Here is a 42,033-nt window from a genome sequence, read left to right on the forward strand (position 1 = left end):
CAAGTCATTCTTTGGGTACAAGGAACATCTCGCGATGACTGAAGAAGAAATCATCACGGCAATTGAAGTCACGGGCGGTAGTGTAGATGACGGTAAGCAATTATCCAAACTTCTTCAGGAGTCGGTTGAAACCGGGATTAAAGTGAATGAAGTGATTGCGGATACCGCCTACTCAGGGAAATAACCTTGCCGAACTCAAGGTGAAAAGGAATTCAAGCGGTAATCCCGTTAAGTCCGATAGTTCATACCGGAGGTCCCAAGCAAGAAGGCTTTCAATACAACAAGGACGCCGATTTTGTGGTTTGTCCCGCTGGAGAACATAGTAACCGAAAAGCGATTCAAGGAAGTAAGAACTCTGGTCATAGTCGTTCAATGGTTTTTTACTTTGATGTAGAAAAATGCAAGGTTTGCCCTCATCGCGATGGATGCTACAAACCGAATGCAAAAGCCAAAACTTACTCGATACGGATCGTCGCAGAACACTATAAAGAGCACATGGAGTTCGAGCAAAGTGATACGTTTAAATCACGCATCCGGCGACGACCCATTATTGAACACAAGAACGCGGAACTTAAGAGACACCATGGCTTAACCAGGGCGAAGTACCGTGGTCTATTCGGCATGCGAATACAGGCATATCTATCAGCTTTCGTTGTAAATGCAAAACGAATGGTACAGCTGATAAATAAAATGCAGCCTTCCTCTTGAGCGAGGAAAGCTGCACTTTTACTGATCTTTCATCCAATAAAGGGATCTGTGTAGGATTAGCAACTACGTTGCTCTTTAAATAACCCTTTTTGCAGTGCTCTCCTCTTGGGCCGTTTTTTGTGTCCTGTCGGCGATTATCCTTGGTTTGCCACCGCGTTAAAACGCTTGGTCAAACGGGATTTCTTGCGGCTGGCTGTGTTGCGATGGATGATACCCTTTGTCGCTGCTTTATCCAGTGCACGCGTTGCTATTCTCAAAGCAAGGCGAGCTTGTTCGATTTCGCTCTGCGCCAACGCGGTCTCAAACTTCTTGATGGTGGTTCGCAGTGCAGATTTCAGCGATGTGTTGTGCAACGTCCTCTTCGCACTGATGCGAACACGCTTTTCTGCTGACTTGATGTTTGGCACAGTCTCACCTCCTTGACAATCCCCAGCGATTACAGACAAAGAAGAGTTTAGCACAGTTAGGCGCTGCACCGCAATATCCTGTGGCGCCTTGCTATTTGGCGACAAGGGTATACGGATTTTGGTTCGGCGCAGTCTACACATTAGATGAGCGATTTGCAAATTTCCTCTTGAACGGGGGGCACCAGATGAGAACCAATGACTGGCGAAGACTCTACCGATCCCGGCCGCGCGAGGACGATGTCGAAACAGACTTTGCGTACAGTCCTCGCACCGACCTGGCACTCGAAAGACATGAACTGGCGAAGCGGATGCAGCCGAAGATTCCTGGTGTTGTCGAAGAGAAAGAAGCGCTGGATGGCATTACCGTGTCTCGAATGAAGGTGACGAGCGCCGCCGGTGAAAAGGCCATTGGTAAGAAGCGTGGCCAGTACATTACGCTGGAGGTCCCAGGGTTGCGTCATCGCGATCCACGCCTACAAGACAGGGTTGTCGACCAACTGGAAATTGAATTTGGAACTCTGCTGGACCTGCCTCGCCACGCATCCGTGCTTGTGATTGGATTGGGCAACGAACACGTCACCCCGGATGCGCTGGGACCAAAGGTGGTTGAGCGGTTGTTTGTGACGCGACACTTGTTTCCGTACATGCCTGAATTGAAACAACAAGGGTACCGCACGGTTGCCGCCTTGTCTCCCGGTGTACTCGGCGTGACAGGCATTGAGACCAGTGAAATTGTCAAGGGCACCGTTGAGCACGTCAAACCGGATGTTGTCATTGCCATTGATGCTTTAGCGTCCCGGTCGTTATCGCGGGTCAATTCCACCATCCAGATTGCCGATACAGGGATCTCTCCGGGCGCTGGCGTCGGTAACAAGCGGAAGGCGCTCGACGAGGACACGCTCGGGTGTAAAGTGTACGCCGTCGGCGTGCCCACAGTGGTGGACGCCGCAACCATCGCGAACGACGCCATGGACCTTGTTCTCGGGCAGCTGAGGGCGTCCGTTCCCAACAACAGCGCCAGCCAACTGTTTGATCAATTTGAAGATACGGAGAGGTGGCAGATGATTCGAGAGGTGTTGGATCCCCTCGGGAACAACCTGATGGTGACCCCGAAGGAAATCGACGAGTTTGTGGACGACGTTGCCGACGTCGTCGCGCGGGGACTGAACTTAGCGCTCCATCCAGCCATGGCTGAGGCGGAACCCCCCGTTTCGCACTAACGTGAGGTTCACGCGACAACCTTTTGCAGACTGGCCTCGCAGGACTTGCGCTCGCACGTCAAGGGGTGCTTTCCCGCACCCGCAACGTGCAGAGCCTGGCGACGGTTTGAATGACCGCGGAGAGGCCTGTTCCTGCACCTAGAAACACCAATGGCAGCAAGGGTTCCGTGTAGCGACCGAACACAAAGTAGATACTGTACAGCGCGGTGTAGTACAAGAGCGTAGCCCACACAAACAGGAGGTCGCGTTTGTTTTTCCATCGTAACAACAGTCCCACAAGATAACCCCAAAAGCAGATGGTCACGATGCGCGGTTGCCAGGTGTGGATGGTCTGAATCTGTACGCCAAATATCTTGATCCAGTAGAACGTGTCATTCCACAAGCGCTGCGGTTTTAAATAGAGATAACTTTTCAACATAGACTGTGGATTGTCGTGCCACCACTTGGCCAACCTCGATTTCGCTGCCGCTTGTTCATACATGGACAAGTCATACGCGGTGAAGCCTGGGTGTGCCGCCTTAATGTTGGCAATCAGTTGTGGTTCTGACACCTGGTTGGGATATCCTTCTCCCTGATATGTTCCGAGTAACATCGGGTCGCCGGTGCCTGCGGTGAGTGGAATGAATTTGTGATAATCATGGTAGTTTCGAATCCACCAGGGGCACAGGACGGCGCAAATGATGAGCACCCACAGCGTGGATCGAACCATGAGTGACCGAAACGGATACCGCTTGAGTAGGTGATAGAGCACAATGACCACCGGAAATGCGGCCACTGTGGGGCGAAACATCAAGGCTATCACGTAGCTAGCGACCATGCCTGCAAAAGCGGCCCACCTTCGGGTACGCGCGTGGCGCACCGAGAAGTACAGTAAGAACATAAAGCTGGCCATAAACGGCGGTTCCGTCAGCAGCAGGTTATCGGTGAGAATTTCGGGAACGTATACTGCTGTGCAGGCGGCCGCGACGATGCCTGCCCAGGGGTAACAGATCTCTTTGCCGAACAGATACGTCGCATAGATGCCGGCAACACCGATGAGGATCATCACAACTTTGGCTGCGTAGAGCCCGATATTGTGCCAGCCGAACACCGCGAAGACAGCGGCAAGCAGCAAGGATATGCCTGGCATCATGTGGACAGTGTGTTCGTTCAAGCTATGGTACGTGAGCCGACCATACTCCAACAACCGAATGGCGCTCTGCGTGTACCCAGCATCGTCGCTGTGCAGGTTGAGACTCAATCCGTAGCGCCACAGTGCAAACAGGCGCAAACCCAGTGCCACAAGTAAAACCATGGCCACAGCAATGCGTGGGGCCATGGTACGCAGGCTTCTCCTGCTGGTAGACTCCGTGTTAGATTGGGATAACGATTGCATTCTGTTCCTCCTTAGTGAAACCCATAGACAAACGCCTAGACCGTGGCATCCCACGATGCGGCCCGAGCGAGTACACTTTTCACGTACGCTTGTGTCTCTGGATACGGCGGAATTCCTCTGTTCGCCCGTACTGCGGCCGGGCCAGCGTTGTACGCAGCGAGAGCCAAGTTCATGTCACCGTGGAATTCGGACAGCAACTGGGCAAGGTATCGCGTTCCCCCATCGATGTTTTGGGCCGGATCCCATGGATTCATGCCCAGTGCCTCGGCTGTACTGGGCATGAGCTGCATCAGTCCAATGGCGCCGGCGCTGCTGTGCGCTTCTGGATTCATGCTTGACTCCTGCGCGATGACGCTGCGAATGATGGACTCTGGTACGCCGTATTTACTAGCGGCTTGCTTCACCGCATTGTCAATCACACGCTGAACGTTTCCCCCACTGCTCGAATCCGCAGAATGAGACGTGTGAATCGCGGTATACGTAGATGAACCGGCCTGCTGCGCGGCCTTCAACCATTGCAGGACGGCGAGTCGACATGCCAGGACGTCCGGTTCCACTCTCCATCTCGCTCGTCGCAACCGGCGACCACAGAGCATCTTCCGCCGGAGTCACACCTTCGTCTGCTCCTGGCATCGGCAACGCGTTGAGGACGGAGAGTACCCAATCTTTAGCAAGGGCTTCTAGGAGCACTTCCGAAAAGACGCTGTCGCGCGTCGTGGTTGCGTCTTTCGAAGACGTGGCAGCGTTGGACGTGGCGCTGCGTTGCGTCGACAAGGATACTGTGTTCATCACGGGCACCCAACTGTCAGCCATACTGATACCCGCTTTCTCTAAAATTCTCGTACGAGAGTTCTGCTCCCGCTGTTGAATTTCCTGCTTTACCCCTTCATCTTCACGCCGTTCCCGATTCTATCTAGTGATCCGCAAAACTATTGGATCTCAGTGATAATGTCGGTATTGTCCTCATATACATCTCTCAAACCGATGATGGTACAGGGCGAGGGATGAAGAGATGAGTAACGGATTGGAGAATCTTCCGCAATACATCAAACGGGGGCTGGCAGCCACGCTGTTTACGGTGATGTTGGTCGGATCTTGCGCGGCCGCACTCTCCGCACTTGCAGCCGCAGTCAGTACACTTTCCGGAAACTACAGCAGTGGCGAGAGACAGATGGCTTTGAGCACACAGGTGCCCGCGTCCACGTCTACCGCAGCACCAACTGAACACGTATCAGATGGAACGCAGGCAACTGGAACGCAGGCAACGCCTCTACCGCAACCGAAGGCTGCGAGCGTAAATGTGATGGATGAACTCAACGCCAAAGTGGACAGGATGCACAGTCCGATTCAACAGACGTTGGATTACGGGGGTGTGGTGCTGGGCGACAAGGTTCAACAGTCGTTCGGTCAACTCTTGTCCGGTCTCTTGCAGACTTTATTCGTAGACCAGTCCCCACCTTCTCAACAGGGAGACGCAAACTGATGGAAGAACGCGCCGCCATCCGCCGCAAGCGGCCCTTAAAACTTGCCCTTCAAGTCGAAACGTGGTCTCTCCTGTGGATTGTGACGGAGACGGTTCTGTCCGCCGTCGCTGCAGTGTCAGCGGGCAGTCTGGCAATGTCTGCTTTCAGTGTGGACAGCGCAGTAGAACTGGTGTCTGGGGTTGTGTTGTTGCTGCGCCTCATGACGGAATACTGGACAGGCAAAGATCAGTTGTCAGACATGGTGGAGCGGGTTGCAGCGGGAACTGTAGGCTCGTGTCTGTTGTTGCTGGCCGCGTACATTTCATTTAAATCCGGTCAGCAATTGGCTGCGAAGACGCCGGTTGAGGTCAGCACTCTCGGTGCAGTCGTTGCTGCGGTTTCGAGTCTGCTCACTCCCTGGCTGGCATCGCTCAAGCACAGGTTGGGCGTGAAGCTGCACAGCCACGCATTGCTTGGGGACGCAGCGTGCAGTATGACCTGCGCCTACATGGCGTGGACGCTCTTGGCTGGACTGGCCGTGCAATGGGCATTTGGGTGGTGGTGGATGGACGCTGTCGCTGCGCTCGGCATTGTGTACTTCGTTCTGCGAGAAGCGTTGGAATCCTGGACCTCGGCGTTGACGGGTGAAGCGCACGTCCACTGACTTGCTCGTCGGCCAGTTCCATGAGTACACTACGATAGGATTGAGCGATTTGCAAAATTCCACGTCAGTGGCTCAGTACGACGAGATGTCACTTGCGTTGTGCCAATCGCTGAATCGTGTATTCTCATGAAACGCTGGGGGAGACAAATTGTGTTCACGTGGTTTTCAGGAATGGTCCGCCGAGAGGACGGTTCTTTTCGGTGGGCATGGCTTGTCGGTTGCTTTCTCGTCCTGGTCGCGTGTGCGGTACAGGGTTGGCAATTTCACAAATCGACCTACGTTCCGCTCACAGGGGACATGATCCACTACAACCACGCGGCGAACGAGCTGCTGCAGCGGCACGTGCTGTCGTATTGGTCGATGTATCCAAGCGCTCAGGTGATGCCTGGGTACCCGCTCTTTCTGGCAGCGTGCAAGTGGATTGCAGGCACCCGGTGGATTGTCGGCCATGGGCAGTTTGGACTTCCTGGACTGCGGTTCATTGTGCTTGTACAGGGAATGTTGTCGGTCGTTGGAACGCTGGTTGTGTACGCCGTGGCTCGGCGAGTCTGCGCACCGCTGTGGGCGGGGCTCGGCGCTCTGTTGTGGACGCTCTACTTGCCGCAAGCGCACGCTACCACCACCATTTTGACGGAGCCGTTGTATACATTCTTGCTCTGGTCGTTCATGTGGTTAGCCCTCCGTGCGGCAGAACGTCCTACGGTCGCGCGCTGGTTGTTGGTGGGCGTTGGTCTCGGCGCATGCACCCTCGTTCGTCCAACCCCAATGCCCATCCTGGCCATTGTCGCCGTCTATCTGTGGTGGCAGTGGCGGCGAGCGCGATTTCACCTGAAGCACGCCGTATCCTTCTTTGCTGCATCGTGCGTTGGCTTTCTCATCTGTCTTGTCCCGTGGTGGATCCGCAACTGGATTACGTTCCACAGGCTCATCCTAACGAGCGACGACGCAGGAAATCCCTTGTTGTACGGAAGTGTTCCGAGTTGGGCCCCGTACTCCACGGATATTCGCGGTCTGACAGCACAGCAACAGGAAGCGCTCGCTGTGCACAACATCGTCCTGGGATTTTCGCAACACCCCCTGGGCTATTTGAAGTGGTACACGGTGGATAAACTCAGTCAAATGTTCGGTCAACCGTGGTATCCGAAGACGGAACCGCTGCAGTGGTGGGCAAACCTGCACGTGCTCTGGGTTGTCGTCGGCGTACTGGGCCTCTTACTCAGTCTCCGGTGCACCGCCGTGCGTTGGCTGACCGCTGTCATGGCGTTTCTCGTCGTGCTGCAACTTCCGTTCATTCCGCTTCCACGCTACGTATTGCCCGTGATGCCCGTGGTATTTATCGGCACCGGGCGGTTCGGGCAGCAACTGACCACATGGTGCCGTCGATTCAGAACGGTTCTCGTGACACGCTAGCGATTTGCAAAATTCCACTCGCGTGTTTTCACACGAACTCTCTTCCATCACAGCCTCCGCTCCGTTTCAGCGACACAGCACAAGCGGCCTGCAGGACACAATAGTTTGCATCCGGCGCCGCTTGTGCTAATCTGTTGAACGGAATGTCGAAGTTTGGAGGCTTATCATCACGTGAGAATCGCCGTACTTATCCCATGTTATAACGAAGAAGCCACAATTGAAAAAGTTGTGAAGGACTTTCGGGCACAGCTGCCGGAAGCCACGATTTACGTATACGATAACAATTCGAAGGACCGAACGGCGGAAATTGCCGCGGCTGCCGGGGCCGTCGTGCGCAAGGAGCGTCGGCAGGGAAAGGGAAACGTGGTCCGCTCCATGTTCCGCGACATTGATGCCGACATCTACGTGATGGCAGACGGTGACGACACCTATCCCGCCGAGTTTGTCCATGCTCTCATTCGGCCAGTGGTCGACGGGGAAGCGGACATGGCGATTGGCGACCGACACTCGAATGGCTCTTATTCCAAGGAGAACAAGCGTCCGTTCCATAACCTGGGCAATCAATTGGTCAAGACGCTCATCAATCGGTTGTTTAAATCAAACCTGCAGGACATCATGACGGGGTACCGGGTGTTCAATCGCCGGTTTGTGAAGAACATGCCTGTTGCTAGCGAAGGGTTCGAAATTGAGACTGAAATGACGTTGCACGCGCTGGACAAGAAATTCTCGATTGTCGAGATCCCGATTGAATATCGGGATCGGCCGGAAGGGAGTTTCTCCAAGCTGAATACCCTCAGTGACGGTGTCCGCGTCCTGAAGACGGTGTTTCGCATTTTCAAAGACTACAAGCCTTTGGCGTTTTTCAGTTTCTGCGCGGTGGTTTTCCTGATTCTTGGTTTGCTGGTTGGCATTCCGGTCATCAGCGAGTACGTGGCAACAGGGCTGATTTCCAAACTCCCATCCGCCGTCCTTGCGGTCGGTTTCGTGATGCTTGCCACAACGTCGCTGACGTGCGGGTTTATCTTGGATACCATCGTCAGACAGCACAAAGATATGTACCAATTAATGTTGAATAAGGCGGGCCAATGACATGAGCGTGTTCAACTTTGCGTTGCTGCTCGTAAACATCCTGCTACTTGTATCCGGGCAGACGTTGTGGAAAATCGGCATCGCCAAACACGGTGCCGTGAACGGGCTCGGCAATTTGCTGCTGGCCATGTTTTCGCCGTGGATCATTGCCGGGATTTGCCTGTACGTCGTGGCGACGGTCATCTCTGTGTACTTGTTGTCAAAGATGCCGCTCAGCTTGGTGTACCCCTTGCAGGCTTTGACATACGTAGTGGCTGTGATTGTGGCCATCGTCGTGTTCCACGAACACGTTTCGTTGATGCGCTGGCTGGGCGTCGTCATCATTCTCGTCGGTGTCGGATTTGTCGTGAAGTAAAACGGGCGATGGAAAGAGGAGGATGTTCGTGGAGCAACGGACGAAACAGGAGAGGATCAGAAACTTTTCGATTATCGCCCACATCGATCACGGGAAATCGACGTTGGCGGATCGGATCTTGGAGTTCACAGGCACAGTTTCCGAGCGGGAAATGCAGGAACAGTTACTCGATAAGATGGACCTCGAGCGGGAGCGTGGCATTACCATCAAGCTGCAGGCCGTGCGGTTGTACTACACGGCGAAGGACGGAAATGAGTACGAATTAAACCTGATTGACACGCCGGGGCACGTCGACTTCACGTACGAAGTGTCGCGCAGCTTGGCGGCTTGTGAGGGCGCTTTGCTGGTGGTTGACGCGGCGCAGGGCATTGAAGCGCAGACGTTGGCTAACGTGTACCTCGCGCTGGATAACGACCTCGAGATATTGCCCGTCATTAACAAGATTGACCTGCCGAGTGCGGAGCCGGAGCGGGTCAAGCAGGAGATTGAAGACATCATTGGGCTGGACGCAAGCGACGCCGTGCTGGCTTCGGCCAAGGCCGGCATCGGAATCGAAGAGATTCTCGAGCAGATTGTCGAGAAAGTACCGCCGCCGCAGGGAGACGCAAACAAGCCGCTGCAGGCGCTGGTGTTTGATTCGCACTACGACTCCTACCGCGGTGTGATTGTCTACATTCGGGTGGTCAACGGCGAAATTCGCCCAGGAATGAAGATTCGCATGATGGCCACCAATGCGGAATTCGAAGTGGTGGAAGTCGGTGTGTTCACGCCGAACATGACACCGGTAGACAGCCTGTCCGCAGGTGAAGTGGGATACTTCTCTGCCAGCATCAAAAATGTCCGGGATACGCGCGTCGGTGACACGGTCACCAGTGCGGAGAACCCGGCGCCCGAGCCACTCCCAGGCTACCGCAAGATCAATCCAATGGTGTTCTGCGGATTATATCCGGTGGACAGCAGCGACTATCAAGATTTGCGGGAAGCGTTGGAAAAACTGGAATTGAACGATGCTGCACTGACATTTGAGCCGGAAACGTCGAATGCGCTAGGTTTTGGTTTTCGCTGTGGATTTCTCGGCATGTTGCACATGGAGATTGTCCAAGAACGACTGGAGCGCGAGTACAACCTAACGCTCATCACGACGGCACCGAGCGTCGTCTACCGCGTGTACTTGACAAACGGAGAGATGCTAGAAATTGACAACCCCAGCGAAATGCCATCGGCAGACAGAATTGAACGGGTGGAAGAGCCTTATGTCAAAGCATCCATCATTGTGCCGAACGACTTTGTCGGGGCAGTGATGGAACTCTGCCAGGAGAAGCGCGGCAACTTTAAGAACATGCAGTACCTGGACCAAACGCGCGTCACGGTGACATACGAATTGCCGCTGTCGGAAATTGTCTACGACTTCTTCGACCGGCTGAAATCGTCCACGCGCGGATATGCATCGTTCGACTACGAATTGATTGGCTATCAGACTTCCAATCTGGTGAAGATGGACATTTTGCTCAATGGCGAAGTGGTGGATGCGCTGTCGTTTATCGTGCACCGCGACAAGGCGTACAACCGAGGACGCGTCCTTTGCGAGAAGTTAAAGGAACTGATACCGCGCCAGATGTTTGAGGTGCCGATTCAAGCGGCCATTGGGAATCGCGTGATTGCGCGCGAAACCATCCGAGCGATGCGCAAAAACGTGTTGGCCAAGTGCTATGGCGGCGACATCACCCGCAAGCGCAAGTTGTTGGAAAAGCAAAAGGAAGGCAAAAAGCGCATGAAGCAGGTCGGCAGCGTGGAAGTACCGCAGGAAGCGTTCATGGCCGTCCTCAAGATGGAGTGAGTGCTGTGAAGAAGTCCGTGCAAGGATTGGCCGACGCAGTGGACGTGACGCACAGCATGGCGCCCACATCCCTGTATGTGCACATTCCCTTTTGCAAGAGTCGCTGTTTCTACTGCGACTTCACCACATACGTGGCGCCGCGGGAAGCCGTGGACAGGTATGTGGAAGATTTGACGGTGGAGCTGGAACTCCTGTCTCCGCTGGCTGGAAGCCCGCTGAAGACGGTGTTTTTTGGCGGGGGCACGCCTACGTTGCTGTCGGCGCGGCACTGGCGCCAGATAGCGGATGGACTGCATGCGTGTTTTCAGTTGCATCCAGATACAGAGGTCACGGTGGAAGCCAACCCGGGCTCGGTGGACCAGGCCAAGTTGGAGGCGATGCGAGAAGCAGGTGTGAACCGCATCAGTTTTGGAGCGCAGTCGTTCAACGACCGGCTCCTTCTGGCCATCGGGCGGCTACACGATGCGGATGCGGTCCGGGACAGTGTGGCGCTCGCGCAAGCGGCTGGATTCGAGCGCATCAACGTCGATTTGATGTTCGGGCTGCCAGACCAGACATTGATGGACGTCCGTGAATCGGTGCGTGAATTGCTGGACCTTGGCGTAAACCACGTGTCCGCGTACTGGTTGAAAGTTGAGCAAGGCACGCCGTTCGCCAAGTGGCAGGCGCAGGGGCTTCTGTCACTTCCGGGCGAAGACGCAGAAGGGGACATGTACGATGCGGTGTGCGCTGAACTGGAGCGGCACGGATTTACTCACTACGAGGTCAGCAACTTCGCCGTGCCTGGCCAGGAAGCGCGCCACAACCTAGTGTACTGGCACAATGAGCCGTACCTGGCGGCCGGTGTGGGTGCGCATGGATACGTGCACGGTATCCGTTACGAAAACGTGAAGTCCTTGGCGGACTACGCCAAGCACATCAAGGCAGGGGAACGCCCGGTGGTGCAACAGCACGCGGTCAGTGTGCCGGAGTCCATGGAAGACACGATGATGCTGGGCTTACGGCTGTCGGAGGGCGTTTCTCGCCAATGCTTTGTCCGTCGGCACGGTGTCGAGATGACAGATGTGTTTGGTTCTGTGATCCATCCGCTGCTGGCAAAAGGCCTGCTCTGCTGGCAAGGGGACAGACTCTGTCTGACGCCTGCGGCCTGGCCGATTGCCAACGCCGCTTTTGAACCGTTTGTCGGAGCCCTTTCTGATTGACATTTCCGCCCGTAGTTGCTATGTTCATGATGAACGTTAGCACTCAACTATCTTGAGTGCTAATAAACTGGCCGGCTGAACCCAGCTCGGTGGGATATTTTGATGCGCCAGCGGTTTGCAAATGGCGGCCGACATCTACGGGGCGGAATGAAAGCTTGCAATACGCTCACGCAAATGTCCACTGTCCAGGTCACGTGCGACTGGGGGGGAGAACAGATGTTGACACCGCGCCAAAAGCTAATTCTGGCCGCGATTGTTGAGGATTACGTACGATACGCGGAACCGGTGGGATCTCGTACGTTGTCGAAACACCGCGGATTTCAAATAAGTCCTGCGACCATCCGCAACGAGATGGCAGATCTCGAAGAATTGGGCTATCTGGATCAACCACATACGTCCGCCGGTCGAGTGCCTTCGCAGAAGGGCTATCGGTTTTACGTGGATCACCTGGCGACGTCTGCGGATATTGATCCGGAGACCGTCATGTCGTTGCGCGCACTGTTTCAGGAACAAATGGTTGAAATTGAGCGGGTGATTCAACAAACGTCCACCGTATTGTCGCAGTTGACGCAGTATACCACGGTGGTGCTTGGTCCAAAGATTCATCAGGAAAAGATCAAACATATCCAGCTGATTCCGCTCAGTGGCGGAACAGCAGTTGCCATACTGGTGACGGATACAGGACACGTGGAAAACCGACAGGTGCACCTGACCGAGGACATCTCCTCGGATGCCGTGGTGCGCATGGTCAACTTACTCAACAGCAAACTCAAGGGTACGCCACTCGCGAATTTGCGTTCGCACCTCTACCGGGAGATTGCCAACGAGATGGCCAATACCCTGGAGTACTTCGAAGATGCCATCGCCGTGTTGGACGAACTGACTACGGTGACCGACCAGAACCCAGGTAAGGTGTATGTCGGAGGTGCCACCAATATCTTGGTGCAACCTGAGTTTCGCGACGTCGAGAAGGTAAAACCGCTGCTCGAGTGGCTGGAACAGGCCGATTGGAATACCGCGGAACATGCGTTTCCGCTTCACGGCGGCAAGCTGCAAGTCCGCATCGGGCACGAAAACGACGTCGAGCCACTACAGGATTGCTCGGTCGTATCAGCGTCGTACTCCGTCGCGGGAGTACCCGTCGGTAACATCGGCGTGATTGGACCTACGCGCATGAACTACGGCCGCGTCATGCAAATTCTCGACTACGTGGCGAACGCTTTGTCCAAAGTGATCACGGAAAGGGTGACAGGTGGAGGCGGGTGATCCCGCTTCCCCTTTGCATCCACCGTCAGAGCGTCGAATGAGGAGGAGACAAGGTTTGGCTGAAGATCAGGACACCGTAAAAACACCACAGCCTGATGAGGATACGCCCGAGCAGGACAACGAGCAGACCGCTCAATCCGAAACCGAGACGCAGGATGCGTCGGCGGCGGATGTGGGCGGAGAGGCATCCACGTCAGAAGAGCAAGCCCCTGCTGCGGAAAGCGAGTCAGAGTCCGCGCTTGAACAGGAAATTGCTGATCTGAAAAACCAATTGCTGCGCGTTCACGCGGATTTTGACAACTTCCGCCGACGCACGCGTCAGGAACGAGAAGACTTGCAAAAGTTTGCCACAAAATCAGTGATCACCGATTTGCTCGGTGTTGTGGATAATTTCGAACGGGCGCTCTCGTCCCTGCCTTCGGATGATGCCACGAGCGATGTGAGAAAGGGCGTTGAAATGGTGCATCGTCAGCTTCTGACGGTGCTCGAGAAGTACGGCGTACAAGCGATGGACGCCGTGGGACAACCGTTCGATCCGACCCTGCACGAAGCAGTCATGCAGGAACCGGCTGCGGACGGGCAAGCACCGGGGACCGTGGTACAGGAATTGCAGAAAGGGTACACCATGCACGGAAAGGTGTTGCGCCCGGCCATGGTCAAGGTCACAGTCTGACTTCGACTTCGAGACCACATTAACTTTTGAAGACGGAAGGAGACTTACTATATGGGAAAAGTCATCGGGATTGACTTGGGTACAACAAACTCCTGCGTTGCAGTGATGGAAGGCGGCGAGGCCGTCGTCATCCCGAATGCAGAAGGGGGACGCACCACCCCGTCCGTTGTGGCCTTCGGCAAAGACGGAGAACGTTTGATTGGTGACGTCGCGAAGCGGCAAGCCATTACGAATCCGGATAGAACCATTATCTCCATCAAGCGGCATATGGGTACGGATCACAAGGTGACCATTGATGGCAATGGCTATACGCCACAAGAGATTTCGGCGATGATTTTGCGCAAGTTGAAGGCCGACGCGGAGGCGTTCTTGGGAGAACCGGTGACACAAGCTGTCATCACAGTCCCAGCTTACTTCAGCGACAGTCAGCGGCAAGCGACGAAAGACGCGGGCAAGATTGCCGGCCTGGAAGTGTTGCGCATTGTCAACGAGCCAACCGCAGCGGCTTTGGCGTACGGTCTAGACAAGGAAGGCGAGCAGACGATTCTGGTGTACGACCTGGGTGGTGGTACGTTCGACGTCTCGATTCTGGAGCTCGGTGACGGTGTCTTCGAAGTGAAGGCGACCAGTGGTAACAACCACCTCGGTGGCGACGACTTCGACCAGAAAATCATCGATTTCTTGGTGGAAACGTTCAAGCGGGACACCGGGATTGACCTGCGCAACGACAAAATGGCTGTACAGCGCCTGAAGGACGCTGCGGAGAAGGCGAAGAAAGAGCTCTCGTCGACGCTGACAACCACCATCTCCCTGCCGTTCATCTCAGCAGACGCGACAGGGCCGAAGCACCTCGAAGTGAACTTGACGCGTGCGAAGTTCGAGGAGATGACAGCGGATCTCGTGGAGGCGACGCTCGGCCCAACGCGCCAAGCGTTGCAGGACGCGGGGCTCACAGTGAACGACATTGACAAGGTCATTCTCGTGGGTGGATCCACGCGGATTCCGGCTGTGCAGGAAGCCATCAAGAAGCTGATTGGCAAAGAGCCATCGAAGGGCGTAAACCCTGACGAAGTGGTGGCCATCGGCGCGGCCATCCAAGCGGGTGTGTTGACGGGCGAAGTCAAAGACGTGGTGTTGTTGGACGTGACGCCATTGTCTCTCGGCATTGAGACGCTGGGCGGTGTCTTCACGCGGTTGATTGAGCGGAACACCACCATTCCGACTTCCAAGAGCCAGATCTTCTCCACTGCAGCGGATAACCAGACATCCGTGGAAATCCACGTGCTGCAAGGCGAACGTGAAATGGCGCGCGATAACAAAACGCTCGGCCGCTTCACGTTGAGCGACATTCCGCCGGCACCACGCGGCGTTCCGCAGATTGAAGTCACGTTTGACATTGACGCGAATGGCATTGTGAACGTGTCCGCGAAGGATTTGGGCACGGGTAAGAGCCAGCGGATTACCATTACTTCGTCGAGCGGTCTCTCCAAAGAAGAGATTGAGCGTATGATGAAAGAGGCGGAACTGCACGCAGAAGAAGACCGCAAGCGCCGCGAGGAAATCGAAATTCGGAACCAGGCCGACCAATTGATTTACCAGACAGACAAGACGTTGAAGGATCTGGGCGACAAGGCAGACGCCGATTTGAAGAAGGAAGCGGAAGACAAGAAACAGGCGTTGCGCGATGCACTTGCAGGCAACGACATTGATGCGGTCAAGCGTGCTTCTGAGGCGCTGACGGAAGTTGTGCACAAGCTGACCACGAAGCTCTACGAGCAAGCGGCACAATCCGCACAAACGCAGTCCGCACAAGGTGGTGCAGACGCTGGAGCGAAAAAGGATGACAACGTCGTCGACGCAGACTACAAAGTGGTCGACGAGGACAAGTGATCCGAGCGTCCTTCGACTGATTCTTTCGCCCGCGTGGCAGGGAACTCTTCCCTGCCACGTGTCTGCATGTTTGCGGACGTTTCAGCGCATGGAACCCGTGCGCACTGAAACCAAGCTGTTCGGGAAGAGCCAGACACGGTCCACGTATAGACAACCGCTGAGCCGCTATGTGTCTCTGTGGTACAATCGGTTGGACTGGTGGGAGGGGGTAACATCAAGTGAGTAAAAGAGACTACTATGAAGTGCTTGGTGTCAGTCGCTCGGCCAGCCAGGATGAGATCAAGAAGGCCTACCGCAAGTTGGCTCGGCAGTACCATCCTGACGTCAACAAGGACGATCCGAACGCTGCCGAGAAGTTCAAGGAAATCTCCGAAGCGTACGAAGTATTATCGGATGCAAATAAGCGTGCCCAGTACGACCAGTTCGGCCACACCGATCCCACACAAGGCATGGGGGGCGGTGCAGGATTTGACGGATTTGGCGACTTCGGCGGCTTTGGCGATATTTTCGACATGTTCTTCGGTGGGCGGACACAACGTGGCCCCCAGCGTGGTCACGACCTGGAGTACGAGCTGGAGATTGAATTTGAAGAAGCAGCTTTTGGCGTGGAAAAGCAAATTCAAATTCCTCGGACCGAGACGTGTTCCACTTGTACGGGCTCTGGAGCGAAGCCGGGCACGAAGGTGGAACAATGTTCAGTCTGTAAGGGGACAGGTGAACAGCAGACTGTGGTGAACACACCGTTTGGCCGCATGGTCAATCGCAAGGTCTGCTCTGCATGCCGAGGCCGAGGTGTTCACATTTCCACGCCGTGTCCAGATTGTCACGGACAAGGTCGGCGCCGCGTACGTCGGACGGTGAGTGTACGGGTCCCTGCCGGCGTAGACAACGGAACCCGACTGCGCATACCGGGCGCTGGGGAGAGCAGTCCGAATGGAGGCCAGCCGGGCGATTTGCACATCGTCATCCGCGTACGGCCACACGAGGTGTTTGAACGTGAAGGCACCAACGTATATGTGGATTACCCACTGACGTTTGTCCAGGCCGCGTTAGGCGACGAAGTGGAAGTGCCGACGCTGGACGGTGCTGTGAAACTGCGTATTCCGGAAGGGACGCAGACAGGGACGTCTTTCCGGTTGAAAGGGAAGGGAATTGTTCGACTCGGATCTAACCAGCGTGGCGACCAACATGTGCGCGTTCACGTGATAACGCCAACGAACCTGACCGAGCGGCAAAAAGACCTCTTTCGCGAGCTCGGCAAGGAGTTGGGGGAGACGCCCCAGGAACAGACGCGGTCGTTCATTGACCGCATGAAAAGCGCTTTTCTGGGAGACGACTGAGGCAGGTGCCAGACAAGTGCATACTATGACTTCGGCGGCCCAAAGGGCCGCTTCACGTTATGAGGTGTAGCAAATGAAATGGTGGCAAGTGCGATTCACTGTACCGTGGGAGGCAGCCGAGGCGGTGGCGGCGGTTCTCCACGAGTGGCCGGAAATCCAAGGTGTTTCCATGGAAGGCGGCCCACGAGAGTCCGTGAAGAACCCGGAGTTCGGGGAGTGGATGGACGAACAACTGACGGACTCCGAAACGACGGACATCAGCGTGTACCTGCCCGAGACTGTCGCTGAGGCGGATATTCGACAGCGGCTGGAGGAAGCCATTGTGCGAGTGAACGCTGCGGGTGTTCACGTGGGCTCTGCCCTAGACAATCTGAACATGTCCCTGGTCGACGAGTCGAGTTGGGAAAACGCCTGGAAGGACGGTTTTCAGCCCATTGCGGTCGGGGACAAGTTGATGATTATCCCGAAGTGGTGGGTAGACAAGGTCGAGATGGGTTCACGCGAAGCCGTGGTGCTCGAACCTGGGATGGCCTTTGGCACAGGAACGCATGCGACCACCCAATTATGTTTGGAAGCCTTGCAGGCCTTCCCACTGAACGGAGCATCGGTGATTGACGTCGGTTGCGGAACTGCGGTGCTTGCCATTGCGGCAGCCAAATTAGGGGCCCGTCAAGTGCTCGCGATTGATATCGACCCTGTGGCCGTCTCTGCCGCGCGAGCGAATGTGGCGGACAATGGCGTTGAACAGACCATCGTCGTGGAGCAAGGCGACTTGCTGTCTCCATCGGTCGACACGACGTACGATGTGCTCGTGGCCAACATTCTGCGGGACATCCTCATTCGCATGATGCCACAGGCTGCGGAGAAAGTTGCTGCAGGGGGACGGATTGTACTGTCTGGCTTCGTCACGAGCCAGGAGCAAGCCATCCGCGACGCGATGGATACACACGGATTTGCGGTGGAACAGCGGTTGCGCAAGGAAGACTGGGTTGCCTTGGTCGGGAGGAAGCGCGCTTGAATCCAAGAATCTTTGTCGATATACCTCTCTGCGAAGGGCAAACCGTGGATGTCACAGGAGAAGACGGCCACCATTTTGCCCGCGTGTTGCGCGTGGTACCGGGGGAACAGGTTGCGCTCGCTAGTGCAGGACAAGCGTATCTTGGGCACGTGACAGACGTCGATGTGCACAGCGGCGTCGTGCGTGTCTTGTTGAAGGAGCGTCTCGCGAGCCACGAGAGTACCACCAAAGTATACCTCATTCAGGCGCTCGCTAAAGGTGATAAAATAGATACCATTCTGCAACATAATACGGAGCTGGGTGTCGCCGGCTTTCTCGTGGTTGCCACTGCGCGTTCGGTCGTCCGATTAGACGAACGCAAGAGCAGAGCGAAATTGAATCGGTGGCGTAAAGTTGTGCGGGAAGCGGCAAGCCAGTCACATCGGGATGTGATTCCCACTGTCGACTTTACAGCGCACCTTCCAGAGGCGCTGGCATGGTGCCGTGACCGAGCTCCAGATCTCGTCGCATTTCTCGACGAGAACGAGGACGAGGCGGGACTGTACCCAGTGTTGGAAAGCCGAGCTTGGGACGCGAAGCAACAGACCATCGTCGTTGTTGTCGGTCCGGAAGGCGGATGGTCCGACGCGGAACGGACGGAGTGGTCTCAGCAGGTGGACGCCATACGCACGTCGCTCGGCCGGAGAACGCTGCGTACGGAAACCGCGGGCCTTGTCGCCGCCTCCGCGATGTTACATCACTTTCGTCAATTAGGAGGTTGAAACTCATGCCGACGGTGGCGTTTCACACCCTTGGCTGCAAGGTCAACTTTTACGATACGGAAGCTATTTGGCGCATGTTCAAGGCCAATGGATACGAACAGGTGCCGTTTGAGGAGAAAGCGGATGTATACGTCATCAACACGTGTACGGTCACGAACACAGGGGACAAGAAGTCGCGCCAAATCATCCGCAGGGCCATTCGCACCAATGCGGACGCCACGGTGGTTGTGACAGGGTGCTATGCGCAAATTGCCCCGGATGAGATTGCGGCCATCCAGGGTGTGGATTTGGTTGTTGGGAACGACAGAAAGACAAAAATTGTGGAGCTTGTGGAACAGGTACAACGAGAGCAGCATCCGTACCAGTCTGTTGGGAACATTCTCAAGACCCGCGAGTTCGAAGAGATGGACGTGCCGTTCTTTGAGGAACGGTCGCGGGCCAATTTGAAGATTCAAGATGGGTGCAATAACTTCTGTACCTTTTGCATTATTCCTTACGCGCGCGGACTCATCCGCAGCCGAAAGCCAGAGAGTATTTTGGCACAGGCGCGTAAGTTGGCGAAGGCGGGATACCGCGAGATTGTTTTGACCGGCATTCACACCGGGGGATACGGTGCGGATTTACAGGGATACCGACTGGCACATCTCTTGCAAGACCTAGAGCAAATTGACGAACTGTACCGCGTCCGTATCAGTTCCATTGAGGCGAGTGAAATCGACGACCACTTGATTGAAGTCCTCGGTACGTCGCGGAAAGTTTGTAAGCACCTCCACATTCCGCTGCAGGCGGGGCACAATCAAGTACTGCGCAAGATGAACCGGCACTACACGGTGGAGCAGTACGCGGACAAACTGGCGAAACTGCGTCGAACATTGCCAGACGTGGCCATTACCAGCGACGTGATTGTCGGTTTTCCTGGTGAAACAGATGCGTATTTTGACGCAACAGAAGCGTTCATCCGCGAACAGCAGTTTTCACAATTGCATGTTTTCCCGTATTCGCCTCGGAAAGGTACACCTGCTGCGCGTTTCCCAGACCAGGTCTCGGAAGCGGTGAAAGAAGAGCGCGTGCATCGGCTGCTTGCACTGTCCGAATCACTGACCTTGGAGTATGCGCGGCAACATCAAGGAAAAGCGGTAGAAGTCGTCGTGGAAGAACCGTACCACGAGGAGTCTCGAAACAGCGCACCGGGGAGGGGCCCGGATGGACGGCCTGGATATTGGCTCACAGGCCACGCCGAGAACTACCTGAAGGTGGCATTCCCGGTGCCGGCGGACGTACAGCCTGAGTCCTTGATGGGCGAAGTCTGTAAGGTGATTCTGACTGAGGTGGGCAGCCAACTTCAACTGGGTGAGCTCTCCGAACAGGTGACGTTTGCAGATGTTGACCTTGAGGCGTTTGACGAAATTGTTCAAGTGTCAGGGGGAACAGTATGAGTCGCATTGAGCGAGCGGCTGGCGGGTTGGTCATACGACTCGGCAAAGCCGGGAGAGAAGTCCTGATGATTGACGACAACTACGGGCACGTGACGTTTCCGAAGGGTCACGTGGAGCCAGGTGAGACGTGGGAAGACGCGGCGGTTCGGGAAATCCGTGAAGAAACCGGTGTAGAAGCCCGCGTATTGGCGCCAATTGGCCGGGTGGAGTACCGGATTGAACGAGATGGGGAACCCGTCCGCAAGCAGGTTCGCTTCTTTCTGCTGGAAGAAATCGATGAAGCGGACGAACCCGTCGTTCAGGAAGAAGAGATTCGCGCTGCGTATTTTCTGCCGTGGGACGAGGCCAAGCGAATCCACGACGAGAAAGGGTACGCGAATTGGTCGTGGGTGTTCGATAAGGCGGACGTATTGTGGCGCTGGCACCAACAACAGTGGGAGACGAAGTGGCGAGCGCTTCCGGCATCCACCGACGGCGCGGCCTTGGATGAAGTCTGGGTAAACGTACGTGGTACTGTGGAGGATTTGTGCAAAGCAGTTCGCAGCGAGTTGGCTGTGGTTGCACCTGAGATGTACGAGCGATTGACATCGGTGCTACCAGCGTCGGCGGCCACTCCGACGCTTCCGAAGGACATTGACAACGCAGTCGAGTCCGTGCGGCAAGCCATTGAGCATACGCTTCTGAAACCTGAGGCCAGTGTTTTGCATATTGAAAACGTGTGTCTTGACGCGCTCCGTCATCGGTTCAAAACGGTATGCGTCAACCCGCAACACGTGGCAACTGTCTCTGCGAAGCTACGGGGGAGTTCGGTGATTCCCTGCACGGTCATCAGCTTCCCGCTGGGTGCTTCGGATGCGGAAGCATTGGCGTATGAGGCTCGGCGAGTCGTCGAAAATGGGGCGGCGGAAGTGGATATGGTACTGCCTATCGGCTCCATGCGAGAGGACGATATTTGGACTGTATATGAGCACATCCACACCGTCTGCGAGACCGTCCATGCTGCAAACGCAAAAGTAAAAGTGATTTTCGAAACGCAGTTCCTAACGTACGCTCAAGTTGCCATGGCTGCGCTCATCTCTGCCGCTGCCGGCGCTGACTTTGTGAAGACCTCGACGGGATTCGCAGCTTCTGGTGCGCGGGTGGCGGATGTGGCGCTGATGGCGATGGCGACACAAGGGCGTTTGGGTGTGAAGGCGTCTGGCGGGATTCGCACACAAAAAGACGCAGTCGCGTTCCTGCGCTACGGTGCAACCCGCATTGGTACCAGTTCAGGTCCGAGCTTGGTCCGGAAGTAAGCGTTCCACAAGTCGCGCAAACGTGGTGGCGACGGGCCAAACGAGTACCGTACAGATGACATTAAAGAGCGTGTGTGCGTTGGCAATTTGTTGCGCAGGTGTGTCAGCCAAGTGAGTCATCCAGTCGGAAAAGGGCGCAATGATGGGTAGAAAAATCGTGACTCCGCCGACGTTCAACAACACGTGGGCCAAAGCGACCTGCTGCGCAGGACGACTTTGGCCCAACGCGGCAATCACGGATGTGAAACAGGTGCCCACGTTTGCGCCCAGCACGATGGCGATGGCGCCTGATAACGGGATGAGAGACTGCGTCGCCAGGGCCATGGTGATAACGGTCGTCGCTGTGCTCGACTGGATGGCGGCACTCAGCAGGCATCCGACACAGACGGCGAGCAGCGGATTTTGTCCGGCATATTCCAAACAATGATGGAACCATTCCGTGGTTGCTAAGGGTTGCAACGCAGTCGTTAACGCTTCCAGGGCGACGATAAGCGTGCCGAAGCCAATCAGAGCCATGCTGGGGTTGCGAAGTCTCGGTTTTTGGCTGGCATATCCAAGAAAGCCGGCGGCGAGGCATGGAATGACAAGGGCCCACAAGTCAAAGGTCAGCATCTGCGGTGTAATGGTAGAGCCTACATTCGCCCCGAGCACGATTCCGAGCGCGTCGCGAAAGTACAAGCTGCCACTGGATACGAGCCCGACAGATATCGCCGTCACAGCTGCACTGCTCTGCATCAACGCCGTGACGACAGCACCCGTGAGGATACCGCGTGTCGGCGTTTTTGAAAAGCGTTTGAGCAACACAGGGAGTCGGCCATGCCCCATGCCTTCGAGTCCCTGTCTCATAACGTGCAATCCTCCGAGAAACGCTGCGAGGGACAGGGCGGTGACGATAACGCTCAACCACATGGACAACACCTCACCTGTCTGAGCGTATGCCCCATCCCTGGTGTACATGCCTCAATTTTGAGAGGTATGGCGAAAGGCTCGAGTTTGACACTTGTTTTTTTGCTATACTATAATACGTCTGATTCATGATTCGCTTTGCTTGGAGGGAGGGAGAGAGATGTCCGAGATCAAGGTTCGCAAAAACGAATCTTTGGACAGTGCGTTGCGCCGATTTAAGAAAGCGACTGCGCGCGATGGTATCCTTGCGGAGATTCGCAAGCGCAAACACTACGAGAAACCGAGTGTAGCCCGCAAGAAGAAGTCTGAAGCTGCACGGAAGAAACGCAAATCTTACTAATTCCGCAAATAGGGGGATTCAACAGTGAACTTGACCGCGCAACTCACCGAAGACCTGAAGCAAGCGATGAAAGCGAAAGATAAAGTCCGCTTGTCCGTTCTACGGATGGTCAAGGCAGCTGTGAAGAACCGGGAAATCGAAACCGGGCAACCCCTGACGGACGAAGAAGTCCTCGCAGTCATCCAGAAGGAACTCAAGCAACGCCGTGACTCCCTCCAGGCGTTCGAGAGTGCCGGACGTGTCGACCTGATGGAAGAAGTTCAGGGAGAAATCGATATCTTGATGTCGTATCTTCCAAAACAGTTGACGGAAGATGAACTGAGAGAAATCGTTCAAGGTGTTATTGCAGAATTGGGTGCGTCTGGAAAGTCTGATGTGGGGAAAGTGATGTCCGCGGTGATGCCGAAGGTCAAAGGCAAAGCGGATGGACGTCTGGTTCAGACGATTGTACAGTCGTTGCTCGCCTGACCCTCCGGATCTTCCATATATTGCATACATGTTACGCCAAACCCGCCAGTATTCTGGCGGGTTTTTTGCGTTAGAAACCGATCCCGACGGGGTTCAACATGTGGCGCGCGAGGTGGCATGATGTGTCCCAAACCGTGTACTAGCGTGTGTGCGTCAGACATACGATGGATTGAGAAGGAGGGACAATCATGCGCACGTGGAAGCAGAGAGTTCGTCGCGCTGCGACGGAATGGTTGTCCTTGCCACCCGATGCGTTGTTGGATGTCTCCCGCCTCACCTGTCTCGACGGTGGGCAAGTGATTGTCGAAAACATCCACTCGCTACTGCGCGTGGCGGACACGGCGGTCGAAATTGATCTCGGCAATTCTATACTCCTTCTGCAAGGGGAAGGTTTTGTGGTCACGCTTGTCGCCGAGCGGGAAGTACATGTGCGCGGTGTGGTCGGACAAATTTCCTACCTCCCCAAAAAGGAGGGGCAGAGGTGAAACGCCCCCAGCTGGAGCACATTGTATTCGGATACGTATTTATGGAAGTCCGTGGTTCCAACATTCAGGCGTTGCTGCTGGACATGCAACAAAAAGGTGTGGTGCTGCACGACGTATTTGTAAAAGGTGACCGCGGCACAGTGGGTGTCTGTCTAAGGGACTTTGACGCGTTCTATCCCGCCTGCCGTAAACATGGTGTTAAGTTGAGGTTTACGTCGCGTTCCGGCATGCCGTTTTTCATCCGCAAACTACGGCGGAGAAAGGCTATGCTCGTAGGCATTGCTTTGTTTTTCGTCGCGTTGTACGGACTTGGGAACGTCATCTGGCAGGTAGACGTTTCAGGGGTTGAGGACGATTCCAGGCAACTGGTGATACAGGCCGCCAGAGAATTGGGCGTGTATCCAGGTTCCTGGAAGTCGAAGGTTCCCGAGCCTGATGTCATCCAGAGCAGACTGCTGAAAAAGTTACCCAACCTGATGTGGGTGGGAGTACAAATGGATGGCAGCAAAGTCCGTATTGAAGCGGTTCCGAAAGTGCCGGATGTCCAACCACTGAACAAGACACCGCACGACGTCATCGCAGGGAAACCGGGTGTCATTCGCAGGGTGTTTGCCAACCGCGGAACCGTCATGGTCAAGCCAGGCCAAGTCGTGCACCCTGGTGACGTGGTGATTTCCGGGAACCTCGCGGGCGGTACGAAATGGGTGCCTGCAGATGGGCAGGTGTTTGCGGAGGTGTGGTACAACACGCGGATCACCATTCCGCTACAGGTGAATCAATCTGCCCTCACAGGCAACCACGTAGAACGAGACTACCTGACCTTGGGGGGCCTGAACCTGCGCTTCTGGGGATGGCAACAACCCGACTACCAAGCCACTTACGAACGGGACGAGACGTCGGACTGGAAACTGGGAGGTTTGACGCTGCCTGTCCAATGGAAGCAGGTCACTTTGTATGAAGTGTCTCCCGCTCAAGTGAAGCAATCAGAAGACGATGCAGCACGGAATGCACTTGCGTTAGCAGCCCAAGACGTCCGCGGCCAAATGCGCGGAGATGGAGAAATTCTCGAGCAAACGGTTTTACATCGCGAAGTACAGCATGGTAAGCTATATGAAACGATTTTAACGAAGACTGATGAAAATATCGGCGTGGCCGCCTCGTCTTAGCAGCCGCCGGATGGTGAGGCTGGTCAACAGGCGAAAGGTCCGTCCTATCGTCAGTGGGGCGGTCAGCGACCTTGCCGCGACAAAGGAGTTGGGTGCCTTTTGGGGCAAGAGATCATCGTTCGCAAATGGGCATTCGCAACGAACGAAGAAGCGGTATCCGTCCTCGGCCCGAACGATGCGTTGTTGCATCTGTTAGATCACGCCTATGAAGAAGCAAAGGTGACGACCAGAGGTACCGAAGTCAGTTTGAGTGGCAAAGAAGAAGAAGTAGAAGCGATGTACGCCATACTCCGGGCAGTGACGCAACTGTCCCAGTTAGGCGTACATTTGTCTGAAGGCGATTATCGGTACGCGATTGACTTGGCAAAAGCAGGCGAGATTAATGAACTCGTCCCACTGTATACCGCTGAAGTCGCAACCACCTATCGCGGTAAAGTCATCCGCGTCAAGACGTTGGGGCAGCGCCGCTATGTGGATGCCATCCGCAAGAACGACATCGTGTTTGGTGTAGGGCCAGCCGGGACAGGCAAAACGTACCTTGCCGTAGCCCTCGCGGTCATGGCTTTGAAGCGCGGCGAAGTGAAGCGGATTGTGCTGACGCGCCCGGCTGTGGAAGCTGGGGAAAATCTCGGTTTCTTGCCTGGAGATCTGCAGGAAAAGGTGGATCCGTACCTGCGACCCATTTACGACGCGCTGTACGACGTCTACGGTCTGGAGCAGGTGCAGCGTGGCTTTGAACGGGGAAATATTGAGGTGGCGCCGCTGGCGTACATGCGCGGACGCACCCTGGACGACTCATTTGTCATTCTGGACGAAGCGCAGAATACCACAGCCGAGCAAATGAAAATGTTTTTGACGAGGCTCGGTTTTGGATCAAAAATGGTGATTACCGGAGACGTCACGCAGATTGACCTGCCCCGCGGACGACTGTCGGGGCTTGTGCAAGCATCCCGGTTGTTGACCGATATCCCAGGTATCGCATTTCATTACTTCAGCGGACACGACGTGGTCCGGCACCACTTGGTGCAGAAGATCATCGAGGCTTATGATCATGATGCAAGTGCCTTGCCGCAGTGAGTACACCTGCGGCAGGCAGACGGAGTGGGACCATTCGAACACCGAGTGTGGGTTCGAACACTCTCAGTTAAGGGGAAATTGCGTTGCAGTTGTCGAATTGGAACCGAACCTTACAAAAGTTCCTGGATGACCCAACCTTCCGCGAAAGTCCGAAGGTGAGGATTGGGGTATACGTTGCCATGGCGATTGCCATGTACCTCGTGCTCATTGGGAGTGTGCTGCCACCGCGGTATCAGTTCCAAGTTGGGCAGACCAGTCCTGTGACCATTGTAGCCCCTATCACCGCTGTGGATACGCTAGCCACACAGCGCGCAAAACAGGATGCAATGGACAAGGTTCCAAAGCAGTACGAGCAGTCTACTGCCGTCGAGGAAGAGGCTGTGACCAGTGTCCAAAAGCTGTTCTCGACGGCGACCCAGGTTATTTCTGACAAATCTCTGACGCAGTCGGAGAAGCTCGAAGAACTGACCTCGGTGGCTCCGCAGAAGGTCTCGCAATCCACGCTGCAGGCCATGCTCAGCATGAACGTTCATCAATTGGGCGTGCTGCAGAGTGTGTCGTTGCGGATTGTTCAAGATTTACTAGGGGCGCCGTTCTACGAGGACTCAGCACAGCAAGCGGGTCTTCTGGTGGATCGCCAGATGCAAATTTTTGATCTGGACCGCGTGTCCCGCTTGATTGTGCAGGACGTGGTCGAAAGTGTCCTTAAGCCGAATATGGTGTACAAGCCCGACGCCACGAAAGCGGCGAGGGACGCTGCGGCGAGAGCCGTACCGGACGTGTACATTCATCAAGGAGACGTCATTGTCTCTAAGAACGGGATCATTACGCAAAGTGTCCAGAGCCGGCTGCGTGACGTGGGCTTGTACAGCAAGGAGCCGAACTACAAGATTTTTCTGGGATTTGCGTTGTTCATGGCCATTTCTGTCGGCCTCGTTGCGACGTACATTGAACGTCGTTCGCCGCGACGAAAACTGGACAACTTGATGCTCGTCATTCTCGGACTGATCCTTTTACTCATGTCGATTTTGATTTCCTGTACAAAGGGAATCACCAACAGCGGTGGACCTACTTCCGTCGCGTACTTGGTTCCGCTGTCCGTTGGTTCGATGCTGATTACGGTGTTGATGGACGCCTCCTTGGCGGTGGTCGCGTCGTTTTACGTATCCTTGTTGTTTGGTGCCGCCGAGGGCTATGATTACTGGTTCGCGTGCATCGCGTTTCTCGGGTCGCTCGTCGGGGCGTACAGCGTGGCAAAGGTCACGCATCGAGGCACGTTTATGCGCGCTGGATTTTTCGTAGCGGGCATCAACGTCCTGGGTATTACGGCGATGTACCTGATGGAAACCGATAACCGGATGAACTTCCATTCGTTCTCGCTGTACATCGGCATGGGTATTCTCAATGGGTTGATCAGTGCCGTGTTGACCATGGGCATTCTGCCGTTCTTTGAGACGGCTTTTGGGTTGCTGACTTCCATTCGCTTACTGGAGTTGTCCAACCCGAACAATCCGCTGTTGAAGAAACTCCTGATGGAGGCACCCGGCACGTATCACCACAGTTTGATTGTCGGGAATCTCGCGGAAGCCGCCGCAGAAATCGTAGGGGCAGATCCACTGATCTGCCGCGTCGGCGCGTATTACCATGACGTGGGGAAGACGAAGCGGCCGTTGTTCTTCGTTGAGAACCAGATGACCAGGGACAACCCGCACGACAAGATTGCGCCGAGCCTCAGCCATCTGATTATCACGTCGCACGTGACCGACGGACTGGAAATGCTCGAGAACGCGGGCTTGCCGAAGCCGATTCGCGATATCTGTGCGACGCACCACGGGACGACCATTCTCTGGTACTTCTACAACAAGGCCAGAGAAGCGGATAAGAATGGAACTGTGAGCATTGATGATTACCGCTATCCAGGGCCGAAGCCGAAAACACGGGAATGTGCCATCGTGATGATCTGCGACGCGGTGGAAGCGGCTGTACGCAGCATGTCTCGACCTACGCCGAACCGCGTCGAAGGCGTCATCCGTAAAATCATCCGTGACAGGCTTCAGGATGGGCAACTGGACGAGTGCGATTTGACTTTGCAGGATTTGGATGTGATGGTTGGCGCATTCATGAAGACGTTAAAGGGTATTTATCACTCGAGGATTGAGTATCCAGATCCCGAGAAAATCCGAAAGGAAGTATCGCGGTGAATGTGGTGATTGAGACCAGCGTGGACGTTCGCGTGGATATGTCCCCATATCCAAGTATCAACGAGTCGTTCGTGCAAAAGGTGTTGCAAGCAGCAGGAGAGCACGTGTCGACTTCGGGAGAAGTTTCTGTTTCGTTCGTATCCGACGAGGAAATCCATACGTTGAACCGGGACTATCGGGGTGTTGACCGGCCGACCGATGTGCTGTCGTTTGCGCTTCGCGAAGGCGACGACGTACCGTCTGTGGCAGAAACTGACGGGCTGGAATTGCTCGGCGACATCGTCATTAGCGTGCCGCGAGCCGTCGCCCAAGCGGCCGAATATCACCACAGCGTCGAGCGAGAAATCGGTTTTTTGTTAGTGCACGGGTTTTTACACTTAATTGGCTATGATCACCAGGATGAGGCGTCTGAGCGCGAGATGTTTCAGCTGCAAGAAGATGTCCTTCAAAAACTCGGCCTCACGAGGAATTCGGTGAGCGGTTAATGCACAGGTCTGCACACGGCCGCCGCCAATCTCTCATGGCCTCCTTCGCTGCTGCACTGGACGGGATGTGTTACGCCTTAGTCACAGAGCGGAACACCAAAATCCACTTCGTGGGCGCCTGTCTCGTACTTGTTTGGAACTTGTGCGTCCGACCGCCTCTGCCTTTGGTCACGGCCACAATAGCGGCTGTTTGTCTGGTGTTTTCCGCAGAGTTGGTGAACACATCGGTCGAGCGCTTAGTGGACCTAGCCGCAGGGGGACGTGTTCACTCCCTCGCCAAATTCGCCAAGGATGTGGCTGCAGCAGCTGTCCTGATGGTCAGCGTCGGCGCAGTGGCCGTCGGAGGGTACGTCGCTGTGGCCATGCTTCCTTGGCATTTTCGACTATGGTCTCTCGCGCATCTGGGCGGTGCCCTGGTGAGCTTGGTTGGATTGATCTTCTTGTTCATCCTGGCGTTGTGTTCATGGATGAGACGCAAGCTTTACATATATCCCATTGTATCGGAGGAGACAAACCATGGACGCCGACCGTGACAAGCCGTTTAAATCAGGGTTTGCCGCTCTCATCGGGCGACCAAACGTGGGTAAGTCGACTTTGTTGAACGCCTTAGTGGGTCAAAAGGTCGCCATCATGTCGAATCGACCTCAGACCACGAGAAACCGTATTCGCGGCGTGTTGACGACGAATGACATGCAGATTGTGTTTATTGATACACCGGGCATTCACAAACCTCACCATCGGCTGGGCGAGTACATGGTAGAAGCCGCGGAGGCCACGTTCCGGGAAGTGGATGTCATTCTGTTTGTGTGCGACGCCACGGAGCCGGGCCATCCCGGTGATGACCACGTCCTCGAGAAAATTCACGGTGTACAGACACCCGTGTTTCTCATCATTAACAAAGTGGACGCGGTCCCTAAACCTGACCTCCTGAAGATGATAGCGGACTACAGTCAGAAGGGGCCGTTTGCCGAAATCATTCCCGTATCTGCGAAGGAACACATTCAATTGGATGTGCTCACAAGTGCGTTGGCGAAGCTGCTGCCGGAAGGGCCGAAATTCTATCCGGAAGACATGGTCACGGATCATCCAGAGCAGTTCATCATTGCGGAGAACATTCGAGAGAAAGTCCTGCACTTAACCCGAGAAGAGGTACCACACTCAGTGGCAGTCGTGGTGGAGCAACTGGAGCGTCGGGAGAACAGCAATGTTCTCTACGTTCACGCGGTGATCTACACGGAGCGCGAAAGTCAAAAAGGCATTCTGATTGGCAAGCGCGGCGCGATGCTCAAGAAGGTGGGACAACTCGCTCGAAAAGAGTTAGAGGCACTGTTCGGGAACAAGGTATATCTGGAACTTTGGGTGAAAGTGAAAAAGGATTGGCGCAATGAGCCGGCACTGCTGAGACGGTTTGGTCTTGATGAGCGCTGACGCAGCAGTGACCAGCTTGGCAGTTTGTTCATAGTATATTCGTGTCTGGCCGCGGCACTCTAGATGTGAGGCACCCTGAAATACCACGCAGCTGAAATGAAACTCTGTAGAGGAGATGATTTGGTTGCGGGATTTTTCATGGAGATACTTCACAATGACGGGTGACATTCATGCGTATTTGCTGTACAAAAAACATCAGGAACGCGAACAGGATGCTGAGGAACTGAACAGCGAGGCGGACACGATAGAACCATCCATGGAGTAATCAGGGGTTGTCTGAACCTTTGGGAGTGGAGTTGTCGGTTGCTTTACAACACGGAAGCCATCGTGGTACGGAGCATAGCCTATGGTGAATCGGATGCCATTGTGACATTGCTGACACCGGGCGGCTTGGTCGCTGTTATGGCAAGGGGTGCCAAGAAGCCGCAAAGCCGCCTGGCGGCCGGAGTACAGCTGTGTGTCCAGGGAACGTTTACGTTATACCGCAGATCCGGAATGGGAACTTTGTCACAAGTGGAGATGGTCAACTCACGGCGTGGGTTGCGGGAGGACCTCCAACGGGCGGCGTATGCCGCCTATTTTTGTGAATTGGTGGCTGCCATTTCAGAAGAGGCTCCGAATGGGAGTGAGGTCGTTTATCGCTTGTTTGCTGGAGCATTGGACCGGCTCGAGATGCAGGAAAGCCCGCCTCCGGTGACCGCGCGGATTTGGGAAACGAAGATTTTGCGGCTGGTGGGTGCGAGTCCGGACTGGACCACTTGTGTTCATTGCCATCGGGAAGGGCTGGAGAACGCCGCATACAGCCCTAGAGAAGGTGGGTTTGTCTGCGAACTTTGTGCATCGAAGTACGCGGGAAACCGTGATCCTGGACAGTCCATGTGGGTTACGCCAAGTTCGGTTCCCAAGATATTAAAGAGTTTTGAAATCGTGCCGTGGAACCGCCTTGGGTCGGTTCGGTTGTCACAGGCGACACTGGAAGCCATCAAGCGCATTCTGGAAGTGCAGCTCCGCGATTTTGCCGGGCTTTGGCCAAGGTCGCGGTCGTTCCTGGACAGCATTGACGAAGTGTATCCTGACACCCAGGAGTAAGGTGACCATCATGTGCAAACGCTGTTCGAGTGTTATATACTAATTACAATCATGCATCAAATAGTATGACGGATTGAGCGGGGGTGATGGTCATCGAACTGACGAAACGTCAGGAGCAGATAATTGAGATTGTGAAGCGGCACGGACCGATTACTGGAGAGCGCATTGCAGACATTCTCAACTTGACGCGAGCGACGCTGCGACCGGATCTCTCGATTCTGACAATGGCAGGCTATCTGGAAGCGCGCCCTCGAGTAGGGTATTATTACAGCGGCAAAAAGAACGCCGACCTGTATGGGGAGGCCTTGCGCAAGCTAAAAGTGAAGGACTACAAGGCGGTACCGGTGGTGATTACGGAAAAGACATCGGTATACGACGCCATCGTCACGATGTTTATGGAAGACGTAGGCACGTTGATTGTCGTGCGCGACGGCTTTTTGCAAGGTGTTGTCTCGCGCAAGGATCTGCTCAAGGTGGCCATTGGTGGCGGAGACATCCGTCAATTTCCTGTGAATATGGCCATGACCCGCTTGCCGCATGTGATTACTGTGGATGTGGAAGAGTCGCTGTACGAGGCGGCCTCACTCATGGTGCGCCACGAAGTCGACTCTCTGCCCGTCGTCCGTCACAACGCGGAGCAGTCTGGTTTGGAAGTTGTCGGTCGAGTGTCCAAGACCACTGTAACCAGGGCCTTTGTGGAACTCGGCCAGTATCGCGATGTTTAGGACGATATACGGGAGGGGAAAGAATGACAGGGCAGATGCCAGTTGTCTACATCGTCTCCGATTCCGTCGGGGAAACGGCTGAGTTTGTTGTGCGCGCCGCAGCCAGCCAATTTGACGGCGGACACGTCGACTTGCGGCGCGTTTCTCACGTGAACGACACTGCGGTGATTGACGAAACGGTACAGAGCGCGAAGGAAGAGAGCGCCATTATTGCATATACCATTGTTCTCCCCCACCTGCGGGAACACCTGGCGGCCGAGGCGGCCGCAAACGGGGTACCCGTAGTGGACATCATGGGGCCGATGTTGGACGCGTTTGAACACGTGTTGGGGCAAACGCCGCATCGCAAAGCCGGTCTGGTGCATCAACTGGACGACGACTACTTTCGACGCGTAGAGGCTATTGAGTTTGCGGTGAAGTACGATGATGGACGCGATCCGCGTGGACTCGAACGGGCCGACATTGTGCTCGTGGGTGTCTCGAGAACCTCCAAGACCCCTTTGAGTATGTACCTCGCACACCGCCGCCTGCGCGTCGCCAATGTTCCGCTGGTGCCTGAAGTTTCTCCTCCAGAAGAGCTGTTTCAGTTGGCAGATCAGCGGAAGGTCGTTGGATTGACCATCCGTCCGGACAAACTCAACCTGATTCGTCAGGAACGGCTGAAGGCGCTTGGACTTACACCAGATGCGAGCTATGCCAGTTATGAACGGATTATGAAAGAATTGGAGTACGCGAATTCCATCATCAATCAGCTGAACTGTCTCGTTATCGACGTCAGCGACAAAGCGGTGGAAGAGACAGCAGCCATCATTCTGGATTACGTGACAAGGAAGCGCTGACATCTGAATAGGGTCCATTGCGGCTTGGGGTCGTGCCTGGTTGAGGTACGGCCTCGTTGCGTATGTTCAGTACATAACCTGTATAAAACGACCATAGACTTGAATGCAGGGTTCTTTATGAGGATAAATTTTACTATGTGGGTCGATACTAGAGGTTGTTTCTATGGGGATTCGTGCAGCCCGTGGGCACCCCGTGTCGATTGCTGGCGAAGAAGATGCGAGGATTTTTTACGCAAAGGAGGAAATAGACCCTTTGTTGTAGAATAAGACACCATGCAACAAAACGCAATACCGATGGCGAGTGTGACAACCCACCATCCCGACGCCGAAGGCGCTGCACGCAGCAGGGCTCAGAAGAAGGTGATGGGGTGACGAAAATTCCCGACGAGTTTGTCGAGGAATTGCGAAAGTCCGTCGACATTGTCGACGTGATTTCCGAGTACGTGCAACTCAGGCGGACGGGCAGATCTTTCGTTGGACTGTGTCCTTTTCACAATGAAAAGTCACCGTCATTCTCCGTGTCGCCAGACAGGCAACTGTACCACTGTTTCGGATGCGGAGCCGGTGGTACTGTGCTTCGATTTGTGATGGACATCGAAGGTCTGACCTTTTCCGAAGCCGTTGTCAAACTGGCGGAGAAAGCGGGCCTAACACTTCCGGTGGCAGTTGACGCTGTGCCGGATCACAGCCCACAGAACCAACAGCGGCAACGGATGTTCGATGCACACCAGTTAGCTGCGAAATATTATAACTACATTCTAATGAATTCTGCGGCGGGTGTGCAAGCCCTAACGTATTTGGAAGGCAGAGGAATTTCTCGACAAACGATGGTGGACTTTCAAATCGGTGCTGCTCCAGACGCGGAGGACGCGTTGGTCCGGTTTTTGCGCAAACGAGGATATGAGCTCCCGGTGATTGTGGAATCAGGGCTCGGCATTGCGCTGGGATCAAAAGTGGTCGACAGGTTTCGCAACCGCGTCATGATTCCCATTTGTGACGGCCAAGGACGCGTCATTTCATTTGGCGGGAGAGCCATCGCGCCAGACGGAAAACCCAAGTATCTCAATTCGCCGGAAACGTTGTTATTTCACAAGAGCGAAGTGTTATTCAACCTTCACTTCGCGAAACGAGAAATGCGTAAGACGCGAACGGCGGTTTTGATGGAAGGATACATGGACGTCATTTCCGCTTGGCAAGCTGGTGTCAAGAATGCAGTGGCCACCATGGGAACCGCCATCACGGTGGATCATGCGCGCGTCTTGAAACGGTATGCGGAGACACTCATCATCGCGTACGACGGTGATGACGCAGGTGTCAAAGCTGCAAAAAGGGCCATCGAAATCGCCGGCCAAAGCCACCTCGGCGTTCGCGTGGCAACGTTTCCCGAGGGGCAGGACCCTGACGATTTCATTCGCAGTAAAGGGGCGGATGCCTTTGTTCGCCAATTGCACCACTTTGCCTTGACAGAGTTGGAGTTTTTGCTGAACGAGTTGCGCAGGCACGCTCAACTAGACAGCGCCGCAGGGCGTACCGATTTTCTTCGGCAAACATTGGCTTTGCTGGGGGAACGTGGGACACCCATCGAACAAGATGCGGAGTTGCGGCGTCTCGCGATGGAGTTTCAAATTTCTGTCGATGCCTTGAAGGAAGAGCTCAGGCTTGTCTCGAAACAACATCATAAGCGGAAAAGCTTCCAGCGACCGCCTCGTCCGGAGGTGCGGCTGAACGAAACACCCTTGCCACGAAAAGACGTCGTTGCAAGCAATCACGTGTTGCAGGCGCTGTTGACGAACAGCGAGGCATATCACTGGTTGCTAGAGCGCGAAGTCGATGAGTTGGCTCAGCCGGAACAAACTGCGTTGCTGGCACATCTTTATCATTTCCGCAGTGAGCATCCGGACGGCAGCGCCATCGCTTTTGTAGATAGTTTAGAGGATCCCCTGTTGGCAAGACTCGCGTCGTCACTGCTGATGGAGGATCCACCTGAGTTTGACCAGGATGTCATTGATGACTGCCTGAGAATTATTCATTTGCAACGCACCGAAGAGGCACTGCAGCAAGCGATGGAAGAGCTTGTACAGGCGCAGGTCGATGGCCGTGACGACATTGACGTCCTGAAACACAGAGTGGAAGAACTCCAGACAGAATTGAACGCACTACGACAACAAACGCGAGGAAACGTCACAGGGTAAAGGAGGCGGGGAAGGAATGAAAGAGATAAAAGAAGAAGCCCGCGAAGAAGAACGTGGACTCACCCTTCAGGAAACTAAGGATGCATTGATTTCAATTGGAAAGAAACGCGGTTCCCTCACGTACACCGAGATTGTTAACAGACTGTCGAAGTTCGACTTAGATCCAGACCAATTGGACGAGTTTTTTGACCAAATCTCAGAAGCGGGCGTTGAGGTCGTCAATGAACGGGATGAAGATGACGACGACCTGGAAGACCTTGACGACGCAGATGATCACGACGCCTCCGAGGATGGCGAAGATCTGGATGACGAACGGATTGATTTGAACGACCTGACCATGCCGCCAGGTGTCAAGATCAGTGACCCTGTGCGGATGTACCTAAAAGAAATCGGTCGTGTGCCGCTGTTGTCCGCTAGCGAGGAAATTGAGCTCGCGAAGCGGATTGAAGAAGGGGACGAAGAGGCGAAGCGTCGGCTTGCGGAAGCAAACCTTCGGCTCGTGGTCAGCATCGCCAAGCGCTATGTTGGGCGCGGGATGCTGTTCCTGGACCTGATTCAGGAAGGAAATCTCGGCTTGATTAAGGCCGTTGAGAAGTTTGATTATCGTAAGGGGTACAAATTCAGCACCTATGCGACGTGGTGGATCCGTCAAGCCATCACACGTGCCATTGCAGATCAGGCGCGGACGATTCGTATCCCTGTGCATATGGTTGAAACCATAAACAAGCTGATCCGCATCTCCCGGCAATTGCTGCAGGAGCTCGGCCGCGAACCAACTGCCGAAGAAATTGCCGCCGAGATGGATCTCAGTCCTGAGAAAGTGCGTGAGATCCAGAAAATCGCTCAGGAGCCGGTGTCGTTAGAAACACCGATTGGCGAAGAGGACGATTCTCACCTTGGGGACTTTATTCCCGACGACGAAGCGTTGGCTCCTGCCGATGCGGCTGCATATGAGCTGTTGAAGGAACAACTGGAAGACGTACTTGACACGTTGACCGAACGCGAGGAAAACGTGCTTCGGCTGCGGTTTGGTTTGGACGACGGGCGTACCCGCACGCTGGAGGAAGTGGGCAAGGTGTTTGGCGTGACTCGGGAACGCATTCGTCAGATTGAAGCGAAGGCATTGCGAAAACTGAGACACCCGAGTCGCAGCAAGCGACTGAAAGACTTTCTCGAGTAAAATCTGTGCATAGACTTTCACAGGGGCCGTCAGAACTAGCGGGAGACGGCCCTTTTTGTGTTATTTGTCATCCAAAAAGGATTTGCAAGCGTTTTCTATTCGCACTTATAATAGATCTCGGTACAACTAGGAGGGGACTGGACTATGAATTTTGAACTTTCGAAAGAACAAAAAATGATTCAAGAAATGGTTCGAGAATTCGCGCAAGCAGAGATTGCGCCCAAGGCAGCTGAACTCGACCGAGAGTCTCGGTTTCCTCTTGAAATTTTTGAGAAGATGGGAGAACTCGGGCTGATGGGTCTGCCCATCCCGGAAGAGTACGGCGGTGCAGGTGCGGACATGATCAGCTATTGCTTGGCACTTGAGGAAATCGGACACGCATGCGGCGGCACGGGCCTCAGTTACGAAGCGCATGTGTCGCTCGCGTGCGTTCCACTGTTGCTGTACGGTACTGAGGAGCAAAAGCAAAAGTACCTGGTACCGCTCGCGTCTGGCAAAGGACTGGGGTCGTTTGGGTTGACGGAGCCAGGCGCTGGATCTGACGCGGGTGGGACGCGTACGACCGCGGTGCGTGATGGTGACGAATGGGTGATCAACGGGAATAAGATCTTCATCACCAACGGTGGCTATGCGAAAACGGTAGTTTTGACGGCCGTCACAGACAAGGAGAATCGCGGCATTAGTGCGTTTATCGTACCCACGGACACCCCAGGGTTTTCCGTGTCAAAGCCCTATGAGAAAATGGGGATGCGAGCCTCCAACACGGTCGAGTTAATTCTTGAAAATGTCCGAATACCGGCAGAGAATCTGCTGGGTCCATTGAACGCAGGATTTAAGCAGTTCCTGTCCACCCTCGATGGGGGCCGCGTAGCCATTGCGGCATTGGCAGTGGGGATTGCCCGCTCGGCCTTCGAAGTGGCATTGGACTACGCAAAACAGCGCACTCAATTCGGACAGAGCCTATCCAAGTTTCAAGCCATTCAACACAAACTGGCGGACATGGCGATGCACATTGACCTCGCGCGGAACGCGGTGCTAAAGGCTGCGTGGATGAAGGATCAGGGACTTCCGTACACCAAGGAGGCTTCATTTGCAAAACTGTTTGCCTCGGAGATGTGCACAAACACTTGTAATCAGGCGATTCAAATTCTCGGCGGCAACGGATATATGAAAGAGTATTCTGTGGAACGAAATTTGCGTGACGCAAAACTGATTGAAATTGGCGAAGGCACTTCGGAAATTCAACGCCTGGTGATTGCGCGACAGCTGGGATGCTAGATGCGCGCGTCGCAACCGGGAGGCCAAGGTGGCCTCCCTTTTTATGTAGTCGCTTTGCAAAATGACTTAAGAGTGCTTCAGCACGCACAAACACTTTGTCCTGTGCTGAACCAGTTGTTCGTCGTGATATTACAAATCGCACGTGTCACTTGTGCGATTCTAATATCCCCAAAATCCCCGTACATTATAGCGTCTGTCCGTACCTACGCGAACGAATAGACGACGTACAAAGGGGGAAGGGAGTTGCTACTATGGTCGTCATTGGCGGTTGCAGTCATCGGTCTACTTGCTGTAGCCGGTTGGACGTTATTGAACTGGATGGCATACGATATTCGGGAGCGCGGACGAAGGGAACGTCCGTCACCTTCGGACTGTGCGATTGTATTAGGCGCGTACACGGATGGATACCAGCCGAGCCCGACACTCAAGGCGCGGCTTCGAGCCAGCCTTCATTTGTATAGATTAGGTTACATATCGTATTTTATTGTCAGTGGTGGTCAAGGTGCGGATGAAACCGTAAGCGAATCAAGGTCTATGAAACGTTTTTTGATTCTCAACGGTGTTCCACCGCACACCATTCTTGAAGACCAGTATTCGAATGATACATGGGAAAATTTATCCAACAGTCAACACGTGATGGAGGAACACTCGTTTCGAACGGCCATCGTTGTGACAAGTGACTACCATTTACCGAGAGCCTTAGCTGTGGCAGAGCAGTTGGGCATCCAAGCGACGGGATTTGCGGCCTGGACGACGGCTGCTGAAATTCACTACGCCAGACGAGAGGTGATGGCGAGAGTGGTGTACACTGTCAGAGGACAGGCCGCTTTGATTCGGAAAGGAAGACGCTGATTGACGATTACAATTTCCAATCGGTTACAGTGGTTAGCCGACAGGGTTCCAGAGGGCTCGTCCGTGGTGGATGTCGGCACAGACCATGCGATGTTACCCATCTACCTCATCCAATCAGAACGAGGCAAATTTGCCGTGGCCACAGATGTGAGGCCTGGACCGTACAACGCCGCTGTGAGCAACGTGAAGCGCCACGGCCTCGAGCACGCGATATCTGTTCGTTTAGGTGACGGACTGACAACCGTGACACCTGGGGAAGTGGAGGTGGCGGTCATTGCGGGGATGGGCGGCGCTACGGCGACTTCCATACTCGATGCCTCCCGCGCGGTCACTGGCGCACTGAACCGATTACACTTGCAACCGATGAACGCCTCAGGCTCGCTGCGCAAATATGTACGTGTAGCACAGTTTGGTATCGCCGAGGAAGCGGTCATTTTGGAAGACGGTCGGTTTTACGAATTGCTCGTGGTGGATAGAACCGTAGGTCCCGACGAAGCGTATGGCCCGTTTGCGGGGCATCCAGAGAGCCTAGAACTGGCGATGGAGTTTGGCCCCACCTTGTTGATGCGCCGTGACCCAGTGACAGCGGCGTACTTCCGTTATGTCGCCGACCGACTGCGCGGGCAACTTAGCCAGTTGGAGCGGGGGAGGACAGCGGAGGCGGATCGCCGTCGATCCGCCGTCATTTCACGCCTCAACTTTCTCAGACAATGGCAACCTGTAGACGAGGAGGGATTGCGGTGACGTCTTTAACCGTGCGCGACGTGGTGAACGTGGTGGATCAATACGCGCCGCCGGGACTTGCGATGTCCGGAGATGCCATCGGACTACAAGTTGGGCGTCTGGACAAGCCTGCGAAAAAAGTATGGTTGGCACTAGATGCGTCGCCGGAGGTCATTCAGGCCGCAGTAGAGGATGAAGCCGATCTCCTGATCACGCACCACGCACTACTCTTTCGACCGGCCAGCAAAATTGACACTGGGACTGCGCGAGGAAATGCCATTCGCACCGCTTTAGCGGGAGATTTAACCGTATACGCGGCGCATACGAACCTCGACATTGCCGAAGGCGGTGTCAACGATGTTTTGGCGGACTTATTCGGTCTCGAGGACGTAGAAGTGCTGGATCGGTCACAGAACGAACGGCTCCGGAAACTGGTGGTGTTTGTTCCAGAATCGCACCATCAAGCTGTTTTGGACGCCCTTTGCGGCGCAGGAGCGGGCCACATCGGCCGTTATAGCCATTGCACGTTCAACACCACCGGATTTGGCACATTTCTGCCGGAGGAAGGGACGCAACCGTTCATCGGTCAAGCGGGTCAAATGGAGCGAGTCCCTGAAGTACGGTTAGAAACCATCGTCCCCGAGAGATTGATTGAACCGGTGGTCAGGGCGATGCTGGAAGCCCATCCTTACGAGGAAGTGGCGTACGATATTTACCCTCTCGAACTTATGGGCAAGCCGTATGGGCTCGGTCGAGTAGGAAACCTTCGACACGAGATGTCACTTGCCGAGTTCGCCACGTGCGTGAAAACGGTGCTCGGTTTGCCATACATTCGCTTCGGAGGGAATCCCAAGCTCATGGTGAACCGAGTGGCCGTCCTTGGTGGATCCGGGGGACGTTGGGTGCAGAAGGCGATAGCCAAAGGTGCACAGGTGCTGGTGACGGCGGACTGTGACCACCACGTCGTGGCCGAAGCGTGGCAGGATGGCCTGGCGATTGTGGACGCGACACATGCATCCCTGGAGCGGCCCGTGTTGCACCGTCTGAAAAAGGAATTGGAGAGCGCGTTTGGTGAAACGCTTGAGGTGACCATTGCTGATGTGGATGAAGACCCATTTCACTGGGTGTGAGCTTCACGTATGCGGTGTACCGTGCCAATTTCACCAGCAGATATCACTTGATGATGGAGCTGTGAATGGGTTATACTCGAACATGCTGAGTTGAACAGGAAAGTAAGCTGGGCAACCGCCGGTGCAGTGTCGAAAGACCGCACGGGAGGAAAGTCCGAGCTCCACAGGGCAGGGTGCCGGATAACGTCCGGCGGGAGCAATCCTAGGGATAGTGCCACAGAAATGTAGACCGCCGATGGAGTCGATGCTTCGTTCCGGAGCATCGCTCACAGGCAAGGATGCAACGGTGCGGTAAGAGCGCACCAGCAGCCTGGAGACAGGCTGGCTAGGTAAACCCCACCTGGAGCAAGACCGGATAGGAGCGCATATGTGGCGGCCCGTCACGCGCTCGGGTAGGTCGCTTGAGCCGGCTGGCAACAGTCGGCCTAGATAGATGGTTGCCGCTCCATATGTGTGCGAGGCAGCGAGGCGTCGCGTCCGGCGTTCCGGATACGGGCGCTAGGTCTGCCGCTTGCAGCACGCGGAGTACAGAACTCGGCTTACAGGCTTGCTTTCCTCGCAGTTACATACCCTTTGGGAAGACCGCATCGTTGTCGGGGCACAGAGCCCGAGATGGTGCGGTTTTTTCATGCCTAACTGGTTTGACTGTCCTTCACCAATATTGTACAATTTCAGAACATTGTACCATTCGGCGGACAGGAGGGACGCGTTTGGATAATACGGGATTTTCCTTGGCTTCACTTTTAGTTGTGACAGCGCTTGGACTTCTTGTTCCGCTGATTGTGACGCGAATTCGGGCGGTACGTATTCCCATCGTGGTAGGTGAAATTATTGCTGGCGTAGTCGTCGGCAAAAGTGGATTTAGCATTATTCAGAATAGTGAATGGCTACAATTTCTGCAGTTTTTTGGTTTGGCCTTTCTTATGTTCGTATCGGGCTTAGAGATTGACTTTGCTACCTTGAAGCCAACAAAGGTGCGAAAGGGTAACCGTTACGCGCGTTTCCTGACGATGCCCCCAGTGTTTGCAACCTTCGCAACGGGCCTCACGTTTGTCCTGTCCTACAGTTTGTCCCAAGTACTCTTCAATCTTCATTTCATAAAAAGTCCACTACTCTTTTCGCTCATTCTGACGACGTTTGATTGGCTTTGGTTTTTTTGATTCCCATTTTTTTCATTATGATTGGGGTCAGTTTCGATATCAAAGAGTTGTTTCAAGACCCCAAAGCATTACTCTTGTTTCCGATTCTGCTTCTGGCGGTTTACATCTTTAAAGCCCTGCCCGGTCTCNTGCTTCGGTTCAAGTTCCCGTGGCGAAAGACGACAGCTGGTGCAGTATTGTTGACAACTCAAATGAGTGTAACCGTTGCTGCNGCGGAAGTTGCTCTCAAAATTGGTGCGATAAGTCCAGGGGTTAACACGGCCATTATCTTAGTGGCAATGCTCACTTCAATTATTTCNCCGGTTCTGTTCGGTAAAATTCTCCCGAATGAAGGAGACAAACTGCAGGAACGAGTTGGGATTCTCGGGCAGTCCCCTGGGGCTTCGCTATTGGTGAATGAGTTAGAACAGCGCCANACGGGTGTGATATGGGAGCGAAACACAAGTCCCGAGGTGGTGGCCTCGTTTTTTGACACGTACGCTCCTTCGTCTTTTAAAGCGCTTGTGGTCTATAGCGAGAATGATGAAGAAAACATTCAAATCGCAAGAAATGCTGTCAATCACGGAATACGACGCGTGATTGCNAGTGTTCAAGACATTCAATTCTTCCAAAAGCATTATGGAAAGCACTCCTTTACCGTCGTGAATCCGCAATTGGCAGGTGTTGCGCTCATGGAGCAGTTAGTAGAGACGCCTGTGTCTAGCCAGTTGCTCTCTGCTTCGTCTGATTTTCAAATACATGAAGTCGTACTTCGTAACCGCGTTTGGAGTGGTCGGAGGATTCGTGACATCACGCTTCCAGAGAGCATACTTATACTCTCGATTGTTCGAGACGGTGTTCAACTGGTTGCACATGGCGACACGGTCATGAAACGGGGAGATACGCTCGTTGTAGTCGGCC

At 54.7% G+C, this 42,033-nt stretch carries 42 protein-coding genes, 1 other RNA gene and 1 pseudogene; 39 read left to right on the plus strand and 5 right to left on the minus strand.

Annotated features, from left to right (window positions below):
* Nucleotides 1-708 (plus strand): annotated as a pseudogene (locus YWK_RS21630) (transposase); the annotation flags it as partial.
* 134 nt (nucleotides 709-842) lie between these two features.
* Here the strand turns inward: YWK_RS21630 and rpsT are convergent.
* Nucleotides 843-1,115: a 30S ribosomal protein S20 gene (gene rpsT / locus YWK_RS0116415; RefSeq protein WP_026965655.1), complete on the minus strand. Its 273-nt coding sequence runs from the start codon at nucleotides 1,113-1,115 to the stop codon at nucleotides 843-845.
* 185 nt (nucleotides 1,116-1,300) lie between these two features.
* Between rpsT and gpr the strand changes: the two genes are divergently transcribed.
* Nucleotides 1,301-2,335 carry a GPR endopeptidase gene (gene gpr, locus YWK_RS0116420; RefSeq protein ID WP_084453805.1) on the plus strand — a complete coding sequence of 345 codons (1,035 nt, stop codon included), beginning with the start codon at nucleotides 1,301-1,303 and terminating at the stop codon, nucleotides 2,333-2,335.
* Between the two features lie 58 nt (nucleotides 2,336-2,393).
* On the opposite strand, the gene YWK_RS0116425 is transcribed toward gpr, so the two are convergent.
* The 3 genes from YWK_RS0116425 to YWK_RS22585 form a co-directional block, all read right to left on the minus strand.
* Nucleotides 2,394-3,653, minus strand: coding sequence for an ArnT family glycosyltransferase (locus tag YWK_RS0116425; protein WP_035467355.1), 1,260 nt, complete (start codon nucleotides 3,651-3,653; stop codon nucleotides 2,394-2,396).
* A 92-nt stretch (nucleotides 3,654-3,745) separates the two neighbouring features.
* On the minus strand, nucleotides 3,746-4,129 hold the full coding sequence (locus tag YWK_RS20440) for a lytic transglycosylase domain-containing protein (RefSeq protein ID WP_051375695.1): 384 nt from the start codon (nucleotides 4,127-4,129) through the stop codon (nucleotides 3,746-3,748).
* On the minus strand, nucleotides 4,122-4,523 hold the full coding sequence (locus YWK_RS22585; protein WP_051375696.1) for a hypothetical protein: 402 nt from the start codon (nucleotides 4,521-4,523) through the stop codon (nucleotides 4,122-4,124). Before YWK_RS22585 ends, YWK_RS20440 begins: the two co-directional genes overlap by 8 nt.
* 199 nt (nucleotides 4,524-4,722) lie before the next feature.
* Between YWK_RS22585 and YWK_RS0116435 the strand changes: the two genes are divergently transcribed.
* From YWK_RS0116435 to deoC, 15 genes are all read left to right on the plus strand, one after another.
* A complete protein-coding gene (locus YWK_RS0116435; protein WP_026965658.1) occupies nucleotides 4,723-5,193 on the plus strand; it encodes a hypothetical protein in 471 nt (156 codons plus the stop codon).
* Nucleotides 5,193-5,837: a cation efflux transmembrane domain-containing protein gene (locus YWK_RS0116440; protein WP_035467357.1), complete on the plus strand. Its 645-nt coding sequence runs from the start codon at nucleotides 5,193-5,195 to the stop codon at nucleotides 5,835-5,837. Before YWK_RS0116435 ends, YWK_RS0116440 begins: the two co-directional genes overlap by 1 nt.
* 150 nt (nucleotides 5,838-5,987) lie before the next feature.
* Entirely contained in the window at nucleotides 5,988-7,247 is a 1,260-nt protein-coding gene (locus YWK_RS20445; RefSeq protein ID WP_051375697.1) for an ArnT family glycosyltransferase, read from the plus strand.
* Between the two features lie 171 nt (nucleotides 7,248-7,418).
* On the plus strand, nucleotides 7,419-8,336 hold the full coding sequence (locus YWK_RS0116450) for a glycosyltransferase family 2 protein (RefSeq protein ID WP_026965660.1): 918 nt from the start codon (nucleotides 7,419-7,421) through the stop codon (nucleotides 8,334-8,336).
* 1 nt (nucleotide 8,337) lies between these two features.
* Complete coding sequence (locus tag YWK_RS0116455; protein ID WP_026965661.1) at nucleotides 8,338-8,691, plus strand: EamA family transporter; 354 nt, start codon at nucleotides 8,338-8,340, stop codon at nucleotides 8,689-8,691.
* A gap of 28 nt (nucleotides 8,692-8,719) precedes the next feature.
* Nucleotides 8,720-10,528, plus strand: coding sequence for a translation elongation factor 4 (gene lepA / locus YWK_RS0116460; RefSeq protein ID WP_026965662.1), 1,809 nt, complete (start codon nucleotides 8,720-8,722; stop codon nucleotides 10,526-10,528).
* Between the two features lie 5 nt (nucleotides 10,529-10,533).
* Nucleotides 10,534-11,730, plus strand: coding sequence for a radical SAM family heme chaperone HemW (hemW, locus tag YWK_RS0116465; protein ID WP_245578654.1), 1,197 nt, complete (start codon nucleotides 10,534-10,536; stop codon nucleotides 11,728-11,730).
* 216 nt (nucleotides 11,731-11,946) lie between these two features.
* Complete coding sequence (gene hrcA / locus YWK_RS0116470; RefSeq protein ID WP_026965664.1) at nucleotides 11,947-12,996, plus strand: heat-inducible transcriptional repressor HrcA; 1,050 nt, start codon at nucleotides 11,947-11,949, stop codon at nucleotides 12,994-12,996.
* A 55-nt stretch (nucleotides 12,997-13,051) separates the two neighbouring features.
* Nucleotides 13,052-13,669, plus strand: a complete 618-nt coding sequence (gene grpE, locus YWK_RS0116475; protein ID WP_026965665.1) for a nucleotide exchange factor GrpE — start codon at nucleotides 13,052-13,054, stop codon at nucleotides 13,667-13,669.
* A 51-nt stretch (nucleotides 13,670-13,720) separates the two neighbouring features.
* Entirely contained in the window at nucleotides 13,721-15,559 is a 1,839-nt protein-coding gene (dnaK, locus tag YWK_RS0116480) for a molecular chaperone DnaK (RefSeq protein ID WP_026965666.1), read from the plus strand.
* A gap of 218 nt (nucleotides 15,560-15,777) precedes the next feature.
* Entirely contained in the window at nucleotides 15,778-16,899 is a 1,122-nt protein-coding gene (gene dnaJ, locus YWK_RS0116485) for a molecular chaperone DnaJ (RefSeq protein WP_026965667.1), read from the plus strand.
* Between the two features lie 73 nt (nucleotides 16,900-16,972).
* Nucleotides 16,973-17,917, plus strand: a complete 945-nt coding sequence (gene prmA / locus YWK_RS0116490) for a 50S ribosomal protein L11 methyltransferase (RefSeq protein ID WP_026965668.1) — start codon at nucleotides 16,973-16,975, stop codon at nucleotides 17,915-17,917.
* On the plus strand, nucleotides 17,914-18,678 hold the full coding sequence (locus tag YWK_RS0116495; RefSeq protein WP_026965669.1) for an RsmE family RNA methyltransferase: 765 nt from the start codon (nucleotides 17,914-17,916) through the stop codon (nucleotides 18,676-18,678). The genes prmA and YWK_RS0116495 overlap by 4 nt, the downstream gene beginning before the upstream one ends.
* 5 nt (nucleotides 18,679-18,683) lie before the next feature.
* Complete coding sequence (gene mtaB / locus YWK_RS0116500) at nucleotides 18,684-20,114, plus strand: tRNA (N(6)-L-threonylcarbamoyladenosine(37)-C(2))-methylthiotransferase MtaB (RefSeq protein WP_026965670.1); 1,431 nt, start codon at nucleotides 18,684-18,686, stop codon at nucleotides 20,112-20,114.
* A complete protein-coding gene (gene deoC, locus YWK_RS21635) occupies nucleotides 20,111-21,409 on the plus strand; it encodes a deoxyribose-phosphate aldolase (protein WP_035467361.1) in 1,299 nt (432 codons plus the stop codon). Before mtaB ends, deoC begins: the two co-directional genes overlap by 4 nt.
* On the opposite strand, the gene YWK_RS0116510 is transcribed toward deoC, so the two are convergent.
* A complete protein-coding gene (locus tag YWK_RS0116510) occupies nucleotides 21,383-22,318 on the minus strand; it encodes a Na/Pi cotransporter family protein (protein WP_026965672.1) in 936 nt (311 codons plus the stop codon). The two genes, deoC and YWK_RS0116510, sit on opposite strands and share 27 nt — an antisense overlap.
* A gap of 157 nt (nucleotides 22,319-22,475) precedes the next feature.
* On the opposite strand from YWK_RS0116510, the gene rpsU reads away from it, so the two are divergent.
* The 22 genes from rpsU to YWK_RS0116625 all read left to right on the plus strand — a co-directional run.
* A complete protein-coding gene (gene rpsU, locus YWK_RS0116515; protein ID WP_026965673.1) occupies nucleotides 22,476-22,655 on the plus strand; it encodes a 30S ribosomal protein S21 in 180 nt (59 codons plus the stop codon).
* 24 nt (nucleotides 22,656-22,679) lie between these two features.
* Nucleotides 22,680-23,123 carry a GatB/YqeY domain-containing protein gene (locus tag YWK_RS0116520; RefSeq protein ID WP_026965674.1) on the plus strand — a complete coding sequence of 148 codons (444 nt, stop codon included), beginning with the start codon at nucleotides 22,680-22,682 and terminating at the stop codon, nucleotides 23,121-23,123.
* A 188-nt stretch (nucleotides 23,124-23,311) separates the two neighbouring features.
* Entirely contained in the window at nucleotides 23,312-23,608 is a 297-nt protein-coding gene (locus YWK_RS0116525; RefSeq protein ID WP_026965675.1) for a YabP/YqfC family sporulation protein, read from the plus strand.
* Nucleotides 23,605-24,774: a sporulation protein YqfD gene (gene yqfD / locus YWK_RS20455; RefSeq protein ID WP_084453810.1), complete on the plus strand. Its 1,170-nt coding sequence runs from the start codon at nucleotides 23,605-23,607 to the stop codon at nucleotides 24,772-24,774. The genes YWK_RS0116525 and yqfD overlap by 4 nt, the downstream gene beginning before the upstream one ends.
* A gap of 99 nt (nucleotides 24,775-24,873) precedes the next feature.
* Nucleotides 24,874-25,851, plus strand: coding sequence for a PhoH family protein (locus YWK_RS0116535; RefSeq protein WP_051375698.1), 978 nt, complete (start codon nucleotides 24,874-24,876; stop codon nucleotides 25,849-25,851).
* 83 nt (nucleotides 25,852-25,934) lie between these two features.
* Nucleotides 25,935-28,052 (plus strand): HD family phosphohydrolase, encoded by a 2,118-nt coding sequence (locus tag YWK_RS0116540; protein WP_026965677.1) that lies wholly within the window; start codon nucleotides 25,935-25,937, stop codon nucleotides 28,050-28,052.
* A gap of 38 nt (nucleotides 28,053-28,090) precedes the next feature.
* Entirely contained in the window at nucleotides 28,091-28,537 is a 447-nt protein-coding gene (ybeY, locus tag YWK_RS0116545) for an rRNA maturation RNase YbeY (RefSeq protein ID WP_051375703.1), read from the plus strand.
* Complete coding sequence (locus YWK_RS20460; RefSeq protein WP_051375699.1) at nucleotides 28,537-29,070, plus strand: diacylglycerol kinase family protein; 534 nt, start codon at nucleotides 28,537-28,539, stop codon at nucleotides 29,068-29,070. The genes ybeY and YWK_RS20460 overlap by 1 nt, the downstream gene beginning before the upstream one ends.
* Nucleotides 29,054-29,965: a GTPase Era gene (gene era, locus YWK_RS0116555; RefSeq protein ID WP_026965679.1), complete on the plus strand. Its 912-nt coding sequence runs from the start codon at nucleotides 29,054-29,056 to the stop codon at nucleotides 29,963-29,965. The genes YWK_RS20460 and era overlap by 17 nt, the downstream gene beginning before the upstream one ends.
* A gap of 115 nt (nucleotides 29,966-30,080) precedes the next feature.
* A complete protein-coding gene (locus tag YWK_RS21640; RefSeq protein WP_084453811.1) occupies nucleotides 30,081-30,230 on the plus strand; it encodes a YqzL family protein in 150 nt (49 codons plus the stop codon).
* 38 nt (nucleotides 30,231-30,268) lie between these two features.
* On the plus strand, nucleotides 30,269-31,054 hold the full coding sequence (gene recO, locus YWK_RS0116565; protein ID WP_035467363.1) for a DNA repair protein RecO: 786 nt from the start codon (nucleotides 30,269-30,271) through the stop codon (nucleotides 31,052-31,054).
* An 86-nt stretch (nucleotides 31,055-31,140) separates the two neighbouring features.
* On the plus strand, nucleotides 31,141-31,779 hold the full coding sequence (gene ccpN, locus YWK_RS0116570; RefSeq protein WP_026965681.1) for a transcriptional regulator CcpN: 639 nt from the start codon (nucleotides 31,141-31,143) through the stop codon (nucleotides 31,777-31,779).
* A 23-nt stretch (nucleotides 31,780-31,802) separates the two neighbouring features.
* Entirely contained in the window at nucleotides 31,803-32,618 is an 816-nt protein-coding gene (locus tag YWK_RS0116575) for a pyruvate, water dikinase regulatory protein (protein ID WP_026965682.1), read from the plus strand.
* Between the two features lie 368 nt (nucleotides 32,619-32,986).
* Nucleotides 32,987-34,810: a DNA primase gene (dnaG, locus tag YWK_RS0116590; protein ID WP_026965683.1), complete on the plus strand. Its 1,824-nt coding sequence runs from the start codon at nucleotides 32,987-32,989 to the stop codon at nucleotides 34,808-34,810.
* 16 nt (nucleotides 34,811-34,826) lie between these two features.
* Nucleotides 34,827-35,990: an RNA polymerase sigma factor RpoD gene (gene rpoD / locus YWK_RS0116595; protein ID WP_026965684.1), complete on the plus strand. Its 1,164-nt coding sequence runs from the start codon at nucleotides 34,827-34,829 to the stop codon at nucleotides 35,988-35,990.
* Nucleotides 35,991-36,134: 144 nt separating this feature from the next.
* Entirely contained in the window at nucleotides 36,135-37,268 is a 1,134-nt protein-coding gene (locus YWK_RS0116600; protein WP_026965685.1) for an acyl-CoA dehydrogenase, read from the plus strand.
* Between the two features lie 243 nt (nucleotides 37,269-37,511).
* A complete protein-coding gene (locus tag YWK_RS0116605) occupies nucleotides 37,512-38,120 on the plus strand; it encodes a YdcF family protein (protein ID WP_026965686.1) in 609 nt (202 codons plus the stop codon).
* A complete protein-coding gene (locus YWK_RS20465; RefSeq protein WP_051375700.1) occupies nucleotides 38,121-38,864 on the plus strand; it encodes a tRNA (adenine(22)-N(1))-methyltransferase in 744 nt (247 codons plus the stop codon). It begins immediately after the preceding gene.
* Nucleotides 38,861-39,973, plus strand: a complete 1,113-nt coding sequence (locus YWK_RS0116615; protein ID WP_026965687.1) for a Nif3-like dinuclear metal center hexameric protein — start codon at nucleotides 38,861-38,863, stop codon at nucleotides 39,971-39,973. The genes YWK_RS20465 and YWK_RS0116615 overlap by 4 nt, the downstream gene beginning before the upstream one ends.
* Before the next feature lie 99 nt (nucleotides 39,974-40,072).
* An RNA gene (gene rnpB, locus YWK_RS21220) (RNase P RNA component class A) lies at nucleotides 40,073-40,531 on the plus strand.
* 152 nt (nucleotides 40,532-40,683) lie between these two features.
* Complete coding sequence (locus tag YWK_RS0116620; RefSeq protein WP_026965688.1) at nucleotides 40,684-41,133, plus strand: cation:proton antiporter domain-containing protein; 450 nt, start codon at nucleotides 40,684-40,686, stop codon at nucleotides 41,131-41,133.
* A 17-nt stretch (nucleotides 41,134-41,150) separates the two neighbouring features.
* On the plus strand, nucleotides 41,151-42,033 hold an 883-nt coding region (locus tag YWK_RS0116625), incomplete at its 3' end, for a cation:proton antiporter domain-containing protein (RefSeq protein WP_425387186.1).

It is taken from the genome of Alicyclobacillus pomorum DSM 14955, assembly GCF_000472905.1.
GTDB lineage: Bacteria > Bacillota > Bacilli > Alicyclobacillales > Alicyclobacillaceae > Alicyclobacillus_A > Alicyclobacillus_A pomorum.

What these genes read in the sequence shown, in the direction of transcription:
- era (WP_026965679.1), top strand. Translation starts at nt 29,054, where the DNA reads ATGGACGCCGACCGTGACAAGCCGTTTAAATCAGGGTTTGCCGCTCTC.
- hrcA (WP_026965664.1), top strand. Translation starts at nt 11,947, where the DNA reads ATGTTGACACCGCGCCAAAAGCTAATTCTGGCCGCGATTGTTGAGGAT.
- prmA (WP_026965668.1), top strand. Translation starts at nt 16,973, where the DNA reads ATGAAATGGTGGCAAGTGCGATTCACTGTACCGTGGGAGGCAGCCGAG.
- YWK_RS0116435 (WP_026965658.1), top strand. Translation starts at nt 4,723, where the DNA reads ATGAGTAACGGATTGGAGAATCTTCCGCAATACATCAAACGGGGGCTG.
- YWK_RS0116600 (WP_026965685.1), top strand. Translation starts at nt 36,135, where the DNA reads ATGAATTTTGAACTTTCGAAAGAACAAAAAATGATTCAAGAAATGGTT.
- rpoD (WP_026965684.1), top strand. Translation starts at nt 34,827, where the DNA reads ATGAAAGAGATAAAAGAAGAAGCCCGCGAAGAAGAACGTGGACTCACC.
- YWK_RS0116425 (WP_035467355.1), bottom strand. Translation starts at nt 3,653, where the DNA reads ATGGCCCCACGCATTGCTGTGGCCATGGTTTTACTTGTGGCACTGGGT.
- dnaK (WP_026965666.1), top strand. Translation starts at nt 13,721, where the DNA reads ATGGGAAAAGTCATCGGGATTGACTTGGGTACAACAAACTCCTGCGTT.
- YWK_RS0116440 (WP_035467357.1), top strand. Translation starts at nt 5,193, where the DNA reads ATGGAAGAACGCGCCGCCATCCGCCGCAAGCGGCCCTTAAAACTTGCC.
- ccpN (WP_026965681.1), top strand. Translation starts at nt 31,141, where the DNA reads ATGGTCATCGAACTGACGAAACGTCAGGAGCAGATAATTGAGATTGTG.
- YWK_RS0116575 (WP_026965682.1), top strand. Translation starts at nt 31,803, where the DNA reads ATGACAGGGCAGATGCCAGTTGTCTACATCGTCTCCGATTCCGTCGGG.
- YWK_RS22585 (WP_051375696.1), bottom strand. Translation starts at nt 4,523, where the DNA reads ATGGCTGACAGTTGGGTGCCCGTGATGAACACAGTATCCTTGTCGACG.
- YWK_RS0116510 (WP_026965672.1), bottom strand. Translation starts at nt 22,318, where the DNA reads ATGTGGTTGAGCGTTATCGTCACCGCCCTGTCCCTCGCAGCGTTTCTC.
- gpr (WP_084453805.1), top strand. Translation starts at nt 1,301, where the DNA reads ATGAGAACCAATGACTGGCGAAGACTCTACCGATCCCGGCCGCGCGAG.
- YWK_RS21640 (WP_084453811.1), top strand. Translation starts at nt 30,081, where the DNA reads ATGATTTGGTTGCGGGATTTTTCATGGAGATACTTCACAATGACGGGT.
- rpsU (WP_026965673.1), top strand. Translation starts at nt 22,476, where the DNA reads ATGTCCGAGATCAAGGTTCGCAAAAACGAATCTTTGGACAGTGCGTTG.
- mtaB (WP_026965670.1), top strand. Translation starts at nt 18,684, where the DNA reads ATGCCGACGGTGGCGTTTCACACCCTTGGCTGCAAGGTCAACTTTTAC.
- YWK_RS20460 (WP_051375699.1), top strand. Translation starts at nt 28,537, where the DNA reads ATGCACAGGTCTGCACACGGCCGCCGCCAATCTCTCATGGCCTCCTTC.
- deoC (WP_035467361.1), top strand. Translation starts at nt 20,111, where the DNA reads ATGAGTCGCATTGAGCGAGCGGCTGGCGGGTTGGTCATACGACTCGGC.
- YWK_RS0116455 (WP_026965661.1), top strand. Translation starts at nt 8,338, where the DNA reads ATGAGCGTGTTCAACTTTGCGTTGCTGCTCGTAAACATCCTGCTACTT.
- ybeY (WP_051375703.1), top strand. Translation starts at nt 28,091, where the DNA reads ATGTCCCCATATCCAAGTATCAACGAGTCGTTCGTGCAAAAGGTGTTG.
- YWK_RS0116525 (WP_026965675.1), top strand. Translation starts at nt 23,312, where the DNA reads ATGCGCACGTGGAAGCAGAGAGTTCGTCGCGCTGCGACGGAATGGTTG.